The 56,370-nt window shown below is 59.1% G+C and carries 55 protein-coding genes and 2 tRNA genes (2 of these 57 only partly in view); 22 read left to right on the plus strand and 35 right to left on the minus strand.

Annotated elements, in window-relative coordinates; translation table 11 throughout:
* The 4 genes from HMPREF1267_RS09095 to HMPREF1267_RS09110 form a co-directional block, all read right to left on the minus strand.
* Positions 1 to 1,040: the 5' portion of an alkene reductase gene (locus HMPREF1267_RS09095; RefSeq protein WP_023029057.1), read on the minus strand. It extends 52 nt beyond the left edge of the window; the window shows 1,040 of its 1,092 coding nt (coding positions 1-1,040); the start codon lies at positions 1,038 to 1,040; the stop codon falls past the left edge of the window.
* Positions 1,041 to 1,211: 171 nt separating this feature from the next.
* On the minus strand, positions 1,212 to 2,810 hold the full coding sequence (locus tag HMPREF1267_RS09100) for a mechanosensitive ion channel family protein (protein ID WP_023029058.1): 1,599 nt from the start codon (positions 2,808 to 2,810) through the stop codon (positions 1,212 to 1,214).
* A 107-nt stretch (positions 2,811 to 2,917) separates the two neighbouring features.
* Positions 2,918 to 3,973 carry a trimeric intracellular cation channel family protein gene (locus tag HMPREF1267_RS09105; protein WP_034667369.1) on the minus strand — a complete coding sequence of 352 codons (1,056 nt, stop codon included), beginning with the start codon at positions 3,971 to 3,973 and terminating at the stop codon, positions 2,918 to 2,920.
* 108 nt (positions 3,974 to 4,081) lie between these two features.
* Positions 4,082 to 4,155 (minus strand) — tRNA-Ile (locus HMPREF1267_RS09110).
* Positions 4,156 to 4,285: 130 nt separating this feature from the next.
* Here HMPREF1267_RS09110 and HMPREF1267_RS13395 point away from each other — a divergent pair.
* From HMPREF1267_RS13395 to HMPREF1267_RS13405, 11 genes are all read left to right on the plus strand, one after another.
* Positions 4,286 to 4,432 (plus strand): hypothetical protein, encoded by a 147-nt coding sequence (locus tag HMPREF1267_RS13395; protein WP_023029060.1) that lies wholly within the window; start codon positions 4,286 to 4,288, stop codon positions 4,430 to 4,432.
* Between the two features lie 33 nt (positions 4,433 to 4,465).
* Complete coding sequence (locus tag HMPREF1267_RS12370) at positions 4,466 to 5,200, plus strand: DUF5067 domain-containing protein (RefSeq protein WP_023029061.1); 735 nt, start codon at positions 4,466 to 4,468, stop codon at positions 5,198 to 5,200.
* Between the two features lie 92 nt (positions 5,201 to 5,292).
* Positions 5,293 to 6,105: a PTS sugar transporter subunit IIA gene (locus HMPREF1267_RS09120; protein WP_023029062.1), complete on the plus strand. Its 813-nt coding sequence runs from the start codon at positions 5,293 to 5,295 to the stop codon at positions 6,103 to 6,105.
* An 11-nt stretch (positions 6,106 to 6,116) separates the two neighbouring features.
* A complete protein-coding gene (locus HMPREF1267_RS09125) occupies positions 6,117 to 7,706 on the plus strand; it encodes a PTS ascorbate transporter subunit IIC (protein ID WP_023029063.1) in 1,590 nt (529 codons plus the stop codon).
* A gap of 154 nt (positions 7,707 to 7,860) precedes the next feature.
* Positions 7,861 to 8,280, plus strand: coding sequence for an organic hydroperoxide resistance protein (locus HMPREF1267_RS09130; RefSeq protein ID WP_023029064.1), 420 nt, complete (start codon positions 7,861 to 7,863; stop codon positions 8,278 to 8,280).
* Between the two features lie 124 nt (positions 8,281 to 8,404).
* A complete protein-coding gene (locus tag HMPREF1267_RS09135) occupies positions 8,405 to 9,874 on the plus strand; it encodes a DUF3375 domain-containing protein (protein ID WP_023029065.1) in 1,470 nt (489 codons plus the stop codon).
* Entirely contained in the window at positions 9,874 to 10,524 is a 651-nt protein-coding gene (locus HMPREF1267_RS09140; protein ID WP_023029066.1) for a DUF4194 domain-containing protein, read from the plus strand. Before HMPREF1267_RS09135 ends, HMPREF1267_RS09140 begins: the two co-directional genes overlap by 1 nt.
* Positions 10,517 to 13,888, plus strand: a complete 3,372-nt coding sequence (locus HMPREF1267_RS09145) for an ATP-binding protein (protein ID WP_023029067.1) — start codon at positions 10,517 to 10,519, stop codon at positions 13,886 to 13,888. The genes HMPREF1267_RS09140 and HMPREF1267_RS09145 overlap by 8 nt, the downstream gene beginning before the upstream one ends.
* Positions 13,875 to 15,008, plus strand: a complete 1,134-nt coding sequence (locus HMPREF1267_RS09150; RefSeq protein WP_023029068.1) for a Wadjet anti-phage system protein JetD domain-containing protein — start codon at positions 13,875 to 13,877, stop codon at positions 15,006 to 15,008. Before HMPREF1267_RS09145 ends, HMPREF1267_RS09150 begins: the two co-directional genes overlap by 14 nt.
* A gap of 123 nt (positions 15,009 to 15,131) precedes the next feature.
* Positions 15,132 to 15,956, plus strand: coding sequence for a DDE-type integrase/transposase/recombinase (locus HMPREF1267_RS13400; protein WP_023028124.1), 825 nt, complete (start codon positions 15,132 to 15,134; stop codon positions 15,954 to 15,956).
* A complete protein-coding gene (locus HMPREF1267_RS13405) occupies positions 15,911 to 16,624 on the plus strand; it encodes a hypothetical protein (RefSeq protein ID WP_232215089.1) in 714 nt (237 codons plus the stop codon). Before HMPREF1267_RS13400 ends, HMPREF1267_RS13405 begins: the two co-directional genes overlap by 46 nt.
* Here HMPREF1267_RS13405 and HMPREF1267_RS13180 read toward each other — a convergent pair.
* The 4 genes from HMPREF1267_RS13180 to HMPREF1267_RS09170 all read right to left on the minus strand — a co-directional run bounded on the left by HMPREF1267_RS13180 (position 16,621) and on the right by HMPREF1267_RS09170 (position 19,249).
* Positions 16,621 to 16,770: a hypothetical protein gene (locus HMPREF1267_RS13180; protein ID WP_023028138.1), complete on the minus strand. Its 150-nt coding sequence runs from the start codon at positions 16,768 to 16,770 to the stop codon at positions 16,621 to 16,623. The genes HMPREF1267_RS13405 and HMPREF1267_RS13180 overlap by 4 nt on opposite strands.
* A 150-nt stretch (positions 16,771 to 16,920) precedes the next feature.
* Positions 16,921 to 17,304, minus strand: coding sequence for a hypothetical protein (locus HMPREF1267_RS09160; RefSeq protein WP_005278156.1), 384 nt, complete (start codon positions 17,302 to 17,304; stop codon positions 16,921 to 16,923).
* Positions 17,305 to 17,366: 62 nt separating this feature from the next.
* On the minus strand, positions 17,367 to 18,440 hold the full coding sequence (locus tag HMPREF1267_RS09165) for an aminotransferase class I/II-fold pyridoxal phosphate-dependent enzyme (protein WP_232215132.1): 1,074 nt from the start codon (positions 18,438 to 18,440) through the stop codon (positions 17,367 to 17,369).
* A 92-nt stretch (positions 18,441 to 18,532) separates the two neighbouring features.
* Positions 18,533 to 19,249, minus strand: coding sequence for a 6-carboxyhexanoate--CoA ligase (locus HMPREF1267_RS09170; protein ID WP_023029070.1), 717 nt, complete (start codon positions 19,247 to 19,249; stop codon positions 18,533 to 18,535).
* 250 nt (positions 19,250 to 19,499) lie between these two features.
* Here HMPREF1267_RS09170 and HMPREF1267_RS09175 point away from each other — a divergent pair.
* Positions 19,500 to 19,572, plus strand: a tRNA-Asn gene (locus HMPREF1267_RS09175).
* Between the two features lie 207 nt (positions 19,573 to 19,779).
* Here HMPREF1267_RS09175 and HMPREF1267_RS09180 read toward each other — a convergent pair.
* From HMPREF1267_RS09180 to HMPREF1267_RS09195, 4 genes are all read right to left on the minus strand, one after another.
* Positions 19,780 to 21,153 carry an NAD-dependent succinate-semialdehyde dehydrogenase gene (locus HMPREF1267_RS09180; RefSeq protein ID WP_023029071.1) on the minus strand — a complete coding sequence of 458 codons (1,374 nt, stop codon included), beginning with the start codon at positions 21,151 to 21,153 and terminating at the stop codon, positions 19,780 to 19,782.
* A 131-nt stretch (positions 21,154 to 21,284) separates the two neighbouring features.
* Complete coding sequence (locus tag HMPREF1267_RS09185) at positions 21,285 to 22,490, minus strand: oxygenase MpaB family protein (RefSeq protein WP_023029072.1); 1,206 nt, start codon at positions 22,488 to 22,490, stop codon at positions 21,285 to 21,287.
* Between the two features lie 35 nt (positions 22,491 to 22,525).
* Positions 22,526 to 23,902 (minus strand): oxygenase MpaB family protein, encoded by a 1,377-nt coding sequence (locus tag HMPREF1267_RS09190; RefSeq protein WP_023029073.1) that lies wholly within the window; start codon positions 23,900 to 23,902, stop codon positions 22,526 to 22,528.
* Positions 23,903 to 23,959: 57 nt separating this feature from the next.
* Positions 23,960 to 25,318 carry an oxygenase MpaB family protein gene (locus HMPREF1267_RS09195; RefSeq protein ID WP_232215133.1) on the minus strand — a complete coding sequence of 453 codons (1,359 nt, stop codon included), beginning with the start codon at positions 25,316 to 25,318 and terminating at the stop codon, positions 23,960 to 23,962.
* Positions 25,319 to 25,722: 404 nt separating this feature from the next.
* Here HMPREF1267_RS09195 and HMPREF1267_RS09200 point away from each other — a divergent pair, with 404 nt between their 5' ends.
* The gene (locus tag HMPREF1267_RS09200; protein WP_023017155.1) at positions 25,723 to 26,775 is read left to right on the plus strand and encodes a PDR/VanB family oxidoreductase; all 1,053 of its coding nucleotides are present in this window, start codon (positions 25,723 to 25,725) and stop codon (positions 26,773 to 26,775) included.
* A 76-nt stretch (positions 26,776 to 26,851) separates the two neighbouring features.
* Here the strand turns inward: HMPREF1267_RS09200 and HMPREF1267_RS09205 are convergent, their stop codons facing one another.
* The 4 genes from HMPREF1267_RS09205 to HMPREF1267_RS09220 all read right to left on the minus strand — a co-directional run bounded on the left by HMPREF1267_RS09205 (position 26,852) and on the right by HMPREF1267_RS09220 (position 31,412).
* Complete coding sequence (locus HMPREF1267_RS09205; RefSeq protein ID WP_023029075.1) at positions 26,852 to 27,775, minus strand: DMT family transporter; 924 nt, start codon at positions 27,773 to 27,775, stop codon at positions 26,852 to 26,854.
* Positions 27,776 to 27,919: 144 nt separating this feature from the next.
* A complete protein-coding gene (accC, locus tag HMPREF1267_RS09210; protein WP_023029076.1) occupies positions 27,920 to 29,296 on the minus strand; it encodes an acetyl-CoA carboxylase biotin carboxylase subunit in 1,377 nt (458 codons plus the stop codon).
* 17 nt (positions 29,297 to 29,313) lie between these two features.
* A complete protein-coding gene (accB, locus tag HMPREF1267_RS09215; protein WP_023029077.1) occupies positions 29,314 to 29,853 on the minus strand; it encodes an acetyl-CoA carboxylase biotin carboxyl carrier protein in 540 nt (179 codons plus the stop codon).
* Positions 29,854 to 29,855: 2 nt separating this feature from the next.
* Positions 29,856 to 31,412 carry a pyruvate carboxylase gene (locus HMPREF1267_RS09220; RefSeq protein WP_005278129.1) on the minus strand — a complete coding sequence of 519 codons (1,557 nt, stop codon included), beginning with the start codon at positions 31,410 to 31,412 and terminating at the stop codon, positions 29,856 to 29,858.
* Between the two features lie 425 nt (positions 31,413 to 31,837).
* Here HMPREF1267_RS09220 and HMPREF1267_RS09225 point away from each other — a divergent pair, with 425 nt between their 5' ends.
* Positions 31,838 to 33,184, plus strand: coding sequence for an MFS transporter (locus HMPREF1267_RS09225; protein ID WP_005284138.1), 1,347 nt, complete (start codon positions 31,838 to 31,840; stop codon positions 33,182 to 33,184).
* A gap of 74 nt (positions 33,185 to 33,258) precedes the next feature.
* Here HMPREF1267_RS09225 and HMPREF1267_RS09230 read toward each other — a convergent pair whose 3' ends face one another.
* Positions 33,259 to 33,900, minus strand: coding sequence for a 3-oxoacid CoA-transferase subunit B (locus HMPREF1267_RS09230; RefSeq protein WP_005278126.1), 642 nt, complete (start codon positions 33,898 to 33,900; stop codon positions 33,259 to 33,261).
* A complete protein-coding gene (locus HMPREF1267_RS09235; protein WP_005278125.1) occupies positions 33,900 to 34,643 on the minus strand; it encodes a CoA transferase subunit A in 744 nt (247 codons plus the stop codon). Before HMPREF1267_RS09235 ends, HMPREF1267_RS09230 begins: the two co-directional genes overlap by 1 nt.
* Before the next feature lie 116 nt (positions 34,644 to 34,759).
* On the opposite strand from HMPREF1267_RS09235, the gene HMPREF1267_RS09240 reads away from it, so the two are divergent.
* Both HMPREF1267_RS09240 and HMPREF1267_RS09245 read left to right on the plus strand, forming a co-directional pair.
* Positions 34,760 to 35,533, plus strand: coding sequence for an IclR family transcriptional regulator C-terminal domain-containing protein (locus tag HMPREF1267_RS09240; RefSeq protein ID WP_023029078.1), 774 nt, complete (start codon positions 34,760 to 34,762; stop codon positions 35,531 to 35,533).
* A 9-nt stretch (positions 35,534 to 35,542) separates the two neighbouring features.
* Positions 35,543 to 36,760, plus strand: a complete 1,218-nt coding sequence (locus HMPREF1267_RS09245; protein WP_023029079.1) for an acetyl-CoA C-acetyltransferase — start codon at positions 35,543 to 35,545, stop codon at positions 36,758 to 36,760.
* A 12-nt stretch (positions 36,761 to 36,772) separates the two neighbouring features.
* Here HMPREF1267_RS09245 and HMPREF1267_RS13185 read toward each other — a convergent pair whose 3' ends face one another.
* Positions 36,773 to 36,937: a hypothetical protein gene (locus HMPREF1267_RS13185; RefSeq protein WP_005278122.1), complete on the minus strand. Its 165-nt coding sequence runs from the start codon at positions 36,935 to 36,937 to the stop codon at positions 36,773 to 36,775.
* Between the two features lie 154 nt (positions 36,938 to 37,091).
* On the opposite strand from HMPREF1267_RS13185, the gene HMPREF1267_RS09250 reads away from it, so the two are divergent.
* Positions 37,092 to 37,373 (plus strand): hypothetical protein, encoded by a 282-nt coding sequence (locus HMPREF1267_RS09250; protein WP_023017147.1) that lies wholly within the window; start codon positions 37,092 to 37,094, stop codon positions 37,371 to 37,373.
* Between the two features lie 68 nt (positions 37,374 to 37,441).
* Here HMPREF1267_RS09250 and dnaG read toward each other — a convergent pair whose 3' ends face one another.
* On the minus strand, positions 37,442 to 39,361 hold the full coding sequence (dnaG, locus tag HMPREF1267_RS09255) for a DNA primase (RefSeq protein ID WP_023017146.1): 1,920 nt from the start codon (positions 39,359 to 39,361) through the stop codon (positions 37,442 to 37,444).
* A gap of 225 nt (positions 39,362 to 39,586) precedes the next feature.
* Between dnaG and HMPREF1267_RS09260 the strand changes: the two genes are divergently transcribed.
* Together HMPREF1267_RS09260 and HMPREF1267_RS09265 are read left to right on the plus strand one after the other, a co-directional pair.
* Complete coding sequence (locus HMPREF1267_RS09260; RefSeq protein ID WP_023029080.1) at positions 39,587 to 40,009, plus strand: ribonuclease domain-containing protein; 423 nt, start codon at positions 39,587 to 39,589, stop codon at positions 40,007 to 40,009.
* Between the two features lie 2 nt (positions 40,010 to 40,011).
* The gene (locus HMPREF1267_RS09265) at positions 40,012 to 40,245 is read left to right on the plus strand and encodes a hypothetical protein (RefSeq protein ID WP_023029081.1); all 234 of its coding nucleotides are present in this window, start codon (positions 40,012 to 40,014) and stop codon (positions 40,243 to 40,245) included.
* Between the two features lie 208 nt (positions 40,246 to 40,453).
* Here HMPREF1267_RS09265 and HMPREF1267_RS09270 read toward each other — a convergent pair whose 3' ends face one another.
* Positions 40,454 to 41,746: a deoxyguanosinetriphosphate triphosphohydrolase gene (locus HMPREF1267_RS09270; RefSeq protein WP_023029082.1), complete on the minus strand. Its 1,293-nt coding sequence runs from the start codon at positions 41,744 to 41,746 to the stop codon at positions 40,454 to 40,456.
* Between the two features lie 11 nt (positions 41,747 to 41,757).
* Positions 41,758 to 42,345 (minus strand): YdcF family protein, encoded by a 588-nt coding sequence (locus HMPREF1267_RS09275; RefSeq protein WP_023029083.1) that lies wholly within the window; start codon positions 42,343 to 42,345, stop codon positions 41,758 to 41,760.
* Between the two features lie 71 nt (positions 42,346 to 42,416).
* Between HMPREF1267_RS09275 and HMPREF1267_RS09280 the strand changes: the two genes are divergently transcribed.
* Positions 42,417 to 44,435: a TPM domain-containing protein gene (locus HMPREF1267_RS09280; RefSeq protein WP_034667194.1), complete on the plus strand. Its 2,019-nt coding sequence runs from the start codon at positions 42,417 to 42,419 to the stop codon at positions 44,433 to 44,435.
* A gap of 63 nt (positions 44,436 to 44,498) precedes the next feature.
* Here HMPREF1267_RS09280 and HMPREF1267_RS09285 read toward each other — a convergent pair whose 3' ends face one another.
* From HMPREF1267_RS09285 to HMPREF1267_RS09295, 3 genes are read right to left on the minus strand one after another with little or no spacing between them, the layout of a single operon-like run.
* Entirely contained in the window at positions 44,499 to 45,014 is a 516-nt protein-coding gene (locus tag HMPREF1267_RS09285; RefSeq protein WP_034667196.1) for a hypothetical protein, read from the minus strand.
* A gap of 11 nt (positions 45,015 to 45,025) precedes the next feature.
* Positions 45,026 to 45,535, minus strand: a complete 510-nt coding sequence (locus HMPREF1267_RS09290) for a hypothetical protein (RefSeq protein ID WP_023029086.1) — start codon at positions 45,533 to 45,535, stop codon at positions 45,026 to 45,028.
* Positions 45,536 to 45,539: 4 nt separating this feature from the next.
* Positions 45,540 to 46,919, minus strand: coding sequence for a glycine--tRNA ligase (locus tag HMPREF1267_RS09295; protein ID WP_005278106.1), 1,380 nt, complete (start codon positions 46,917 to 46,919; stop codon positions 45,540 to 45,542).
* 188 nt (positions 46,920 to 47,107) lie between these two features.
* On the opposite strand from HMPREF1267_RS09295, the gene HMPREF1267_RS09300 reads away from it, so the two are divergent.
* Positions 47,108 to 47,398, plus strand: coding sequence for a helix-turn-helix transcriptional regulator (locus HMPREF1267_RS09300; protein WP_005278104.1), 291 nt, complete (start codon positions 47,108 to 47,110; stop codon positions 47,396 to 47,398).
* A gap of 68 nt (positions 47,399 to 47,466) precedes the next feature.
* Positions 47,467 to 47,886, plus strand: coding sequence for a Fur family transcriptional regulator (locus HMPREF1267_RS09305; RefSeq protein ID WP_034658244.1), 420 nt, complete (start codon positions 47,467 to 47,469; stop codon positions 47,884 to 47,886).
* A 31-nt stretch (positions 47,887 to 47,917) separates the two neighbouring features.
* Here the strand turns inward: HMPREF1267_RS09305 and HMPREF1267_RS09310 are convergent, their stop codons facing one another.
* The 10 genes from HMPREF1267_RS09310 to dnaJ form a co-directional block, all read right to left on the minus strand.
* Complete coding sequence (locus tag HMPREF1267_RS09310; protein WP_023029087.1) at positions 47,918 to 48,670, minus strand: isoprenyl transferase; 753 nt, start codon at positions 48,668 to 48,670, stop codon at positions 47,918 to 47,920.
* Positions 48,671 to 48,680: 10 nt separating this feature from the next.
* Positions 48,681 to 49,397: a DNA repair protein RecO gene (gene recO / locus HMPREF1267_RS09315; protein WP_023029088.1), complete on the minus strand. Its 717-nt coding sequence runs from the start codon at positions 49,395 to 49,397 to the stop codon at positions 48,681 to 48,683.
* A gap of 6 nt (positions 49,398 to 49,403) precedes the next feature.
* Positions 49,404 to 50,441: a GTPase Era gene (era, locus tag HMPREF1267_RS09320; protein WP_023029089.1), complete on the minus strand. Its 1,038-nt coding sequence runs from the start codon at positions 50,439 to 50,441 to the stop codon at positions 49,404 to 49,406.
* A 65-nt stretch (positions 50,442 to 50,506) separates the two neighbouring features.
* Positions 50,507 to 50,749 (minus strand): hypothetical protein, encoded by a 243-nt coding sequence (locus HMPREF1267_RS13015; RefSeq protein WP_156906122.1) that lies wholly within the window; start codon positions 50,747 to 50,749, stop codon positions 50,507 to 50,509.
* A 604-nt stretch (positions 50,750 to 51,353) separates the two neighbouring features.
* The gene (locus HMPREF1267_RS09325) at positions 51,354 to 52,373 is read right to left on the minus strand and encodes a formamidase (RefSeq protein ID WP_023029091.1); all 1,020 of its coding nucleotides are present in this window, start codon (positions 52,371 to 52,373) and stop codon (positions 51,354 to 51,356) included.
* Positions 52,374 to 52,499: 126 nt separating this feature from the next.
* Positions 52,500 to 53,348 carry a pyridoxal kinase PdxY gene (gene pdxY, locus HMPREF1267_RS09330; protein WP_023029092.1) on the minus strand — a complete coding sequence of 283 codons (849 nt, stop codon included), beginning with the start codon at positions 53,346 to 53,348 and terminating at the stop codon, positions 52,500 to 52,502.
* Between the two features lie 51 nt (positions 53,349 to 53,399).
* Complete coding sequence (gene ybeY / locus HMPREF1267_RS09335) at positions 53,400 to 54,020, minus strand: rRNA maturation RNase YbeY (protein ID WP_023029093.1); 621 nt, start codon at positions 54,018 to 54,020, stop codon at positions 53,400 to 53,402.
* Positions 54,021 to 54,998 carry a PhoH family protein gene (locus HMPREF1267_RS09340; protein WP_023029094.1) on the minus strand — a complete coding sequence of 326 codons (978 nt, stop codon included), beginning with the start codon at positions 54,996 to 54,998 and terminating at the stop codon, positions 54,021 to 54,023.
* A gap of 10 nt (positions 54,999 to 55,008) precedes the next feature.
* Positions 55,009 to 55,752 (minus strand): 16S rRNA (uracil(1498)-N(3))-methyltransferase, encoded by a 744-nt coding sequence (locus tag HMPREF1267_RS09345; RefSeq protein WP_023029095.1) that lies wholly within the window; start codon positions 55,750 to 55,752, stop codon positions 55,009 to 55,011.
* Positions 55,752 to 56,370: the 3' portion of a molecular chaperone DnaJ gene (gene dnaJ / locus HMPREF1267_RS09350; protein ID WP_005278092.1), read on the minus strand. It continues 542 nt past the right edge of the window; the window shows 619 of its 1,161 coding nt (coding positions 543-1,161); its start codon lies beyond the right edge, outside the window; the stop codon is at positions 55,752 to 55,754. Before dnaJ ends, HMPREF1267_RS09345 begins: the two co-directional genes overlap by 1 nt.

The following is a 56,370-nucleotide window of genomic DNA, read 5'->3' on the forward strand; positions in this document are numbered from 1 at the left end:
TAGAACGTTGCCTGGTCAGGCTCATTGAGCTCCAGGCCCTCTTCCCACCGGCGAACCAAGTCCGGGTTAGCAATGAGCTGGCGGCCCACCACGATGGCATCCACATAGTCGAGGTCCAGCTCGCGCTGTGCATCTTCCTTAGTGGTCACGGTACCAAAGCCATCATTCATCAAAACCTTGGTTTCACCATTGGCGCGGGCCTTCTGTGCCAAGGCCGAGATGAGCTCGCCTTCCGGCTCTGCGTGCAAGAAGGAGACATAAGCCAGATTCAACGGGGCGATGGCGTCCAGCAGTCCGCCGTAGGTGGCCAGCATATCTGCCTCATCGTCTTCGACAATGCCCTGTACGACGTGGGCCGGAGAAAAACGCACGCCTACGCGGTCGGCACCGATTTCATCCACGACGGCACGGATCACCATCTCTGGCAAGCGCCACCGGTTTTCGGGGCTGCCGCCAAATTCATCGTCGCGCTGGTTAGCCGACGGTGCCATGAATTCGTGCAGCAGATAGCCATTCGCATTGTGGATCTCAACACCATCAACGCCCGCGTCGACGGCTCGGCGTGCGGCGGCCCGGAATTCCTCAACGATGCGCAGGAGCTCATCGGCTTCTAGTGCGCGCGGTACCGGTGCATCCATCTTGCCGGCAAAGCCGCGAACCTGGCCGTCCCAATCCAGCGCGCTCGGGGCCTCTGCCTGGGCGCCATCAATGAGATCTGGGTGGCTGGTGCGGCCGCCGTGCATGATCTGCATGAACAAGACGCCGCCGTTGTCGTGCACTTCGTTGGCTACCTCGCGCCAACCGGCCGCCTGCTCATCATCGACGATGCCCGCCTGCCCCGGGAACGCGCGGTTGGTCCAAGCGGGGAAGGTTCCCTCCGTCACCACGAGCCCGGCGCTAGCTCGCTGGGAATAGTACTTCTTGTGTAGCTCGCTGGGCACACCGCTGTGACCTGCACGCTGACGCGTTAGCGGCGCCATGGTCACGCGGTTATTCAACGTATAACGGCCAAGTTCCAAAGGTGTAAATAATGATGTCATGTCTACTGAAACAGCTCGCGGTTGAAATTTGTTCCACCTTTTATTCTGTTGTTGCCCCACCTGCGATAGAAATAATAAAGAAACTAGAGGTCACCGCACCCGTTAAAGGTCAAGGAAAAAGACACCGCCTCGGACTATGAGGCGGCGTCTATGAGCTCCTAGTGGGGATGCTTAGTGGGGTTCTGAAGGAATCGCGGTCTGCTGGCTATTCGCCGCCCCGCTATTTCCGTCTGCGCCGGAGTCTCCGTCGCCATTCCCTTGGCCATCGCCAGCATCGCCGTTTGAGTCAGCGGGCCCATCCTGACCGCTCCCGTGCCCGTCCCCGGAATTAGGCGTGGAGTTGGGCGCCTGGCTGGGATAGCTAGGAACGGTCGGCGTATTGGTGGTCGTTGGTGTTGAATCTGCGTCCGTCGGTTCCGTTGGGGTACCGGTAGTTAGAGGATCTTCTGTAGGCACAGGCTCTTCAGATTCCGATGGTGTTTCGGAGGAAGATTGCGTATCGCGATCCTTCCAATAGTCCGGCGACAGCCAGCCGGCTTCCCCTTCCTCTGGGTTGCTTGCCGCGAGGATGAGCAAGCCAACGACAAGAAGGGCCGCCACGAGGCCTGTGGTGGAGGCGCGCACGCGCCCGCCGATGGTGGAAACCTTTTGGAATTGGGTACTGGTCTGGATGGTTCGCCAGATCTTCCGGCGCGATTTCTCATCTTCTTCCGCAGCCTCTTCGCCGGCTTCATCCGTGGCTGCTTGTTCATCGAGCTTAGTCTCAGCAAGCTCGACTTCCTCTGGGACCAGTTCCTCTTCCACCGTGGGGTCATCCACTGGCGTATTGGGACGAGAACCTTCCCCGGCGTCCAAGGCGTCTTTGGCTGACTGCGCCGCGGCATGCTTTGGGTCCGTCGGCTTCTTCTTTTTTTGTTCCTGCAGTTCATCAAAGTCGATGGCGGAACCGTAGTGATCCCAGAATTCCGAGAGCAGCGACGAGCGGATGGCGCGCTCCACGGACCACTGGCGGGCAGGATTCACCGTCACCATGATGCGGTAGCCCACCTGCCACGGCTGGCCGGCTACCTGCGGGCTGACCAATTGCGTAGCGGGAAGGACTGTGAGCTCGCCGGCGACGTCGACGGAGATCTCAGGGGCTTCAATAGCGTGCCCCGAAATCTCTTTGACGCGACTCGTAATCTCCGGCAGGCTTTCGCCTTCATGCACTGGGACGTTGATATTGACCACCGCGCGGGACCATTCCTTGGAATAGTTGGTCACCACGCCGGCGGAGCTATTGGGGATGGTCACCAACTCGCCGCTTGGGGTGCGCACCTTCGTGGTGCGCAGGGTCAGCGTCACCACATCGCCTTCTACCCCTGGGATGCCGGCAAAGGAGACGTAGTCTCCCACGCCGAACTGCTTTTCCGTAAGGATGAAAAATCCGGAGAGGAAATCCGAAATCACGGACTGGGCGCCAAAACCAACCGCGGCAGACACTATCGTCGCAGGCACCGCGGCGCCCAGCGCCGGAACACCGAGATTAGTCAGCGCGGCCGCGACCAATAGGAAGTACGCCACCGCTTGGACGATGTAGACCAATGCACCGGTCAGCGCCAGCCGCGCCTTCGTAGATTCTTCTTGCTCATCCAAATTATGTTCAATAATCCGGATGGCTAGGCGCCCCATGCGGGGCAAAAGAATGCCGATAATCACGAATGCGATGAGCGGCAAGCCGTGGTCAACGATGAGGCCCCACAGCTCAAAAAAGAAATACCTCAAGTTCATGGTTCAAGGATATGGCACCTAGCTGAGAAATTGATGCCAGTTTTCTGCCAGAATTAAGAAGGCAGGAGTGGGAAGATGGGGACATCGACAAGCAGATGCCCCGGGGCCTAGTCGCGCGATTGGTAGCGGTCCATCAGGCGATCAATTAGCTCATCAGTAAGCTTGTCATCTTCCAAAATCGTATCGAGCAGCCGCTGGGATTCCTCGCTGGAGGTCTGCTCCTCTTCCTCATAGGAATCGCCGCTAAAGTCCATGCCAAAGTCCATATCCTCAGACTCCGCTGGCGCCGTGCTGAACTGATCGACATCTGATTCGAAGGACTGCAAAAACTCGCTGGCTTCTTCCGCCGCATCCTGGCGGCGCTTGCCGGAACGCACTTCCTTTTCGATGCGCCGCTGCAGCGCCTCTTCCATCTGCCGGTGGCGCCAGGAGCGCACGCGGTGTGGCTCCAGCTTGCGCCCGACCGCCCGGCTCTTGTTTTCTGCCTTCTTCGCCAGCACCTTGACCTGCGCGGCCGTATCATTAATCGGTGCCCACTCCTGATTCGCGGGCACGCGCCACCCGGCCCAAATGCCCAGCAGCGCCAAGAAAATGGAGACCAACGGCCCCACAATCATGCCGACGGCCAACATATCGAAGTGGTTTCCCACCAGCACGATCACGGCGCAGGCGATGGCCGGGATCACCGTGGGCTGATTATCGCCAAAGACGGCGGGCTCGCGCCCCATGGCGATATCGCGAATCATGGAACCGCCGGTAGCGGTAAACACACCCATCATGATGCACGGGATCGGCGGCAGCCCATAGGTAATGGCCTTCACGGCGCCGGTACCGGCCCATAGGCCGGAAACGACGGCATCGCCATGCGCCTGGATATAATCCCAGGTCTTGCCCTTAAAGTAGACAAAGCGCGCAATCAACGCACCCGTAAACGCCAGGTACAGGTACTCCGGCTCGCTCATCGCCGCCACGGTGCCGCGATTAATAAGCACATCGCGCACCATGCCCCCGCCTAGGGAAGAAAACATCGCGATAAAGAAAAACCCAATGATGTCATACCCGCGTTTGCGCGCAATGGTGCCGCCGATAATTCCCATCAGCAATACACCGCTGACATCGGACCAGCGATAGAGGGATTCAATGAGCGGATCTACTTCAACCATATGGTTATTAGACTTCACCCGCTCGTGCCTGCGCAATTAACACACCCATATGCGCAGCTAAGCACAGAAAAGGCGCCGGCACTGCTTGCCGACGCCTCCCTATCACCGTGGGGCCAGCGGGGCTCGAACCCGCGACCAACGGATTATGAGTCCGTAGCTCTAACCGACTGAGCTATAGCCCCACGCGGATTCCGTGTCCCAAAAGACAACGATCCGCTCCCAAAAGAGTAGCCAATGGCGCGGAAAAGACCAATTTTCTCGCCCTCTCCCCCGTCTCCACCCCTCCTCATTCCCTTAGCTTATATTTAATTTATGCGCAGATTACTTTCTTCTATCGACCTAACGTCCGCCCTAGTAGCCACCGCCTGTTCCGATTCCAGCGACAACTCTGAATCCCCCAAATCAGAGCAGCAGACCGAATCCGCCGGAAAAAATTCGCAATCCGTGGTCGGCACCTAGAAGCAGGAGGACAGCGCCTCCGAAGATGGTTGGATGGAAGCCAGCATCACCGATGACGTCATTACCGTCGAGTGGACATTCGACAATGGCGAAAACCGCTCGATTTATTGGATCGGCTCCTTCGACGCAGCGGCCGCCGCTGGTGGTGAAACAGTCACCTCGAAGCGGGATATTGTTCCTACTGATGCGATGCTGATGGCCTCCTCCGACGATGAAAAAGACTTCACGGTGGACGGTGATACTTTGACTTTCGACGTAGCTATTCAAGATGTCACTCACACCGCGAAGTTGAAAAAGATTAGTGACGAACCCACCACGGTCAATTCTTTAAAGAGCACCGATTCTGAGCGCAGTTTCAAGGACAACGTCCTTGAGGTACCGGCCGCAACCATTAAGATTACGGATCACCGGGTAATCCCCGTTGGCGATCCAGGCAATGAAGATGGCGCTAAACCGCTCATTGCGTTTTATTACGACATCACCAATAAAACCGATGAAAAGCTAACAACAATCGACTTCTTTATGTATTTCACCGCTGTCCAAGACAACAGCGCCGACACCGTAAATGAACTTGAGGTGGCCCCGTTGTACGACCCAGAGCTCTCCGATTCACAACTCGAGCAGATCAAAAAGGGCGGCACCATTTCCGGCGTAGCTGCCTATGAGCTAGACGATGAATCTACTCCAGTGGGGTTGGTAGCTAAGTACAACTTTGGGCAGAACGAAATTGGCCGCCAGACGTTCACACTGGACGGTTCCTCTGACTAGAAGTAGTAACACCCTTGTGCCTTTCATCCCCGCTCTCTAAGCTTTGGAGTGACTTTATTTCATAAGAGCTAAGTGTGTGACGGGAGAAACACATGGCCACAGTGGATTCCTTGCTGGTGCCGGGTGCAGTGGATCTGCACTGCACCGCGAGCGACTGGCGCGAGGCAATACGGCAGGCTGGCGCGCTTTTGGAACACGCCGGCACGGTGTCCGCGGACTATACGGACGCCATGATCCGCTCTGTAGAAGACAACGGACCATATATTATGGTCGCGCCGGGGTTCGCATTCGCCCATGCACGCCCGTCTCAGGCAGTGAAAGAAACCTCCCTGTCGTGGGTTAAGCTTTCAACCCCGGTGAAGTTCCACCATGAGTCTAACGATCCGGTGGACCTAGTCGTAGCGTGTGCGGCCAAAGACAAATCCGAGCACATAGAAGCGATGAAGCACTTGGCACGGCTTTTGGCTACCAAGCGGGAAGAACTCGACCGCGCTGAGACCGAAGAGCAACTACGGCAGGTAATCACCGGCACCACGGAGAAGAAAACCACAGCGGCCACGTCCCCGGTGCGCCCAGCATCGCAGAAGCCAACAGAACCGGCTAAAGATTCCGTAGCGTCCAAAGGAAAGATACTCACGGTTTGTGGAAATGGCCTGGGCACCTCCCTTTTCCTCAAGAATACGTTGGAACAGGTCTTGGATGAATGGGGCTGGGGTCCCTATCTCACGGTGGAAGCCACAGACACCATCTCTGCCAAAGGTCGCGCGAACGAAGCAGACTTTTTGCTCACCTCAGGTGAAATTGCGGCCACGCTGGGCGATGTCGGCGTTCCCGTTTACGTCATCCAGGATTTCACCTCCACATCAGAAATCGACGGTGCTCTGCGCGAGCTCTATGACATTTAAGGAATAGCCTGATGGATTTTCTTCTCGCCCTAGCAAACTTTCTCGTCAATGAGATCCTGTCCGTTCCCGCCTTCCTCATCGGCATTATTACCGCTGTCGGCCTAGGTGCCATGGGGCGCGGCGTCGGCAAGACCATCGGCGGCGCGATTAAAGCCACGCTGGGTTTCCTCCTTATCGGCGCCGGTGCTGGCCTAGTATCCGATTCGCTAGAACCACTGGGTGCCATGATCACCGGCGCGACGGGTGCACAGGGAGTGGTGCCGACTAATGAAGCCATTGTCGGTATCGCGCAAGACCAGTTCGGCAGCCAAGTCGCGTGGATTATGATCTTAGGCTTCGTGGTTTCCCTTGTTCTTGCCCGCTTCACCCCGCTTAGCTACGTCTTTCTTACCGGCCACCATGTTCTTTTCATGGCCACCTTGCTCACAATGGTGCTCGTCGCAACGGGGTATCCTTCGTGGGTCATCGTTGCCTTTGGCGCGGGACTGCTTGGCATTTTGATGGTGTCTTTGCCCGCTATAGCCCACCCCTTTACCCGCCGCATTACCGGCGACGATTCCGTGGCCATTGGGCACTTTGGCACGGTGGGGTATCTGGTTTCAGGCGGCGTCGGCAAGCTTGTAGGCGGTAAAGGCGAGAAAATGTCGCCTTCGTCTGAGGATCTCAAACTCCCGGAGGGCTTGCGCTTCCTGCGCGATTCGATGGTGGCGACGGCCCTTTCTATGGCGCTGATGTACCTCGTGCTCGCCGTATTATTTATTGCACGTGCAGGCTCCGATGAGGCTTTCACGGCCTTCCCGGATGGCGCTACCGATGTAGGCAATTACCTCATGCAATCCATTACGCAGGGCCTACAGTTTGGCGTGGCCGTTGCTGTCATTCTTTTCGGTGTCCGCACCATTTTGGGTGAGCTTGTCCCCGCCTTCCAAGGTATCGCGGCAAAGATAGTTCCCGGCGCAATCCCAGCGCTCGATGCCCCGATTGTCTTCCCTTACGCTCAAAATGCCGTGCTCATTGGGTTCATTTTCTCCTTCACCGGCGGGCTCGTCGGCTTGGCTGTGCTATCGCTATGGCTCAACCCGGCTTTTGGCGTCGCCCTCATTTTGCCGGGCCTCGTGCCACACTTTTTCACTGGTGGCGCGGCCGGCGTGTACGGCAATGCCACCGGCGGTCGCCGTGGAGCGGCTTTGGGTTCCTTTGCCAATGGCCTGCTCATTACTTTCCTACCCGCCTTCCTGCTTAGCGTGTTGGGATCTTTCGGCGACGCCCACACCACTTTTGGCGATGCCGATTTTGGCTGGCTTGGCCTGCTGCTCGGCTGGTCCATCCAGGCCGGCGGTGCATGGAGCGGTATCTTCATCGCAGTGATTGGCTTGGTCATCCTCGCGGTGGGTTGGGTATGCCAGCGCAAGCTTGTCGATACCCATTGGGATCCGGCACCCCATCGACCTTCTCCGGCAAAGACAGCCGAAGTAGTCGGCGCCACCGCGCCCACCACTGGCGGTACCGCCGAGAGTGCTGGGAAATCCAGCCAATCCAAGCGCTACCCAAAGGTACTTCCACCAGAAGGAGCACCCACTCCCCCGGCGCGGGTTGAGTAGGCCCGCGACGCTCACTTGAGCCGTACCACCTTTTCCTAGCGCGTCCTTTCACTTCTTAGGTCGCTGACCTCGAAAAACGCCGTTAGCAATTCTGAGTACAATCGGCGGCTGTACTCACCGCTAGTACGAAAATCACTTTAGAAAAGGAGTAATCATGGATCCCCTCTACACCACTGAAGCACTCGCTACCGGGGCAGGCCGCGACGGCCGCGCCGTGGTCCAAAATTCGGACCTTGACTTCAAGATGGCCACCCCAAAGGAAATGGGCGGCGATGGCAATGGCGCTAACCCGGAGCAGCTCTTCGCCGCTGGTTATGCCGCTTGCTTCCACTCCGCCCTGCAGGTAGTAGCCCGCAGCGAGAAGGCCGAGGTGGGCGACTCCTCCGTGGGTGCCCGCGTGTCCATTGGCAAGGAGGGCGAAGGCTTCAAGCTCGCCGTTGAGCTTGAGGTCATTATCCCCGCCCAGGAGCACGACAAAGCACAAGCTCTTGCCGATGCCGCCCACCAGGTCTGCCCCTACTCCAATGCCACCCGCGGCAATATCGACGTCAACGTCACCGTTGCGCAGGACTAAGCAGGACTAATACAGTTTTTATTCCTCGACTCGCAAGGGTCACCATACGCGGGCGAATCCACCGATTCGAATAAGTGAGTCAAACTACGCTGCACGTGTCCGGCGTAGATGGCAAAATCGAATCATGTCTGTTGAAGCTCGCGCCCTTTCACTGCGGCGGTTATTACATGATTCCGCGGCAGTGCGGCTGCTGGCGGCCGATAATGCCCCGGTGATTTTGGCGCTGATTGCTGAGTATTTTCCCCGCGGCACTCGGGCGCGGCCGGCGGCAGAAGTATATGAGCTGATGGTCACCGATTTCGAGGTGCTTGCCAGTGAATTCTCAATGCCGCGCACACCGCAAAGTTATTGCAATGACTGGGTAAAAGCTGGTTGGCTAGTCCGTAAATCTGGCAAGAGCTCGCGCGGGGAAACGTTGGAACCGAGCGAGGAAGCACTGTCCGCGCTCGAGGCTGTTGAACGTTGGGAAACGCCGGTTACTACGGTCACCGCATCGCGCGTGGAATCTATCGGCTCGGCGCTACAACGCTTGGCGCGAGATACAAATGAGGATATTTCGAGCCGCGTCGCCAGCTTAGAGGCGGAGCGAGACCGCATTGACCGCGAAATTGAAAAGGCACATTTAGGGCAGTTTGAAAGGCTGACTGCGGCAGAGACACAGGAACGCGTCCAAGACGTGCTGAACATGGCTATGGCAGTGCCAAGCGATTTCGCCAGGGTTCGCCACGAACTTGAAGCCCTCAACCACCGATTGCGCCGACAGCTTTTGGATCCAGAAGGTTACCGCGGCGAAGTGCTCGAGGAAATCTTCAGCGGCGTAGACCACATCGCCGATTCGGACGCGGGGCGCAGCTTCCGCGGATTCTATTCCTACCTCATGGATAGAGAACGCAGCGCGTGGCTAGACCAGTGGATTAAGCAGGTTCTAGAAAGCGACGTTGGCCAAGAGCTAGCGCCAGAAAACCGGCGGCAGCTGCGGAATCTCTTCCGCGATATGGAAGAAACGAGCTTCGAGGTCAATCAAACTATGACTGGCTTGGCACGCAGCTTGCGCAACTATGTCTCCTCAGAACAATTCGCAGAAGACCGGCGCATGATTGAGCTACTGCGCGAGGCGCGGGGCATGGCCATTGATGCAGCGCAGGCATCGGAGCTAAAAGCCTTTCACCGCATGGAAACTCCCCTACAGCGCATCGGCATGTCCATTCACTCCGTCTCGCGCATCCAACTAGCCAACCCAGGACGCGAGGTCGTGGAAGAAGCACCGGAAGCCTTCCAGCCAGGCCAGGAGAACGCCGAGGCGTTGTATGAGCTGGTACGCGAATCAGAGATTGATTTTGAGGAATTGCATGGGGCGATTCGCGGGGCCGTCGGCAAAGCGGGTCCGTGCACGATTGGCCAGGTATTGCAGGCGTACCCGCCCACGCAGGGCCTGGCCAGCGTCGTGGGATTGGTGCACATTGCGGACCAACACCCGCTTCCAGCTTTGCACGATGATCATGAAAAGGTCACCTGGACCGAAGAAGATGGGACCATTCGCGCGGCGTATATCCCTACTATGTATTTCGATAGCACCACCGTTGAGGAGTTATAGTGAGCGCTACTGATAATCACCGCGTCGATTCGGCGCATGAGCCCCCGCTGTGGGAAAGCGATAAAGGATCGCTGACCTATAACTCGCGCCGCGCCTTGGTGCAGCTGTTGAAGGGGCCGCTCGTGCGAGCGTACAAGGAACCTGTCTTATGGTCCGCCATCATCTCGGACGAAGACAACCTGCGCGCCCGCCTGCATGAGGTATTCCTCGAGCTGGTCGTCGATGAAGCGGAAGGGTTTGCGTTTACCCGGATGGTAGAAGAGGAAACGCTGCCTATCCCGCAGGTGCTGCGCACGGATAAGCTTAAGCACATCGATACCGCCATCCTGTTGAACCTGCGCCAGGAACTTGGTTTGGCGTTGCCCGGTGAACGCGTGATTGTGGATGTAGAAGATCTCCGGGAAGGCATTGGATACGTCCGCGCGGTTGATAACCGCGATGAAGCCGGGTTCAATAACCGCTTCAATGCGGCGATTAAACGCATCCGCAATGAATACTCGCTGCTCAGCGCCACCGCGACAGAGGGGCGCTACGAGGTTTCACCCGTCTTGCGCCAGCTTTTCGATGCCGCCACGGTCACCGCCATCCGGGATGAATACGCCCGCCTCGCAGAAGCCGAAAGCGACCAGGAGGATGCTTCCGATGACTAACCTGTATCCAGGCCAATTCCGCATCAGCCGTATCCAGCTTATTAACTGGGGTACTTTTCACGGCTACTTTTCCATCCCGGTAGCCCGCAAGGGCTTCCTCATCACCGGCGGATCCGGTTCAGGCAAGTCCACGCTGCTTGATGCGATGTCGGCAGTATTGGTGCCGCAGAAGGACCTCAAGTTCAACGCGGCATCGCAGCAGGACCTCGGGCGCCATAATGGGCGCAACCTCGTCTCCTATATTCGCGGTGCGTGGCGGCAACAAGAAAATGCGCACACGGGTGAAATCGCCCCGGAGTATTTGCGTGAGGGCGCAACAAACTCGGTGGTGGCGTTGACCTACGATAATGGCACTGGCACGCAGCACACCCTCATCGCCATCTTCCGCCTCAACGGCGGAGAAAATTCGGTGAGCCAAATTAAACGGCTCTATGGGGTGGTGCAGGGAGATGAGGACATCGATAAGCTCAGCCCCTTGCTCACCCGAAGCCTGGATACCCGCAAGATTAAAGCCATGTACAAGGGGCCTGGTGCGTCATTTACGCCGACGTACACCACGTTTGCGGATCGCTTCCGCAAACGCCTGGGCATCAAGAGCGAACAGGGGCAGGTCCTGCTGCACCGCACGCAGTCTGCCAAGTCTCTATCCAGCCTGGACCAGCTCTTCCGGGACTATATGCTGGATACGCCGTCTACCTTCGAGCGGGCTGAGGAGTCGGTGGAGCAATTTGAGGATCTGCGCCAGGCATACCTGCGGGTAGAGGACGTCAAGGCCCAGATTGAGACGCTGGCACCCCTGCCCCAATTACACTCCCAGCGCACCACCGCAGAAGCGGATAAGCACAAGGCCGAGGCGATGAATGAGGCGCTGCCGGCGGTGCGCGCCCGCTTGGTGGCAGAAGAACTGGACTATCGCATCCGCGCGCTGACCGCCCAGCAGGCAGAGGCGCAGTCAGCGGCCGAGGCACTCCAAGCGGAGGTCACGCACCTTGACGATGCCGAGCGCCGCGCCGCCGTAGCCGTCTCCCAACTCAGTGCCGGCGAGCTGGCCGCCCTAGAAGCCAAGATAGAAACCGCGGAGAAGGAAATTGAGCACCGCTCCAAGGAGTTTCACCACCTTGCCGCTGCCGCTGACCAGTGGACCGATCACTTTGAGCTCAACCCGCACGGCTTTGCTGAGCTGCAAGCAAATGCCCGCCTGCGCATCGCGGACTTCGAGGCCGACTCGGCCCAGCTTACTGAGCAGCAACAAGAAGCCGGAGTGGCCGCCCGCGATGCCGCGACAACATCCGCGTCCTTAGAAAGTGAGCTGCACTCATTTAGCTCGCGGCGCACCAATATCGATAAAGCCCTTGTGGAGCTGCGCACCCAACTCGCGCGGGATACTGGCTATGCCGAATCGGAGCTTCCCTTCGCTGGCGAGCTACTGGATATCGCCCCGCAGCAGGCGGAGTGGGAACCGGTGATCCAAAAACTGCTGCACGGATTCGCCGCCACCCTGCTCGTTCCGGAAACCGCGCGGGAAGCCATTAACCAGTGGGTCAATTCGCGCAATGTGGGCACCCGGCTCGAATACCGCACTATCCCCGAGTTTGCTCCTGCGCCCGCGCCCGCGCGCAGCCCGCAACAGCTCATCCACAAATTGGAGTTCCAGGATCACCCCATGGCGCCGTGGGTGCGCCACCATATTTCAAGCCGTTTTAACTACGAATGCGTCAACTCGGTGGCCGCGCTCGAACAGGTAACCAAGACCCCGGCCGTCACGCGCGATGGCTTGGAAAGCCGGCCCAAGGATAAGGATGGCTCGACGCGCTTTATCAAGGATGATCGCACGCGTTTTAAAGGCACGCGGTGGTACCGAGTAGGTTCTACCAATACCGCCAAGATTGAGCTCCTGCGTTCCCAATTGGCGGAAGCGAAAGCCACTGCTCGTGCCATGGCCAAACAGGTCCACGAGCTCAACCGGAAGATGGATATCCTGCGCACGCAGCGCGATAAAGCGCAGCGCGTACTGGAGACTAAGTTCCAGGATATTGATACCGCTTCCGCTGAGGCGCGCAAACGCGATTTGCAAGAACAGTACGATTCTTTGGCGTCCTCCCCAGAAGCGCAGGCCCTAGCCACGGCGCACGAGCAGGCAAAGGAAAAGCTCACCGCCGCCCGCGCCCAACTGAACGAAGCACAAAAACACCTCGGCAACGTGGAGGGCGAGCTGAACCGCTCCACTCAGCGGCGCCAGAGCATCGGCGAGGTGCCCAGGGTGGAGGATCAGGGCATCGCCAAGGCGGTCGAAGAGGCCCTGCACAAGGGCAGAAGAAAACTCACCATCGATGACATCGATGCCCGGCGCGATGAGGTGCAGGCTAACCTGCAAGAAACCGCGCGTAGGGCCGCGCGCCGCATCGAGGAGACGAATGCCAAGATTGTCTCTGTCCTCCACAAATACCTATCGCAGTGGCCGGCAGAAGCGGCGGATTTGGAACCGCAGGCCAGCTTCGCCGGCGAGGGTATGGAAAAGTTGAAATTCCTGCGCGCGGACCGCTTGGCGGATTTTCGCGCAAAGTTCTTGGAGCTGCTCAATGGCACGACGGTGCAGAACCTTTCGCACCTCGCCTCCTCCCTTCGCCATGCCCGTAGCGATATCGAACAGCGCATGGAGTTTATTAATAAGTCCCTGGAGCGCACGCCCTTCAATGGGGACCGCACCCTGCGCATTGATGTGAAGGATGCCCGGGGCCAGGTGGTGCAAGACTTCCAGCGGGATCTTGATGCCGCAACGTCCCATAGCCTGGCGGAGATTAGCGCCGATGATCCTGAAGCTGCGGTAGCGCGCTACCACGCCCTGGACAAGATTCTCAGCCGCTTGGGCTCGTCTGAGCCAGAGGATATTCGGTGGCGCAACCTGGTTCTCGATACCCGCAAGCATGTCAGCTTCATCGGCCGCGAGTGCTATCCCGATGGCACGACCGCCAATACGTATCAGGATTCTGCCTCCCTCTCCGGCGGCCAGGCCCAAAAGTTGGTCTTCTTCTGTTTGGCTGCGGCGCTGCGCTTCCGATTGGCGGAACCAGACCAGGACGTTCCCACCTACGGTTCCATCATTTTGGATGAGGCCTTCGACCGCGCCGACCCAGCCTTTACGCGCACCGCCATGTCCGTGTTTGCGTCCTTTGGTTTCCACATGATTTTGGCAACGCCATTCAAACTCATCCAGACGCTATCGCCGTACGTGGATGGCACCATCGTGGTCAATTACGACGAGCCCATTATCCAGGGCCGCCCGCAGGCGCGTACGGGCTATTCGCTTATCGATGCCGCCACCTATCCCCAGGAATCCCAGGAGTCCCCCAATGCGGATGCCTAGTGACCTGCACACCCATGCGGCAAAATACCTGCGCAACCACTTTGCTGAGGCACTGGCCTCCCCGGATTCGCTGAGCATCGACTGGCCGCTGCACCCGCCCACGGCCGCCAACGCCGCGCGCGATGTCCCCGCCACCCAGGAGTTCATCCGCGCCTGGCAGCGCTGGCCGCACCAAGAAGAGATCCACTACGAACAGCGCAATTGGTCCCGCACAGGCCTAGGCACCAATTCCGTTCCCACCCGCGCGGTCCTTACCGGTGCTCCCCGCATCGCCGCTGCAGCAGGCCTCAGCGCCGAATACTCCCGCGCGCTACAGCGCTCACACGACATCGCCGGGATCTTCCCCGACTCCCCTGCATTCGCCGACGCCGTGTACCGCACCTATGCCCAGTGGAAGGACCTATGCGCATACGATCTGCGCTGCTTAAAGCCATGCTTGATCTGGCTGCGCGCCCATCCGAATTCCGGCGAGTGGGAGCGCGCCGTTCCTGTCGAAGGTGTGGATGGCAAATGGATAGGCACCCACCGCCGCCTGCTGCTCGCCCTGCTTTCGCCCTTCGGTATCACGAATTTGGGGCTGCGCCGCACCGATGCCCGCCTGCGCCTGCGCTACCTCAACCACGCCCCAGCGCTGTCCGATATCGAGGTTCCCCTTTCCCAGGCTGCACAACTCTTTCCCACCGCTCCCCCGCGCGTTCTCATCGTAGAAAACAAGCAGACCTTCCTAGCCCTGCCCCTGCTTTCCGATGCCGCCCCACCCACCATCGCCATCCTCGGCGCCGGCAATGCCGCCCGTCAGCTCCACGCCCTCGACTGGCTCCACGATGTCGAAATCACCTACTGGGGCGATCTTGATGCCGCCGGCTTCAGCATCCTCAACGGCGTGCGCGCCCATTTTCCCCACACGGAGTCTCTCCTCATGGATACCGCCACCGTCACCGCGTTCCGCCACCTCGCGGTCCCCGATCCTGGTGATGGCTCCGCCATGCTTAGCCACCTCACCACCGAAGAGCAGCGCGCCTCCCGCCTCCTCTTTACCGAGGGCAAGCTGCGAATTGAACAAGAACGGATTCCATTCGCGCATGCCACTGACGCGATTCAATCTACGTTTCAACGCTAGGTTTGTGATGTCTAGTGACTTTTTGGACTCGGAGTCCAGTTAGTTTTTTGACGCGGAGTCCAGGAAGTTTATGGACAGGATGTCTAGTGACTTTTTGGACTCTGGCTTCTTGACAATGTGGGGATGGCAATTCCCATTACTCTCCGCAAGAAGATAGCGGATTTCGACCCCATCCGTGAGGGCATCACGGTCCAGCAGTTCTGCAAGAACATCGGCGTATCGAAGCAGACGTACTACAACATCAAAGCACGTATCGCCGAACGCGGGCGGGCTGGCATCGTGCCCGACAGCACGGCACCGCTGAACCCGCGACGGGTCTACGATGACAAGATTCGACAACAGGTCCTGCAAGCTCGCGGTACGTTAAAAGCCCGCGGCCAAGACTGCGGCCCATGGTCAATCTTCTACTTCTTCCTCGACGAACTCGGCTACGACCAACCACCGTCACGAGCTTTAATCGCACAATGGTTGCACGAGGCTGGCGTCGCTGACATCAATGCACGTAAACGACCGCGTAAGTCCTACAGGCACTTTGCCAGGGGCGAAGTCAATGAACTGTGGCAGATCGATGCGTTTGCCTACAGACTCTTCGATGTGCCTCACACGCAAGTGACTATCTACCAAGTCGTCGACGATGCCAGCCGCTTCGACGTCGGCTCCCAAGCTTTTGGAACTCCAGAAAACGGCACCGATGCCCGCATCACGCTAAGTGGAGCCATTGATGCTTACGGACTTTTCCAAGAAGTCCTCTCTGACAACGGTGATGCCTTTGCCACCTACCATCGCGGCCGGCTGTCGCAAACCGAACGCTGGCTCGCCAGCCTGGGAGTTCAATCAAGTGCGGGCTTTGCTCCCACGACGCAAGGCAAAGACGAGCGATCGCACCAAACCATGACCAGGTTTTGGATGCTCGTACCCCGACGACGCTGGCGCAGGTCCAACAGCTGATTGTCGACTACCGCAACTTCTACAACACACGCCGTCGCCACCAAGGACTTCTCAGGGGCAAGATGCACATCACCCCAGCCCAAGCCTGGGAGATTATCTCGCATGCCCAGCCACCGACGCAGCCGATTGACCCAGATGTTTTATGGACAAAAATCGCGAAACAATATCACCGGATTCACCCCGACAACCAGGCAGATGCTTTAGCAGCCGACACAGTGGTCGCGACAGATAATGCCCTGCCTGAAGTTGCAGCTTCAGACAGGGCACCAAGTAACGACACTCAGGCGATCCAGCAAGATACACCCCATGCCGATTCCTCAACCGTAATGCCAAGCTCTACCGGTGTAAATGCATTCTGGCCTATCCCGGACAAGCTGTGGATCAACAAAAGCGGGGTGGTACGCGTTATGGGGCACGGCCTCTACGTCGGGCTGCGCTTCAAAAATCGAGCCATCTACAGCAGCGTAGCCGATGACTATGTGGAATTTTTTACTGATCACGACGGTGAGAAACTGTTTTCATTTCCGCTACCGATCCAACTGAATCAGCGTCCACCCGGCGGTCAAATCAACATAAACCACGTTGTCGGCATGTGGCACCGACAACCCCCAGAGCTAAAACCCAACCTCTCTGGGCCACGGCCAAGCCGCCGGAAGAAGCCAAGCTAGCACCAGTACAAAAACTCCGTGGACTCCCCGTCCAAAAAGCGGGGAGACTCCGCGTCCAAAAAGCGGGGAGACTCCGCGTCCACAAAGTCCCTAGACTCCGAGTCCACAAAGTAGCTGGACTCCAAGTCCAAAAACCTCATGGACATAACATTTCAACGCTAGGTTCTAAGCTTTCGAACTAGAACCTCTGCTAGTTGTTCCCGTATCCTTCTTTCTCCTCAGCAGCAAGATGAACGCGAGTTAGATTACTTGTTGAGCCCTCAGCTAGTAAAACCTTGCGGCGGCGTCTCCATTTCTCAAGGCATCGCAGTCCACTCGATGTCCTCAAAGCCCCAGTCGGAGAAATGCCAGGTGATGGTCTCGGTGGCATCGATAAGCGCGTGCTCCATTGTCTCTTCATCGTCACCGGTAACGGAGAGCTCGAGCATCACTGAAGTATCTTCTTCGTCCAATAGCCCCACGTCCAAGGGACCGCCATCATCGAGGCCGGAGACAAAGCGCGCAGTCCAATTATCACCGCCAAAGAAACTGGAGTCCTCTTCTATAGCGTGCTTTTCCTCCAAGTCCCACACGGCTTCAATAATGTCCCAGTTGCCGGTAATTGCAGCGGACAGCTCAGCGTCACGCCCGTACAGCACCAGCTCGTGGAGCCACGAATAATCAATGATAAAGCTGCTCATAACGCCTGCCAGTGTATGCGACGAGAGCCCCACTCTCTGAACGCACTCACCGAGCGATTTACTTATAAACCCAACTGTTCAAGTTCTGTGCAGAGAGCATCGATTTGTGCGCGCGTATGGGTTGCCATGAGGGTGACGCGGAGAATCGCAGCGCCACGTGCAACAGTTGGCCACCGGATTGCCGGGACTATAAATCCACGGTCAAGCAATGCAGCGCTAGCGTCCATCGCGGCAGCCTCATCGCCCACGTGCACGGGAATAATGGGCCCTTGCTGTGGCGTAGTACCGCGTGCTTTGTGCCAATAAGCAATATTGTCCTGCAGTTGGCTAACCAGACTGGGATCAGACTCAATGAGCTTTAACGCCGCGAGCACGGCGGCAGAGGTGGCTGGCGTGGGCGAGGTAGAAAATACAAAGGACCGGGCTTGTTGCCGCAAGAGCTGCGCCACCGGCTTACTCGTTGCAACGAGCCCGCCTTCAGCACCAAGCGCCTTGCTAGCGGTAATAAGTTGGATATCGGGCTGAACGCCGAAATATTCTGGCAAGCCAAGGCCGCGGTCGCCGACGGCGCCAAACGAGTGAGCATCATCGACCATAAGCCAGGCGCCGTAATCACGCGCCAATCGCGATAGCTCAGGCAAGGGCGCGAGCACCCCGTCCATGGAAAAGAGGCCATCGGTAATAACCAAGGCATACTTGGTGGTCCTGGTAGCCAAGGCATCTTCCACAGCGCAGGTATCGCGGTGCGCCGTGACGACGAGGCAGGCACCACTCGCCTTTGCGAGCCGGCAGCCATCGATGATGCTGGCGTGGTTGCGCGCATCAGAAATAATGGTGAGCTCGGGCGACGCTAACGCCTGCAACGTCGATAGATTGGCTTGGTACCCGGTGGCAAAAAATACCGAGTCTGGATAACCAGTCAGGCGGGCCGCAGCCGCTTCTACCGCAACGTGTAATTCAGACGTTCCGGTGGTCAACCGCGATCCGCCTGAACCGGCGCCGTAGTTATCAACGCTTTCCTTTACGGCGCTTTTAATCTCCGGATGCTCTGCCAGGCCTAGGTAATTCGACGAGCTAAAGAGCACCGCGTCTTGGACTGTCTTCCCAGCGGCCGTCCGCAGGGAACTTTCCGGCACTTGTCCACTTACAAAGACCGAAGGGCTGCGCCAGAGGCCGTCTTCTCTCCACTTTTCCCGGCGCGCAGATGCAACTTGTTCTAGGCTCTCGTTCACTGTTCTGCCTCAAAATCCACGAGTACGGCGCGGTTTTCCAAATAATCAATCAACGCTTCGATATCGGCGCCTGGTTTGATAATGAAGGCCCGCGCCCCCTCATCCGATCCAAGTTCTTTAATGTGCGGAAGGCGGTGGTACATGTCATCTATGCAGACGTAACCGGTGGTATAGGCCGGATCATCAGACACACAGACCTCCGCTAGGACATCGGGATGCGCGGCAACCTTGCTCGCCAAAACGATGGCTTCACGGGCCGCGTCCTTACCCTTGAAATCCGCGTCTTGAGCGTTGTGCGCGTCCATGTGGCTCACGCGGACGCCGCGCTGCGCGTCCGGCTCGCAGCGGTTACCTGTATCGGCTGCAATGAGCATCGCACCGCGCATATTCCTGGCGGTAAACGTCTCTTCAATGACTACCTGGGAATGAGCGGTCATGGGGCGCAATAGTTCCTCGATGACTTCCCTAGCCTGCGAGGGCGATTGTACCGCTTCTTCTTTTACTCCTACGGAAGGGACGTGCAGAATATCGGACTCGGCCAAAGCCTCCACGGTGATGAAGGTATTTTCCGCCATTCCCTTCGGGTGTGCCAAAGCACGCTCGGATAGCGCCGCACAGACCGCCGGAACTTCGTGTTCCCTGACAATTCGCTCTGCGCCCGAAATGTGCTGGCCTGCGGAATCCGACCGCATTCGCACTGAGAAATAAGTCATAGCCTGAGGGTACCGGACGTATTGAACGGTGTTCAGGAAAAGAGAAAATTAGCCAGCCTCGACCAGGCTCCAGGCGACGCTTCCCAAACCGGATTACACAGGCCATGCCTTTCCGATGCCTCCCGCCCCACCCCGCGTTGAGCCCCTAATTTTTCCGGATAACCAGGCGATTTGTGCGAAAACGGCGTTAGCCTATATAGTTAATTCTCGTTGCACGGAGAACGGCACGTTCGAAGTACAACATGGATATTCCTCCATAGCTCAGTTGGCAGAGCATTCGACTGTTAATCGAAGGGTCACTGGTTCGAGCCCAGTTGGAGGAGCAGGCTACATCCCGCCCAGCCTCGCGCTGAGCGGGATTTCTCGTATGCGCGACACAGCTTGAGTTCAGGCCGGGGGTTCCGAAAATCGGGGTTAAGCACAACGGGGACAGGAAAAGGGGCCTAGCCAATCAAGACTAGGCCCCTTCCTATTGCACTCTATGCGCTCGCTGCAGGCTCAGGGAGCGCTGAGCGAGCCTCAACGAGTGATTAGTCGTTGATGTAGAGGTACTGCTTGTTCACGAACTCGTCCAGCGCGAAGACGGAGAGCTCGCGGCCGAAGCCGGAGTTCTTGACGCCACCGAACGGCAGTACTGGGGAGAAGTACTGGCCCAGGTTGACGTGAATCATGCCGGTCTCGATCTGGTCAGCAACCTTGGTGGCGCGCTCGGTGTCATCGGAGAAGACGGCACCGCCCAGGCCGTAGTTGGAGTTGTTGGCCAGCTCTACGGCTTCCTTCTCGGAGGAAACCTTGTAGATCTCTGCTACTGGGCCGAAGAACTCTTCGTAGTAGGAGTCGGAACCGACTGGGACATCGGTAAGCACGGTCGGCTCGTAGTATGCAGCGGTCTCGTGCAGATTGCCGCCGGTGCGTACCTTAGCGCCGTTGTCCACAGCGTTCTTGACCTGCTTATCCAAGTTCTCTGCGGCTTCGCGGGAGGACATTGGGTAGTACTGGTTCTCGCCCGGCTGGGTTGGGTCAGCCTGCTTCATGCCCTCTGCAATGCGGACCATTTCATCTACGAACTCATCGTAGATGTCTTCCATGACGATGATGCGCTTGTTGGAGGTGCAAGCCTGGCCAACGTTCTCGATGCGCTTGACCCAAGCTTCCTCGGCAGCCTTGGTGACATCGGCTGCGTCCAGAATGATGTAGGGGTCGGTGCTGCCAAGCTCCAGCACAACCTTCTTCAGGTTGCGGCCGGCGATCTCAGCCACAGCGGCACCGGCGCGCTCGGAACCGGTCAGGGATACGCCCTGGACGCGCTTGTCCCCGATGATCTCTTCAATCTGCTTGTGGTCGGCGTATACGTTGATGTACACGCCCTCTGGCAGGCCAGCCTCGCGGAAGATCTCCTCGATGACTGCAGCGGACTTCGGGGTAATTTCGGCGTGCTTCAAGATGATGCAGTTGCCGTTCATCAGGTTCGGTCCGGCGAAGCGGGCGACCTGGTAGAAGGGGTAGTTCCACGGCATGATGCCCAGCAGGGTACCAATGGGCAGACGGCGGAGGGTGGCCTTGCCGCCTGGCACGTCAACCGGCTGGTCCTTGTTGTGCTCTGGGGCGTTGTCTGCGTAGAACTGCAGGATATCGCCGGAGAAGTTAATTTCCCACTCGCCTTCTGGGGTGGACTTACCCATCTCCTGTGCGGCAATCTTGGCCAGCTCGCCCTTGCGCTCCTTGAGCAGCTCCGCTGCGCGGGACACAATCTTGGCGCGCTCCTCAATTGGGGTCTCGCGCCAGGTCTGGAAAGCCTCGTTGGACTTAGCCAGAACCTCTTGAATCTGCTCATCGCTAAAGGTGTCGAATTTCTCTACTACTTCATTGGTAGCGGGGTTAGTTACCGCAAAATCCTTGGACATTATTGGTTCCCTTTCTAAGTGGATTCTTGGAACTAATGTGGCGGCGAACACAAAACACAATCTGTGTGCGCCTGCCACAAGAGTACTTAAAGTTCTAGTGACGTGTCACCCATGAATGTGGGTAATTTGGTTTAGGAGGCCGCGACGACCGAGCCATCTTTCATCTTGATGCCCTCATCCTGCTTCATATAGGTGGCATCGCGAGTGAGCATCTGGCGCACCGCCTCCTCGTTCTTCTGGATTTCCGCCTCGAGCGCCTCCGAGTCTTGGCGGAGGAGGTCAAAGCGCTCCTGCACCAGCGGTGCCTCCATTTGCAGGATGGGGCGCATGACGGAGTCGGCCACGCCGCAGGCATCGGCGATCTCATCGCCGTGAATGATGCGCACGTGCGCGGCGGTCCAGTCCGCTAGGGTGTCATCGGGCATGCCCGTGAGCTCCTTGGCGTTGACGACGAAGCCGTCCATGAGGGCATCGACAAGCTTGCGGGCCGATTCGTTGATCTCACCGTCGACGGTGTGGATGGCGTCCATGGTCTCCTGGGAGGCCTCTACCCCATCTTCGCCTTCGAAAAGGTCCGCGGAAATGCCCAGCATGCGCCCGGCAATCTTCCACAGGTAGAACGCGTCTTTTTCTTCTTCCGCGGTGAGCTTCCAGCCCATATTGCGCAGGCCAGCGTACGGAATGTAGGTGAAATCGAACCAGGTACGCAGCATGTCGAACTCGCTGATCGGCGCGCCGTAGTGGGAGTAGTCCAGCTCCTTGCGGGTGTGCACGCGCCGCACGTGGGCGTGGATAGCGCGCACCATGCCGGTGTGAATGAAGCCCTCGCCGCCTGGCTGCAGCGCCTCCGGCAGGTAGAGCGAATAGGTCCAGTTGGTGGTGTAGGCAAGGCGCTTGACGGCGCCATCGGTAAGCTCACCGGTGTTGACCAGCAGGTCCGCGATCGCCGGGGTGGAATAGGTGTGGACCAGCGAGCCCGGGCCCAACGCCAGGCCGTGGCTGAGCGGCGGGATGGACAGGTAGACGCGGCGGCCGCGCTCCAGCTTTTCGGCGTCGATGCCGTCAAGTGCCTTGGTCATGTCCTCAATAAGGGCGGCAACCTCGGGGAAGGTGTCCTCGTTGGCGGTGCCGCGCGCGAGGGCATCGCGCAGGTTAGGCATGATTTCCTTGACGGTGTGGCCGCTGGTAAATAGCGCATCAGCCACCGGGTCCATCTTCCAGAAAGCCTCGTGGTAGCGGTCCGCGCGCTCTTGGCCAAAGGTGGCGATGAATTCATCCTTATCGCCGCGGCCGGCAGGCCACTCGCCGACGGTGCCTAGGGACATAGTGTTAGTCATGGTGTTCTCCTCTGAGAATGTTATGGGGGGATGGGTTAGCTGCGAGCTTCTTTAGAGTCATCGTGCAGCGTGTAATCGGACTTGGTCTCGGGCTCGTTTTTCGCGATGTGCGCCTTAATCACCGCGGTGACATCGGACCATGGCGGCTTATTCTTATTGGCGCGCTTAATCTTTGCCTTTTGCGCACCCGGCAGCTTGTCCCGCAGGCGGGCAACCTTGGCTTCTGCGCGCGCGGCGCCTCGGTACAGGATGGCCCACGGCTTGTAGTTCACCTTTTCCCAGCGCGTGCCTTTGACCATGAACTTGGTGTCTTCCACGCCGCAGATGGTGGTCAAAGCACCCAGCGCCAGCTTGGGGACCAGCGGGTGGATGGTTTCTAGAATGCTCATCAGGGCGTTGGCCACGCGCTCGTGGTAGGTGGAGGAATATCCGCCATTGGCGTAGATATAATCCGTCATCTTGCGCATTTCATCGCCGTTTTTGGGGATGAGGCGCTCTTCGGCGCCCATCATATACAGGATATATCCCCAGTACTGGGCCACATCGTCCCAATCCTGGCCGGAGTGCGGGCGGCCAAAGCGCTCGTCGATGGCCAGCGGCATCATCCCGAACCAGCCCTCACCGGAGACCAGGAAGCTGGAGCCAATTGGCCGGCCGAATTCGTTGTAGTGCTCCTTACCCCACATCTTTTCTAGGCCACGATTGGCCTGGGAGTGCAGCAGGCGCACGCGCACGGCTGCCTTGCGGCCTTCACCGAAGCGGTCAAAGACGTCCTTCTTGCCCAAGTCGGTGAAGAATTGCGCTGTTTCAATAGAGCGCTGCATGGCCTTGAACTCGAACATGCCGGTCTCACCCGTAGCCGCAGAAGTGCGGTCTTCCATCGTGGTGGCCCAGTACGCGAAGGCAATGGCCAGAACCTCAGAGGTGCGCGTGACGTTGTAGTAAGCCACACGGCCGCGCTCAGCGGCCTCGAGATCCAGCCACTCCGGAATGCGGTCTACCTCTTTAAAGAAGTCCACTAGCTCCGGGGCGGGGTCTTCTACCGTCTCGATGCCGTGGTTGAGCGCCTGCTCGAACTTGGCGCGCGATTCCTTGGCACCGTCGCGGCGGAAGGCCTGCGCTAGTTTTTCACCGGTCTCGTCGGTCTGCCACATGTGGTCATCGAGAAGCTTTGTTTGCAGGCTATCGTAACCTGCCCACTCATCTTCTACCGTGTGCCAAGAGTCAAAGATGTTGTGCCGCAGCTCAGACCAGCCTGGGGCTGCGGTACGGCGCTTTGGCGCTGGGCGCAGGTCCATGCCATCGCGGTAGAAGTAGCGGAAATCCTCATAGGGATTGTCCGACATGGGCAGGACCTGCGGTTCAGCCTGCGACGTGTTGGCAGCATCAGAGGTATCTGTGGGAGCAGTCATTGTGCTTTATTCCTTTCCTTATTATTAAACCTTGGTAACTAGCTGGGGGTGCAGCAGCTAGTTCCGGCGGGCTTCCTTGGAGTCATCGTGCAGGGTCCACTCGGCCTTGACGTCTGGCTCATGGTTGTTGATGTGCTCTTGCACTTCCTCCAAGGCATTGATCCACAGCGGGCGACCTTGCGCGGCGTTGTGCTTTTTGTATTCCTCCGCGCCCGGCTTTTCATCGGCTTCGCGGGCTTCCTCTGCCTCTGCGCGCGCCTTGGCTTCAAAGTCTTTGGCTGCCTGGGAAAAGTCCATATCGGCCCAGCGGGTTCCTTCCACCATAAACTTGGTGTCTTCTTCTCCCACTAGCGTGGCCAGCGAACCCAACATTTCCAGCGGAAGGTCCGGGTTCATCTGCTCCACGATGGACATCAGTGCCGTGGCCACCCGCTGGTGGTACGAGGAAGAACGCCCGCCGTTTGCGTAAATGAAATCGGTCATCTTGCGCATTTCATCGCCGGTCTTGGGGATGATGCGTTCTTCGCCGCCCATCATGTACAGCACATATGCCCAGTATTGGGCGACATCGTCCCAGTCCTGGCCAGAGTGCGGGCGCCCGAAAAGCTCGTCGATGGCCAGTGGCATGAGCGCGAACCAACCCTCACCGGAGACCAAGAAGCTGGAGCCAATCGGCCGACCGAATTCGTTGTAGTGCTCCTTGCCCCAAAGCTTTTCCAGCCCGCGGTTGGCCTGGGCGTGCAGCAAGCGGACGTGGACTGCGGCCTTGCGGCCTTCGCCAAAGCGGTCAAAGACGTCTTGTTTGCCCAGGTCCACAAAGAACTTGGAGGTCTCCAGCGCGCGCTGCATGGCCTTGAACTCAAACATGCCCGTCTCACCGGTGGCCGCAGAGGTGCGGTCTTCCATGGTGGTGGCCCAGTAGCCAAAGTTGAAGGTGAGAAGATCCGCGCTCGGGGTGGCGTTGTAGTAGGCAACGCGCCCGCGCTCGGCGGCTTCAAGGTCGATCCAGTCTGGGATGTTATCGACCTGCTCGAAGAAGGCAACCAATTCAGGCGATGGATCCTCGACGGTCTCGATTCCTTCATTCAGCGCCTGCTCGAACTTTGCGCGCGATTCCCTCGCGCCATCGCGGCGGAAGGATTCTGCCAACGCGGCACCCAGTTCATCGGTTTGCCACATGTGATCATCGAGCAAACGAGTCTGCTGGGTGTCGTAGCCTTCCCACTCATCATGAACGGTGTGCCAGTGGTCAAAAATATTGTGGCGCAGGGTGGACCAGCCGGGCTTGTCCACGCGGCGCTTCGGCGCCGGGCGCAGGTCCATGCCATCGCGATAGAAGTAACGGAAATCCTCATAGGGCTTATCGGACATGGGCAGAACCTTTGGTTCCGTCCGAGTATCAGTAGGAGCAGTCATGGGGAGTAAACAACCTTTCCAATCTTGGTGCCGCACCACACACATTTCCTGTTTATGTGGTGTAGTTCACCATTTAGCTGTGCCCGTAAGCCTATAGAGACTTTGCTCGCAACTGCAATGAATTTTGAATCCAATTTTCTGGGAAAGTTCTGGCCGCCAACGCCGCTACTACGCCCGCCTTCACAGCACCTATCCCCTCCTGCACAAATACCAAAAATGGCCATCTTGGCAGATTTTGCAAGCCTTCTGCCTACTCACCCCATATAGGTGTACTAGGCGCACATCCGTCCGCTATGCGAACGCGTTTGTAACCTGGATCTCGCTACAGGCTGTACCATGACGTGCATTACATACAGTGGATTGGCACTGAACTACAGTCACGAAAGTGAGGTCTATTCACCCCTATGCCAAGTTCTCCTTCTCAACCCGCGCCCCAGCTTGCCGATGCCCCCTCCACCACCGCCACGGTGCACAATATCACCGCTGTAGCGGAAGACCTTGCGGTCATCGAGTTTTCACTGGACGGTGATGCGCAGCTCACGGATTACTCCCCCGGCTGCCACGTCGATATCACCCTCCCGGGAGCTAACGGTGAGATGCTTACCCGCCAGTACTCGGTTTTTGAGATGGCCGGTGCCTCTTCCCCTGCTGCTGGCCAACAGGAACGGCCAACGTATGGAGTCGCGGTAAAGCGGGAGAAAAACTCCACGGGTGGCTCGATTGCGATGCTCAAACTGCGCCGCGGGGATAGCTTTAAGATTTCGCAGGCATTCAATAACTTCGAGCTCGTGGCAGACGCCGGCTACTACGTCCTAGTTGGGGCCGGAGTGGGCATTACCCCCATGCTCTCTATGGCCCAATCCCTCGAGCGCGAGAACAAGCCGTATCTCGTGCTCTTTTTCGCGCGCGATAGGCACCACGCGGTACTGCTCGAGCAATTGCGCGAGACCTGCGGCGATAAGCTCATTGAGGTCTTCGGCCGCCCGCGCGACAAACAGGCGGATATCTACCGGCACCTGCTGGGCCAGGCGCCAAAGGAGACGGCCTTTTATGTCTGCGGCCCGCAAGGATTTATGGATTCCGCCAAAGAAATCGCGCTCGACTACCTGCCCGAGCATGCCTTTCACTGGGAGAACTTCCACCCCGATCTCCAAGCGCTATCCGGTGAGAAAAACGCCGGGGCCGGCGACGGTCCGTTCGAGGTGGAATTTTGCGGCGAGACGGTAGAAATCCCAGAAAATAAGACGGTCCTAGAGGTCCTCGAGGATCTCGATCTGCCCGTAAAATCGCGCTGCCTGGAAGGCACGTGCAGCACCTGCCTGATGCGCGTGGTCGAGGGCGAACCAGATCACCGCGATTCCGTCTATGACGCGCAAATGTATGCCGAGGGCGCCTTCGCGCCATGCGTCTCCCGCGCACTAAGCCCCAAGCTCACCTTAGAGCGCTGGCGGCAATAACCCTTCGCTCCCCCACCCTGGCCGGGAGTGGGAGCGAAGGGGGAAAGAAGGGGGCATCGGCAAGCGCGGCACAGCTCTAAAGGGCGCGCACCATAATCACGCCGATGATGACCAAGACCAAGCCGATGATGCGGTGGACCGGCGGCAGGCCGCGCTTGGCATTGCCCCAGCCCAGCGATTCAATGACCTGGTCACAAATGATTGAGCCCACCAGCGAGCCGATGACCGTCGTGCCAGTGCCGATCATGGGCGAAAGCGTCGCGCCGCCCACCACAAAGAGCGCGCCGAGCACACCGCCGAGCCACATCCACCAGGGACCTGGGGCGATACCGCTTAGAAGGGCGCGGCGGGGTGCCTTCCAGCCTACGGTGAGCAGGGCCAACAGGATCACGCCGACGCCCAGGGAAATGACGCTGGCGGGCATGGGGCTGTGCAACGCGCCTCCCAGGTAGCCGTTGACGGCGGTTTGGGTGGCGGAGCCCATGCCAATGAGCACGCCGAAAACCCGCCACAGCCACAGCGAAAGCCCGGTGGCTTGCGCGCGCGTGGTGGCAGCGCCCCGGCCGATTTCTAGCACCAAGGCGATGCCGCCCACCACGATGAGGGCGCCGAGGATGCGCAGCGGGCCGACGGGAACCAAGGGGGATTCAAAAAGGCCGGTCAGATCATAAATAAGGCCCATCGTCACCTGTCCCAGGATGGGCAGGATGACGGTTTCTACGCTGCCGATGCGCGGGAAGAGCAGGATATTTCCCACGATGAAGGCCACGCCCATAAAGCCGCCGAGCCACACCCACCACGGTTGCGCGGCCGCCAGCGCCAGGTCCGGTATCGCGTCACCGGTGACTATCAGCGCGAGGATGGCGGAGACAGCAAAGCCGATAATGAAGGAGAAGAACCCGGCGGCGATGGGTGAGCCCACGGACTCGCGCAGACGAGTATTAATGGCCGTTTGCGCCGGCACGATGGCGCCGACCAGCATGGCGGCAATAACCAACATTGTTTTTCCTTCCCCACACGTATGGGACTAAACAAAGCCTGGAACCAGGCGTGACATAGAGATGTAATTGTAGAGCGTTAAAATGCAAAAGAGTGCAGGCCGACAAAAGCGGAACCTGCACTCTCTCGCTAGAAGGAGCCGAGTTTAGTCATCCGTAGGGATGGAATCGGTACCTTCCAGCAGCTTGGCAACATAACCAGTATTGAACTCGCCGCTGCGGAACTTTTCGCTATCAAGCAGCATGGCTTGGAATGGTGCCGTGGTGACAACGCCGTCTACCTGCAGCTCGTCGATGGCGCGCAGCATGCGGGTAATGGCCTCGTCACGGTCTTCTGCCCACACGATGAGCTTGCCCACCATGGAGTCATAGAACGGCGGGATGGTGTAGCCCGTTTCGATGTGGGTATCCATGCGCACCCCGAAGCCACCTGGCACGCGGTAGTGCTCGATCTTGCCCGGCCGCGGCGCGAAGTTCTGGTTCGGATCCTCGGCGTTGATGCGGCACTCGATGGCGTGGCCACGAATCTCCACATCATCCTGGGTAATAGATAGCTTCTGCCCGGAGGCAATGCGCAGCTGCTCCTTGATGAGGTCCACACCGGTGATCATCTCCGTAACCGGGTGCTCCACCTGGATGCGGGTGTTCATCTCGATGAAGTAGAACTTATCTTCGGTGTTATCGAAGACGAACTCGATGGTTCCGGCGTTCTTGTACTTCACCTCTTTACACAGGTTAATCGCGGCTTCCTGCATTTCCTGGCGCAGCTCATCAGTCAGCACCGGCGAAGGGCCTTCCTCAATGAGCTTCTGGTTGCGGCGCTGCGAGGTGCAGTCGCGCTCTCCCAGGGCAACGGCATTTTCGCCATCGGCCAGCACCTGGATCTCAATGTGGCGGATATCCGTCAAAAAGCGCTCGATGTAGACCGACGGGTCATTGAACGCGGACTCTGCCTCGTTCATGATCTCGTTGAGATCCTTTTCCAGCGTGTCCTCGGATTCCACGACGCGCATACCGCGACCACCACCGCCGGCGGCAGCCTTAATCAGCAGCGGGAAGCCGGTGTTATGGGCAACCTCGAGGGCCTCATCGAACTCGGTGACCACGCCGTCGGAGCCCGGCACGGTGGGAACACCGGCGGACTTGGCAATGCGCTTAGCCGCGATCTTGTCACCCATCAAGCCGATGTGCTCGGCCGAAGGGCCAACAAAGCCGATCTCTTCTTCTTCCACCATGCGGACAAAGTCCGGCTTTTCGGACAAGAAGCCGTAGCCCGGGTGAATGGCATCCGCCTTGTACGCCATGGCTGCGGAGATGACCAGCTCGGGGCTGTTGTAGCTCTTGGAAACATTCGCCGGGCCGATGCATACTGCTTGATCGGCGAGCTTTACTGGCAAGGAGTCCTTATCGCCTTCGGAATAAGTAAGGATGGACTTGATACCCAATTCCTTGCAGGCGCGAATGATGCGAAGCGCAATCTCACCGCGGTTAGCAATGAGCACGCTACCTAATAGATCTGACATATTTTCCTCCAGATCGATTACTTCGGCTGGATGACCATGATGGGCTGGCCGTGCTCCACGGCGTCCTCATTATCAACGAGGATTTCCTTCACGGTGCCGGCAACCTTGGACTCGATGTTGTTCATCAGCTTCATAACCTCAACGATGCACAGCACCTGGCCAACCTCAACCTCGTCACCAACCTTGACGAAGGGATCTGCGCCCGGCTTCGGAGCAGCGTAGAAGGTACCGACCATGGGAGCCTTAACGGTCTCGCCCTCTGCAGACGGCTCGCCGGAGGTCTGTGGCTCTTCCTTTGGAGCTTCCTCCTGGGCAGGAGCAGGTTTGGACTCTGGCTCAGCTGCCGGGGCGGGTGCGGCCTCCGGGGCTGCCTCCTGTGCTGGTGCTGCGGCCGGAGCGGCTTCCGGAGCCGGTGCCGGGCGGTTCAGGCCACCTGGGGTGCGGGACATCGCGAGCTCGACGTCACCGTACTTAATCTGCAGCTCTTGAATGTCATCAGAAAGGTTGGCCCACTTCAGCAGGGACTTCAGGTCGTGCAAGTTGGTGGAATCAGTCATGGTTACTTTTCTCCTTTGGTGAGGTTGATTTCCAAATCGGAAGTCTTGAGGTGGAAGTCGGTGGTATCGGAAGAGTCGTAGATTTGCTGTACCAGGGAGGTAAGGACGCCGCCCTTGACGCCTTCGCCCTCGCCGCCGCGGCCTTCAGCCACGAAGCGCTTCATTTCATCGACCTGGCTGCCGGCGAACATCACGCGCAGCAACAAGGTGTCGATATCCTCGTCCGGGTGAGCCTTCTTCAGGTCCGGCAGGACCGGCTTGAGCTCTGGGATTTCCTCCGTGATTTCGGAGGAACCGTTGGCCATGATCTTCTCCAGCACGTCTGGGTCCAGCGGGGCGAGTGGCTCGCCGTAGTAGCCCAAGGCGTACTTCTTAATCTCGTTCGGGACCACGGAGTAACGGTCACCGGTCATCACGTTCATGACGGCCTGGGTGCCCACGAACTGGGCGAACGGCGTAATCATGATGGGGTATGCGAGCTCTTCGCGCACGCGTGCGACCTCGTACAGCAGCTCTTCGAAGCGGTCACCCAACCCAGCGGTTTCCAGCTGGGATTCGAAGTTGGTAAGCATGCCGCCTGGCAGCTGGTGCATGTAGTGCAGGCCATCGAATGCGCGCGGAACGCCTACCGGCTTATCTTCCGTATCGGCGATTTCCTGAATGCGCTCGCTGGCGGAATCGATGCGCTCATCGTCAACGTCCACCGTGTAGCCCAGTGCGCGAAGGTCGCGCACCACGGCCTGGGTGGCTGGCTGTCCCGGGCCATTGGCCAGCGGGGCGATGGAGGTGTGGATAGAATCCACTCCCAATTCCGCTGCGTAGAGGTAGGTCAGCGGGGACAGTCCGGTCAGCGAGTGGGTGTGCACCTCGAGCGGTACGTCACCGATGGAGCTGCGGATCGCCGGGATGAGGGTCTTCAAACGGTCCGGAGTAAGCAGGCCGCCGGCGTCCTTTAGCATGATGCGGTCCACATCGGTGCGCTCGAGCAGCTCCGTGGCCTTCCGCTTGTACAAGTCATCGGTGTGCACCGGGCTCAAGCAGTAGGACAATGCGCCGAAGGTTTCAGCTCCGAGTTCCTTGGCCAGCTTGAGGCCCTGGTCGATGTTGTCGATGTCATTCAAGCCATCGAAGGAGCCGATCACACGGAAGCCATTGGCGTAGAGTCGCTCGGTCCAGTTCAAGATGGCATCATCCGGCAGAAAGTCGAAGGAAGCCAGGTTCTTGGAGCGAATCAGGGCGCGGAACTTGGTGCCCGGCGCGGCGTTCTCGTGGACGAGGCGAACGCGCTCCCACGGGTCTTCCTTGAGGTAGCGCACGGATACGTCGAACTGGATGGGCGCGACCAAGTCCACGTGCTCGAAGCCAGCGTTGGTGATGTCATCCAACAGCGACAGGATGTGGCTCGTGGTCATGCGGGTGGCCCAGATACTCTGGTGCGCATCACGCAGGGTGGTATCGATGATGTTGATCTTGCGCTCGCTATCGGCCGGGCGTCCGCCCGCGGCCATGATTTCGGCGAGGCCTTCTGTGCTTAGTTCCTCGGGACTAAGAGCAGTCATAAATCCCTCCTTAGGGTGTGGCTCCGGAAAGACTCGGTTGGTTCACAGTGACGGGTCACTTTGGTGGTTCAAGACTCTTCGAAAACCTTCCGTGTCGTGGCTCACACGCTACACCACACCTAAATTTTCAGCGCCGGAATTCCGGCCCAAAATGACCTTTTCCTGCGAATTCCAAGCTCGTTACGGCAAAGAATTTATACAAATACCCCTATACGGGGTCACAGTGCGCACTATAGTTCACCTAGCGAACAGCGAATTTTTATGGACCTTTCCCCCGAAAAGTGGTGGACGACATGCAGTTTCTAGCCAGTAACCAAATCGGCTCCGGCAGCGCTGCGCTTTTCGTGGCTTACATCGCGGCCTAAGCGAAGTGTGATGTGCGTAATATCTTCCTCAATATTTCGGACCCATACCTAGGAGGAACAATGACTTCTACCGCCCCGCCGAGCCCCACGCCCACTAAGTCATCGGGCGCGACTAAAACGGACCGCAAATCCCTCGCAGCCAGCCTGACCGGCCAGGTCCTGGAATGGTACGAGTGGAGCTCCTATGCGGTCTTCGCCCCATTCATCGCCGCGGCGATGTTCGACAAGGGCGATACCGCCTCCGCACTGCTTGCCACCTTCGGTGTCTTCGCCGTCGGCTTCTTGGTCCGCCCGCTGGGCGGCATCATCTTTGGCCGCATCGCCGACCAGCGCGGCCGCAAAACCGTCTTGATGACCACCATCATCATGATGGCTAGCGCCTCGGTCCTCATCGGCTTGCTGCCCACCTACGAATCCATTGGTATCTGGGCCTCTGTCGGCCTGCTCTTCATCCGCGTGCTGCAGGGCTTTGCACACGGTGGTGAATCCGCAGCCGCCAATAGCTACATCCCTGAGATCGCCCCGAATGCCCACCGCGGCCGCTGGGGTTCCATGGTCTATGTCTCCATCTTCGGCGGCTCGGTCATCGCCTACGTCTTGGGCGGCGGCATTTCGCTGGTCTTAACGGACGAGCAGATTGGCGCGTGGGGCTGGCGCATTCCGTTCCTCTTGGGTGCCGTCGCAGCGCTGATCGCGTTGTATCTGCGCCGCCACATGAAGGAATCCGATCACTTCCAGGAGATCGACAGCGCCGAGCCCACCGTTGAGGCCCCGAAGCGCACCAAGAAGTCCGTGAATTCGCAAAAGCCTGCCTCGGTTGTTCGCCCGGCATGGCAGAATATCTTGCTCGTCGTGGGTATGGTCTCCGGCGTTACGGCCGCGCACTACACATGGACCTCCTATGTTTCCACCTACGCCATTAGCCACGAAGGCATGTCCACCCAGGGTGCTTATTGGGTCACCGTGGCCGCACAGACCGCCGGTCTCATTGCCCTACCGCTATGGGGCAGCCTGTCCGATAAAATCGGCCGCAAGCCAGTGATCTACATCTGCGCCATCGGCCTAGCCATCCTGCAGATCCCACTGATGAACTTCATCGATGATCGCCCCTGGACCCTGCTGGTGGCCTCCACCGTCGGCGTGGTCATCGTCGCCGCCGGCGGCGCCCTGTTGTCCTCCATCATGTCCGAGGTCTTCCCCACCGCCCAGCGCACCCGCAGCATCGGCCTGGCCTACTCGCTGTCTGTCGCCGTCTTCGGCGGTACCGCACCGTATATCTACCAGTGGTTCGTGGCCCACGGCCTTACTTGGGCTTCTGGCTTCTACGTCGTCGCACTGTGCATCCTCACGCTTGTCAGCATGTACATCCTGCCTGAAACCAAGGGCGTGGACCTGCGCGATGTCTAATCCACCCGCCAAACACTAAATCGCCGCTTCCCAGGCTTTCCCGGGAAGCGGCGATTTTTCACGTCCATAACTAATTAGTCGAGCGCTACCTTAAAGGGTGCGTCCGTGACCTCGCGGATGGACTCCTCGGTTTCACCCTCGGCGACCTCGATAAGCGTCAGGCCCTCCAGCTCGTCCACGGTAAATACGGCGCGATCAGTAATAATCAGATCCACACACCGCGCGCCGGTCAGCGGCAGCTGGCACTCCGCCAGAATCTTGGAATCGCCATGCTTGGACACGTGCTGCATCATCACCACGATGCGCTTGGCACCGTGCACCAGGTCCATCGCACCGCCCATGCCCTTGACCATCTTGCCGGGGATCATCCAGTTGGCTAGGTCGCCGAATTGGGATACCTCCATGGCACCGAGCACCGCGACGTCGATGGCGCGGGAGCGGATCATGGCAAAAGACTCGGACGAGGAGAAGAAGGATGCACCTGGGGCTTCAGTAATGGTTTCTTTACCGGCGTTGATGAGCTCCGGATCCACCTTGTCCTCTTCAGGGTAGGCACCGACGCCCAGGATTCCGTTCTCAGAGTGCAGGACCACCTCGCGGCCCTCTGGCAGGTAGCCCGGGATGAGCGTTGGCATGCCGATGCCCAGGTTGACGTAGTCACCATTGTCCAGTTCTTGTGCGGCGCGTGCCGCCATTTCTTCGCGTGACCAGGTCATTACTTGCTCACCGTCCTGAATTCGATTCCGGTTTCTTGTTTGCCCACTTCCACTACGCGGTCCACGTAGATTCCGGGCACATCCACCTCTGCTGGCGGAACGGCTTCTACCAACTGTTCTGCTTGCACGATGGTGATATCGGCGGATTTGGCTGCATCGGGGTTGAAGTTCTGGGCGGTTTTATTAAAGGCAAGGTTGCCAAAGCGATCCGCGCGGGCGGCATGGACGAAAGCGAAGTCCGGGGTAAGGGCTTCTTCCATGACGTAGAGCTCGCCGTTGAACTCGCGGGTTTCCTTCGGTGCGGAGGTCTCCGCGATGGTGCCGTCGGGGTTGTAGCGGGTGGGGATATCGCCATCGGCAAGCGGCGTGCCCACGCCAGCCTTGGTGTAGAAGGCTGGAATGCCCGCTCCACCGGCGCGCATGCGCTCTGCCAGGGTGCCCTGCGGGGTAAATTCGACGGTAAGCTCGCCCTCGAGGTACTGGCGCGCGTATTCCTTATTGGTTCCCAGGTAGGAACCAATCGAGCGGGCGATGCGGTGATCCTTGAGCAGCAGGCCCAGGCCGAAATCGTCCGTACCGAGATTATTGGAAATGATGGTGAGCTCGCTCGCGCCCTGGGAGCGCAGCGCGGCAATGAGTTGCGCTGGGATACCCACAAGGCCGAATCCGCCCACCGCGATGGAGGAACCGTCCGGGATATCCGCGACGGCCTCCTCTACTGAGGCTATGACTTTATTCAACATGGGCCTTAGACTACGTGCGGTTCACAGACAGCACAAGGGTTCAGAATGCGAACACGATCGGGTACACTGAAGAGACCTGGGCCACTTAACCCTAAAAATAGCTTGGAGGACACATCGTGGCAGATACCCCCGTAGTGCAATCACTAGCCCGCGGACTCAACGTCATTCACTCGTTTAATGGCGAACGCCCGCGGCAAACACTGGCCCAGGTTGCCGAGGTCACAGGCCTAGCGCGGGCCACCGCACGCCGCTTTTTACACACGCTTGTCGCGGAAGGTTACGCCCGCACCGATGGCTCGGATTTTTGGCTCACCCCGCGCGTTTTGGAACTGGGCTACTCCTATCTATCGAGCTTGGGTCTGCCGGATATTTCCCAGCCCCATTTGAGGGAGTTATCCACCAAACTCGATGAGTCCTGCTCCGTGAGCGTGCTCGACCGCGACACCGTGGTCTATATCGCCCGCGCCGCAGCGCACCGCATCATGTCCACCAATATCACCATCGGTACGCGCTTCCCGGCGCACGCCACGTCCATGGGCCAGGTGCTGCTCGCTGATTTAACGCCGGCAGAGCTGGATGAGTATTTCGCCACCACCGCTCCGCTCGAGCAGGTCACCCCGCACACCTTGGTATCCCAGGACGCGCTGCGAGCCCGCCTCGGCGAGGTCCGGCGGCGCGGCTGGGTCATCGTGGACCAAGAGCTAGAAATCGGCCTGCGCTCCATCGCCGTTCCCATTCGGGATCGCACCGGGCGCGCTGTGGCGGCCATCAATATTTCCACCCAGACCTCCGTGTATTCCACCCAAGATCTCACCGCGCAGCTCCTCCCAGAGCTTCTCACTACGTGCGCGGCCATTTCCCACGATCTCACCACCACCGAAATTTCCTAAGGAGAATCCATGCATACTCAAGACGTCGTCCTGTGCTACCCCAAGCGCACCCCAGTCGGCCGCTACGGCGGCGCGCTAAAATCCGTCCCCGTCCAGGATCTGGCCAGCCTGGTGGTATCCACCATCGTGGAAGAATCCGGCATCGATCCAAACGTCATCGATGACATCATCCTCGGCCAAGCCTCCCCCAACGGGGCTGCGCCTGCCCTCGGCCGCGTCGCCGCACTCGATGCCGGCCTGCCCGTCTCCGTGACCGGCATGCAGCTCGATCGCCGCTGCGGCTCCGGCCTGCAAGCCATCGTCACCGCCGCCGCCCACGTCGCCACCGGCGCGGCCGAGGTGGTCATCGCCGGCGGCGCCGAATCCATGTCGCGCACCGAGTACACCGTGGACGGCGATATTCGCTGGGGCGCGAAGGGCGGAAACATGGTCTTTCGCGATCGCCTCCAGGAGGCCCGCGAAACCGCCGGTGGTAAAAACCACCCCATCCCCAGCGGCATGATCGAAACCGCCGAGAACCTCCGCCGCGAGCGTTCCCTGTCGCGCGAGGACCAAGACGAGCTTGCGGTGCGCTCCCACCACAATGCCGCCCGCGCGCAGGAGCAGGCGCTTTTCGATGCCGAAATCGTCCCCGTCTCCGTCCCCCAGCGCAAGGGGGTTCCCATCATCGTGGACAAGGATGAGCACGTGCGCGCCGATTCCAGCGTGGAAAAACTGTCCAAGCTCCGCCCGGTAATGGGCAAGCAGGATGACGAGGCCACGGTGACCGCGGGTAACGCCTCCGGCCAAAACGACGGCGCCGCCGCCGTACTCGTTACCACCCGCGAAAAGGCCGACGAGCTCGGTCTCGAGCCGATGGTGGTATTGAAGGGCTGGGCGCTTGCCGGCGTAGAACCAGAGCGCATGGGCATCGCACCGGTTGAGGCCACCCGAAAGGTCATGGACCGCCTCGATCTCACCTTCGATGACCTCGACCTCATCGAGCTCAATGAGGCATTTGCCGCCCAAGCCCTCGCGGTACTAGATCAGTGGGGCATCTCGCCCGAGGATCCCCGCTTCAACCCCAACGGTTCCGGCATCTCGCTAGGCCACCCGGTGGGCGCGACCGGTGCCCGCATCGTGGTTACCGCCGCACACCACCTGCGCCGCACCGGCGGCAAGCGCGCGCTAGTTACCATGTGCATCGGCGGCGGCCAGGGCCTTGCCGCCATCGTTGAGGCGGTCTAGCCTCCACAAGCGCTATTCGCTGCTGCCGTAATCCCCCACCGGGCGCTGCACCAAGGCGCCATCCGCGTTGGGCTCGCCCGCCGCGATGCTGGCAGTAACCAGCGCGGCTAGGGCCACGGCAGAAGCCGCAGCTGATGCCATCGCCGAGTCCCTACCTGCCCGCATGGAATACTTCATTTCCTTAACGTAGCGCGAATGAAGGTTAGGGGAAAAGAAAAAGAGAATAAGGGGTAGATGAGGGGTGCGGTGGATAACCCGACAACGACACCGCACTTCGCTGTAAGCTGGAGTGGAACTTTGCTCGCATGATTTTAAGGGGACTTAGTCAATAATGATCCAATTCGTCTTTGGCGCCGCCGCAGGGTACGTATTTGGCACCAAGGCGGGCCGCAAGCGCTACCACCAGATGAAAAGCGCCTACCAAAAGACCGTCAACTCCCCCGCCACCAAGTCCGCGGTGCGCTCCGCGCGCAAGATGGTAGCCAACCGCCTGGATCCAGAGCCACGCATGCGCGAAATCCACGACCTTTCTGAAAAGCGCCGTGGAAAAGGAAAAATTCGGGGCGACCAAACTCCGCAAGCAGATCGCATCTATGAGCCGGATGAGGATTAAAGCCCGTCCGCGCTAACCCCCTCCCCGCGCAGCACCTGAACTAGCGTCCGAGTGCCTGCCCGGGGATTTTATATGCCCGGGGTACCGCGAAAGGCGCGGTCATTGAGCTCGCGGCGAGCCTGTTCCAAGGCAATGAGGTCCGCGAACAGGGAGTTATAGCCGGCCTCATCATCGGTAGGCCGCATCCGGCCCAATTGGGCCTTCAGCTGTGCAATCTGATCGCCCACGACGGTTTCCTGCAGCCGCGAGAGTACGGAGTCCGCATATTTTTCTGCGCCCACGTCCGTGGGCAGAATGGCCTCGACTGCCAGCTCGGAGACGAAATTCCTTCCCGTCAGATCCTGCATTTCCCCGGCAACTGCGGCAATCCAGTCCACCCCGGACATGGTGGCACCTTTTTCTGCCCCGCCCACGGCGGAAATCGCTTGGCGGACGATGCGGTAGGCGTCGTTGGTATAGGCATCGGCAGTAATGCCATCAAAATACGAGCCAACGACCTCCGGCATCTGTAAGGCCAATTTCAGCGCCTCCCGCTGCGGCCAGAGATGGGTCTCCTTCGGGCTCGGCGGATGGATCATGGGCACGTCTTGCTGCGCCGGCTGCGGCTGTGCATTATCAAAGCGGCGTATCGTCGGCTTGTCTGCTTTCTTCGGCTTCTTCGCCTCCGCGCGCACTTGGCGCAGCACCTCTTCCGGATCATTCCAGCCCACCCAGCCGGCAAGCCGGCGGGCGTATTCGCGCTGTAGGGGCTGGTCCCGGATCTGCGCGACGATGGGCACTGCCCGCCGCAAGGCCTGCAAGCGGCCCTCAGCAGTATCGATCCGGAAATCAGCAATGACTGATTGAATGACGAACTCAAACATGGGGATGCGGTCTGCCACCAGGTCGCGCACCGCGGCATCGCCTTTTTCAAGGCGCAGATCGCACGGGTCCATGCCATCCGGGGCCACGGACACGAAGGATTGACCGGTAAATTTCTGCTCGCCGTCAAAGGCTCGCATCGCGGCCTTCTGCCCCGCTTCATCACCATCGAAGGTGTAGATGAGCTCGCCGTGGAAATAGGAATCATCCAGCATGAGTCGGCGCAGCACCTGCAGGTGCTCCCCGCCAAAGGCCGTACCGCACGAAGCCACGGCAGTCTTAATGCCTGCCGCGTACATGGCCATCACATCCGTATAGCCTTCCACCACCACGGCCTGGTGGCCTTCTGCGATATTGCGCTTGGCCAAATCCAGACCAAAGAGCACCTTGGACTTGTGATACAGCATGGTCTCGGGCGTATTCATGTACTTGCCCAGCTTGTCATCATCAAAGAGCTTGCGCGCACCAAAGCCAATGACGTTGCCGGAAAGATCCTTAATCGGCCACAGCAACCGGCGGTGAAAACGGTCAATGGGACCGCGTTTTCCCATCTTGGAAATGCCGGCTGCCTCTAGCTCTTCAAAGGAAAACCCCATGCGCAATAGGTGCTTTGTGGCGGTATCCCAGCCTTCGGGGGCATAGCCGCACTCGAAATCATAAATAACCTCGCGGCTAAACCCGCGATCCAACAAAAAATTGCGCGCCGTTGCCGCCTCTGGGGTTTCCAGCTGCTTCCGGTAGAACTCGTGCACCGCCTTATTCGCCGCGATGAGCCGCTGCCTAGTACCCGGCTTCTCATTGCGAGCACCGGTCGAGCCGCCCTGATAGTTGATGTGGTAACCAATCTTCTGCGCCACGGCTTCCACGGCTTCCGGGAAAGAGACCTGTTCCATCTCCATCAGGAAGCTGAATACATCGCCGCCCTTACCGGTGGAAAAGCAGTGATAATAACCGCGCTGCGGGCGGACGTGGAAGGACGGCGTCTTTTCATCCTTGAAAGGGCTCAAGCCCTTCAAAGAATCGTGCCCAGCAGGTTTGAGCTGCACATATTCGCCCACGATTTCTTCTAAAGGCGCGCGTTCACGGATAGCTTGGATATCACTGTCCGGAATTCTGCCCTTTGCCATGGCTACAGACTACCCCGCCCATATATCGGATGCTTAACTGCCAAAGCCAGGATGGTCGCATTGGACCGCGCCGGTTAGCAAGTACACAGAATCACCGTGTTTTACCCACATGTGGGGCGGCCTCTCCCCGGGTATTCCCACCCCCGGGACGGGGCAATTTTGGATATTGCTCTTGACGCGGTGGACGTTTATGTTTTCGAGATAGTTCCTGCAACAATAGGGGGCATGTCCAAGTCCAAAGCGTCTAAGAAATCGCTTCCAGTGGCCCTTGGTGGACTCGCCATCGTCGCAGGCGCTAGTTATTTCGGCTTCGACCTCGGCGGTGATGAGGATGCAACATCGACGGATGAGACCTGCGCTATTTCTTCCCTTCCTAGCGAAGCCGAAGAAACCGCGGACGATATTCTCGCCGGCGGTCCCTATGACTACCCCGACAATGACAATTCCCATTTTGGCAATTATGAAGGCGTCCTCCCCCAGCAGGCGCAGGACTACTACCGCGAGTACACGGTAGAAACCCCCGGCAGTAACCATCGCGGTTCGAGGCGCATCGTCACCGGCGGCGGCACCGAAACCGATCCCGATGTGTGGTACTACACCGATGACCACTACCAAACATTCTGTTCTATCCCAGACGCAGAGGATTAATAGTGCACCGCATTTTAATTACGGAACCCATCCGTACACGAACGGATTTCTTCAATGCTTTAGGACGCACCCATGGTTGCGTGGATTGTGGCCCGCGCAGCCTCGAGGATCTAGCCAGCTTCCTGCGCGAGAATGAAGTATCCACCATCGTGGCCGCCAACATGGAAATGGAATTGGATGACTTCGCGGCCATCGCGGCCGTTGTTCAAGATGAAGGCGTTAGGCTCGCGCGCTAATAGCTAGTCCGCGGATTCTGGCGCTCTGAGGATGCTGGCACTCCGCAGATGCGGGCAATCCAAGGATGCTATAGGTCCTCTGCAATAACTGAGCAATGAGCGCCCTCAAATATCACTTTTTCGCTTCAAAAATAGCAGCGGAGGTTGCACTTTTAGCGAAAGGCCGCGCCCAGGCCCCTCCGAAGGAGCCCCACGACCCGTATAGCTATTAGTCCAAGAACCCCGAAAGGTCAGCGCTCCGGCGCGCAAGCCGCTCGAGGCGGGATTCGGTCATGGAGGCGATCTGATCAATGATGGCACGGTCGCGGGCGGCGTCGGTATCGGCTTGCTCCCACCACAGGCGGAAGGTGGCATCGAGCGAACCGGGCGCACCTGCGACGAGGTAGTCGTAGACGCGGTAGATGCGCTCGCGCTGGCGGTCTTGGCGGGCTAGGTGCGCTGGTTCATCCATCACGTAAAGCACGGCAATCGTTTTTAAGAGCTTAACCTCTGCCTGCGCCAAGGGCGGAACGCGCAGGTCACCGTGCATGCGGCCGAGGGTATTGGCGCTGATGAGCTCAGCATTCGCCTCCGAGGTTGCGCCAATAGTGGCACCCACATAGCGTCCCACCAGCTCAGAGGTCATCTTTTTCAGCTTGGCATAATCGCGCAGGGTGTAGTCGAAATTGCCAAGGGCATTGATGACATCGAGGTTGCGCAGGCTATCGGCGGCTTCCAAGAGTTCATCGGCAGTTCCGCCAAAGGCCTCGGCGCCCTTTTCTGCAAGGTGGGCTAGTTCCACCAAATCCCACAACACGTTCAAGGAAATGCGCTGGGAGATGATGCCGTCTTCCACGTCGTGCACGGAATAGGCAATATCATCGGACCAGTCCATGACCTGGGCTTCGATGCACTTTCGGTTATCGCTATGGCCTTTGCGCAGCCACGCTAAAAGGTCAGCGTCCTCATCATAAGCACCGTATTTGCGGTTGATGGTGCCATCCGGATTGGTCTTGGTCCAAGGGTATTTGCACGCGCCATCGAGCGCGGCACGGGTGAGGTTGAGACCAAAGCTGTGGGCGGTGCCATCGGCGTCCTCGGCTAAGACTTTGGGCTCTAAGCGGGTCAAGATGCGCAGGGTTTGCGCATTTCCCTCGAAACCGCCTTGCGCGACCTCATTGAGCGCATTTTCGCCGTTGTGGCCATAGGGTGGGTGGCCGATATCGTGGGTAAGCCCGGCCATGTCACAGAGATCCGGATCGAGGCCGAGGCCGGCGCCGATGCCGCGGGCAATCTGGCCAACTTCGAGCGAGTGGGTAAGCCGGGTGCGCGGGGTATCGCCATCACGTGGGCCTACGACCTGGGTTTTATCCGCCAATCGCCGCAGCGCAGCCGAGTGCAAGACGCGGGCACGGTCGCGAGAGAATACCCCGCGGTGTTCTTCGATATCGCTAATCGTGGATCCCTTGGGCCGTTCTTCGGCCAGCCGGGCAAAATCAGCTGCAGCATAAGAGTAAGGCACGGCGTTTTAGTCTATTCCCCCTGCGTGCGGTCTGCGTCTTTATTTTGCATCGTTTCGTGCCGCAGCTTCTGATTCGGCCGCAGCATCAGCTCAATGCGGTACAGGCACCTTTTCCAGGCACGCGCGCACCGGGGAGAGACGATGCTGGCGAGCCCAATATAAAACAGCCCGCCGCATTCGTGCGCGAGGTAGCGCCACCAGGGCTTGGACAAGCGCCGGGCGGGATAATAGGGCGTGCCGGAAACGTGAGCGTTGAGCCCTTCCTGCTGGGCGATGACCCACGTGCGCAACCTGTGCAAGGGATCGGTGACGATGATGGCATCGGCAAGGCCGTGGGCATCGATAACCGCAGCTAAGGACTCACGCGTATCGAGGCCCTCCTCCACGGCGGATACCTGCAGCCCAGGGAAATGCTCGCGCAGGTAATCGTGGGCAACCCCGGCCTCGGTAAACCGGTCCCCGGGCAGCTGGCCGCCCACGGTTATGACGGGCAGGCCGCGGGAGGTGGCCAGCTCCCCGGCATGGCGCAGGCGCCCGGCTAGGATGCGGGAGGGGCGGCCATCGTATTGCGCGGTGCCTAAAACAACGACGTATTTCACAATGCTTCCCACCCTACTGCCTGCAGAGGAGGTTCTCCGGATTGGGCGTTCGGGCAGGTAGAGTTGTGGGCATGAATCTTAGTGCACGAATCGGCCGCGCTACCATCGCGGCATTTTTGCTCGGCTGCACCTCCATTGGCGCAGGCCAGGCCTTAGCCGCGGAGACCACTACCATTGCCCAAGCCCCGGATACAGCGGCGGTGACAGACCGGGTAAATGATGAGGCAGGGGTCTTAAGCACCGAGGAAATTAGGGAGATCAATGAGAAGATCACCCAGCTGCAAAAAGACCAGTCGCTCATCATCTTCGTTGTCTTCGCGGATGATCTTGGCACTGATCCAGAAAGCTATGCGCGCAGCATCGTCAACGAGAAAGGCCCGAATTCCGCGGCCTATGTCGTTGGCGTGAACGAGCGCCAAGTGGGCGTGCAGACCGGCGATCAATGGCCGGAAGGCCGCCTGGATCAGATGTACGATGCCGCCTACAGCAAGCTCTCTGCTGAGGAATACGGCGCTTCTGCGATCGCGCTTGCCGATGCCGCCCTTGGCTCCTCCAGCTCCTCTGATTCCTCCGGCATAGCCTGGCTGGGCGGTGGCGCCGCCGCCATCGTCGCTGCAGGCGGTGGCATTTGGTACTACTCGCGCCGCAGTACAAAGAAGAATCAGGCAAAGACCTTAGAGTCCGCCCGCGAGATTGCGCCAGAAGATACCGATCAATTAAACCGGCTACCGCTGGAAACCCTGGATAAGTTGGCCCAGGAAGAATTGGTCTCCACGGATGAATCCATCCGCCGCGGTAAGGAAGAGCTCAATATCGCCCTGTCTGAGTTCGGGCCGGAGCGCACCCGCCCGTTTACCAAGGCGATGAATCATTCCACCTCCACCCTGCAAAAGGCCTTTAAGATTCGCCAGCGCCTCGATGATTCGGTGCCAGAATCCCAGGCCGAGCGCCGGCAGATGCTGGTAGAAATCGTCTCTACCTGCGGCCAAGCCGATGACGCATTGGATAGCCAGGCAGAAGAGTTTGCCCGGATGCGCGACCTGCTGCTGCAAAGCGACTCTAAGTTGGACGAGCTCACACAGCGCACCGTCGGGCTGCGCACCCGCCTGCCGGGCGCCGAAGGTACCCTGAAAAAGCTCCAAGAGGACTACTCCGCGGAGGTCTTATCCTCCATTGCAGAAAACCCAGAATTGGCTAGCGCCTCCCTCGATGAAGCCGAAAAGCTCCTGGACCAAGCCCGCGAGGTGCAAGGTCAGCCTGCCGGCCAACAGGGTTCGCTCGTGGGGCTTATCCGCGATATCGAGCACGCCACAGAGGTTACCGATAGGCTCCTGACCGGTGTGGAGCACGCCGAGGAGAATATTTCCTCCGCGCGCCGCAATCTGGGTGCGCTTATCACCGAGGTCGAGGGCGAAATCGAGGAAGCCCGCGAACTGGAGCGCCAAGGCAAATCTCAGGGAACCCAGGCGGATTGGGAGGCCCTCGAGGAGCTGCTTGAGCGCGCTTCTGCCGCGGTCACTGACGCCAAGCAACAGGGCGATACGGATCCCTTGGGCCAGCACACCGCCCTTATGAGCATCGATACCGAGCTTGATGAGCGCCTCGACCGCGTGCGGGAAAAGACCTCCACCCACGCGCGCCAGCTCGAGCTTTTCCACCAGCAAATGTCGGTGGCAGAATCCAATATTCAGGCCGCCGAGGATCTCATTTCTTCGCGCGGGCGCATCGTTGGTTCCGGCGCCCGCACCGCGCTTGCCGATGCCAAGCGTCTCCACGCCCAAGCCCTGCATACCCAGCGCAGCGATATCCGCGGCGCGTTGCAATCCTCCCGCGAAGCCGTTGCCGCAGCGCAAACCGCCTTGCAGCGGGCCAAGGATGATTCCGATGAGTACCGCCGCCAGCAACAACGCCAGCAGACGAGTTCCACGGCCGGCAATATCATCACCGGTATGGTCCTAGGCCAAATCTTGGGCGGCGGTGGCCGCGGCTTCGGCGGTGGTTTCAGCGGAGGCGGCGGCAGCTTCGGTGGCGGCGGCGGAGGATTCTCCGGCGGCGGTGGCGGAGGCGGTTTCCGCGGCGGCTCGTTCTAGAGCGGCTCCTTCCAGAGCGGCTCCTTCTAGGCCGCCGGCTTAGAAGGCCTGCTTGATGGGTGCTTAGCCGCGCACGATGCGCGGTGCGGCATCGACAAGCAGGCAACTATAGCTCAGCACCACCGCATCTAGGTCTGGAAGGCCATTATTATCCGAGGCCGCTACTTCTAGGCCGCTCCCCCGCGGGTTAAGGCGGGCAACTTCAGAGCCCTCCGCGCTACCATCTTCGGCAAGGGCCACGATGCGGCGCTGCTTGCCAAAGATGGCGGAGCGCTCCAAAAGGTAGTGGGCGTCTCCGCAGGTCGCGCGCAGGCGCGTGACGGTCAATCCCGCCTGCGAAACTTCACAATGCTTCGCGGCGCCGGAGTCCGCGCCGCGGCTGGCACGCGGCCGCGCCCGCAGGAAGAAACGCGGGGAGGCGGTTGCACCGTCTAGCGAGGTCTCCACATCAAAAAGCACATCCGGCTGTGTGGGATCCCCAGAGAGCGCGCCGGCAATGGTCAGTACCCCGTCTCGCACCCAGGCGATGTCGGTGCCGCGTACGTCGCGCAGAGTAGTACCTGTCCACTGCCACGGCATCGTTCCCGCCATTAGAAAATGAACACCGCCAACAGGGCAACGATGGAGGCCAACACCAGCGTGATGATCCATACCCACGCGGAGTTTTTGGTGTTCTTTTCCAAGATCGCACGGGTAAACCAGCTGAGACCGGCGATCTCCGCGGTGCTTAGACCCTCCGCATCGTCTTCGAATTCCAAGATGGCCTTGCGCACGCCAGAATTCTTGGCGGAAAACTGTGCCACCTTGTTGTCATCGACGTCATCGATGATCCAATCGCCGCTATTTTCATTGACGTAATGAAAGGTGCGGCCATTGAGCGAGGCCTCCAGCCGCTTATCGCGGCCGAGGCGGCCGGCGAGGCGGTAGACGGAGCCATCGTCAAGCGTGGCCGAAGCGCCCAGATCGCTGACCTCGACGCGCCAAAAGTTGCCGTCTACCTCGGCGGAATGCTCCGCGAACACGCCTAGGCGCTCCGGCCCCTCCTCAACGAGGAGGACGGGCTTGTCGCGCTCGGAGCGATCCCAGCTGGTGTAGTGCATCTGCTTAGCATCCAATCAGGCGCGCGGCGAGGTAGGACTCAAGATCCTCAATCTTTACGCGCTCTTGCTCCATGGTGTCGCGCTCGCGCACGGTCACGGCGTTATCCTCGAGCGAATCGAAGTCGAAGGTGACGCAGAATGGCGTACCAACCTCGTCTTGGCGGCGGTAGCGGCGGCCGATGGCACCGGAAACGTCAAAGTCCACGTTCCAGTAGGCGCGCAGCTTATCCGCCAGCTCGCGGGCCGGGGTGGAGAGCTCCTCCTTCTTGGACAACGGCAGGACGGCGACCTTGATGGGCGCCAAGCGGCGGTCCAAGCGCAGAACCACGCGCTTGTCGGTGCCGCCCTTAGCGTTCGGGGCCTCTTCCTCGTCGTAGGCATCTACCAGGAACGCCATCATGGAACGGCCCAGGCCGGCGGCCGGCTCGATGACGTACGGAATCCAGCGCTCGTCATTGGCCTGGTCATAGTAGGACAGGTCCTCACCAGAGCCCTTGTCGTGAACGGACAGGTCATAATCGGTGCGGTTGGCCACACCTTCCAGCTCGCCCCACTTGGAGCCCTTGAAGCCGAAGGCGTACTCCACATCCACGGTGCGCTTGGAATAGTGCGACAGCTTTTCCTTTGGGTGCTCGTACAGGCGCAGGTTTTCTTCCTTGATGCCCAGATCGGTGTACCACTTGTAGCGGTCATCGATCCAGTACTGGTGCCACTCTTCGTCCTCGCCTGGCTTGACGAAGAACTCCATCTCCATCTGCTCGAACTCGCGGGTGCGGAAGATGAAGTTACCCGGGGTGATCTCGTTGCGGAAGGACTTACCAATATTGGCAATGCCGAATGGCGGCTTCATGCGCGAGGAGGTCATCACGTTCTTGAAGTTGATGAAGATGCCCTGTGCGGTCTCCGGGCGCAGGTAGTGCAGGCCCTGCTCGTCATCGACTGGCCCCAGGAAGGTCTTCAGCAGGCCAGAAAAGGCCTTCGGCTCGGTCCAGTCACCTGGCTGGCCGGTTTCCGGGTCGTTGATATCCGCCAGGCCGTTTTCTGGCTCGTGGCCGTGCTTTTCCTCGTAGGCCTCGATCAGGTGGTCGGCGCGGTAGCGCTTACCTGTGTGGCGGGATTCCACCAGGGGATCAGTAAAGACCTCCACGTGGCCGGAGGAGACCCACACCTGGCGCGGCTGGATGACGGAAGTATCCACACCCACGACATCGGGGCGGGATTGGACCATGTGGCGCCACCACTGGCGCTTGATGTTTTCCTTCAACTCCACACCGAGAGGACCATAGTCCCATGCGGAGCGGGAACCGCCGTAAATCTCACCCGCCTGGTAGACCAAGCCGCGGCGTTTACACAGATTAACAACGGTATCGATAAGGGATGCCATGGTTGTAAAGGACTCCTCTGGTAGGGGACAGTCGTGACAATCTCATTCAGTTTAACCCTTATCCCCCATCAGTAGTGGGATCAGGGGGTGCAAATTTAATTCGGTTAATGTACAGGTAATGACCAACTTGAGGTAATATAGTAGTGGTCGACAGATAATAGATACCGTATTGAAGGTGCCCACTCCCTATGACGACCGTTCAATTAGCATTTAATAACTCTGCGGCCGCAAGCGTTATCGCGGCCCTCGATTCCCCGCTGCGCATTTCCATTATTACCCGCCTAGCGGAGCGCGACCATTACGTGCACGAGCTGGTAAAAGCCACCGGCAAGTCCCAGCCGCTGATTAGCCAGCACCTGCGGGTGCTTAAGCAGGCAGGGATTGTCAGCTCCGAGCGCAATGGGCGCGAGGTGACCTACTCTCTGGTAGCACCGGAGGTGTTAACCCTTTTGGAAGACGCCGCGAAAATCGCCTCTTAATAACCGGTCTGCATATAAAGACGATTTATTATAGCGCTTGTTGAAAAAGAGTTGATAATATGGATGGTATGTCCATTCATGAGAGTATCCCCAAGCTCGGCTCGCGCAATACTAAACAGCGCACCGCGGTGGTCGAGGTCCTGCGGGACATCGACAAGTTCGCCTCCGCCAAGGAAATTTATCACCAGCTCCAAGAGCGGCAAGAAAAGGTCGGTCTCACCACTGTCTACCGCACCCTACAATCTCTTTCCGATATTGATGCCGTAGATGCACTACACATGCCCAATGGCGAGACCTTGTACCGCCATTGCGAAACCGATGCGCACCACCACCACTTGGTATGCACCAAATGCGGCCGCACCGAAGAAATCGATGGCGGCCCCATTGAAAAGTGGGCGTCGGCCGTAGCCGCCGAGTACAACTTCGAGCTTACCGGCCACGACGCGGAGATCTTCGGCGTGTGCTCGCAGTGCGCCGCCGCACAGTAATCACGCGTGCTGTTTTAACCTCCCTATTTCCCTACTTCACAGCACCGAAGCGGCGATCGCGGCAGGCATATTCCTCAATAGCGGCAAAGAGATCCTCCGGGGTGAAATCCGGGAAAAGCTTGTCCTGATAAATCATCTCGGCGTAGGCGGACTGCCACAGCAGGAAGTTCGAGGTGCGCTTCTCACCGGAAGGCCGCAAGAATAGATCCACATCCGGCATGCTGGGATCATAGAGACTCTCTGCGATGGTGCTTTCTCTAATATCGCGCGGGCGGATCTCACCAGCGGCGACCTTTTCCGCAATCTGGCGCACGCCATCGACCATTTCCGCCCGGCCGCCGTAATTGACGCACATGGCCAGCGTCATTTTTGTATTATTCTTGGTCAATTCTTCGGCGGCCTCGAGCTCCTTAATCACTGAGCGCCACAGGCGCGGGCGCCTTCCCACCCACACCACGCGCACGCCGCGCTCGTTGAGCCACTCGCGCTGCCGGCGCAGCACGTCGCGATTAAAGCCCATCAAAAAGCGCACCTCTTCAGGGCTGCGCCGCCAGTTTTCAGTGGAAAATGCATAGGCCGAAAGGTACGGGACACCGGCGGCGAGGCAGGCATCGACGACATCGAGAAGCACCGCCTCTCCCCTGCGGTGGCCTTCCGTGCGTTTCATGCCCTTTTCCTGGGCCCAGCGGCCGTTGCCGTCCATCACCAACGCAATATGGCGCGGCAGCAGCTCATCCGGAATATTCGGCGGGGTCAGGCGGCGAGAAGGATCTGGGGTAATCACGGACTACAGTTTACTGTTCCATCACCTGTAATGCGGACACATTTCGCTCCATGTGCCACTGCAGGTGCGCCCGCGCTAGTCGATGCCCCTCCTGCCGCTGCGCATTCGTCGGGTCCGTCGGGTAGCCATGTGCCAAAAGCCACAAGTGGTGCAGGGTTTCCGGATCCACCTCTGCAGCACCTGGTGGCCGGCATTCGTGGCAGGCGGCGCCGCCGACGGCCGGGTGAAAGGCGTGGTGCGGGCCGGGGCGCTGGCACTGGGCGCAATCAAAAAGGCTCGGTGCCCACCCGGCATGCGCCATGGCCTGCAATAAGAACGCATCGAGCGTTTGCGTCGGCTCCTCGGTTTGCAGATGCTCTAGCGTCGCCACCACCGCGTTGTAGAGATACGGGTCGCCGTCGCCATCCGCGTAGATGAGCCGCTCGGCCGACTCCAAGACCGCGCACGCGGCCGTATAGCGTTCGTAGTCTTCGATGAGGCGCGCACCAAAATAATTCACCGTATCCGCCTGGGAAATCGTGGCCAAGTTCTTTCCCACATACAGCTGAACATCCAAATTGACGAAGAGCTGCAGCCGCGATCCAAAACGGGATTTTGCTCGGCGCACGCCCTTGGCCACCGCACGCACCACCCCATGGTTTTGGGTGAGAAGTACGATTACGCGGTCGGCTTCCCCAAAATCATAGGAGCGAATGACCACGGCGCGGTCGCGGTAATTTTCGCGCATGGCCTTTTAGAACCCGAGCCTGCCCAACGACTTGGCATCCGATTGCCAGTTCTTCAGCACCTTGATGCGCAGGTCCAGGTACACGTTCTGGCCCAGTAGCTCCATGATTTCCTTGCGGGCATTGCCCACGATGCGGCGGAAACGCAGGCCATCTTTACCCTCGATGATGCGCTTTTGCCCTTGACGCTCCAAGTACATGATGGCGTGAATATCCAGCACTCCCTCACGCGTGCGCGAGGGCAGCATTTCATCGATTTGCACCGCAACTGAGTGCGGCAGCTCCGCCTTCAAGCCAGATAGCGCGGCCTCACGGATGAGTTCTTCAATGCGCTTTTCTTGCCCCTCATCAGTGATGTGATCATCCGGATAGAACTTCGGGCCCTCCGGCAAGTGATCCACGATGACCTGCACCAAGTCATCCAGCTGCACGCCCTTTTTACTAGAAACCGGAATCACCACTGCCTCTGGATCTTCTTGCGCCAAGAGCTCGTGCAAGGCCAAAAGCTGCGCGCCCACTTGGTCCTTGGAGGCTTTATCCAGCTTGGTCACGATGCCGATGATGGGGGTCTTCGGCGCAATCGAGCGCACATTATCCAAGATCCACCGGTCACCCGGGCCGATCTTTTCATCTGCCGGAATGGTCAATCCGATAACATCCACATCCGCATACGTTTCTTTGACCACTTCATTCAGCCGCTCACCCAACAAGGTGCGGGGTCGGTGCAGGCCCGGCGTATCCACCACAACCACCTGTGCATCCTCGCGGTGAACCAAACCGCGGATGGTGTGGCGAGTCGTTTCAGGCTGGTCCGCGGTAATGGCAATCTTTTGACCTACCAGCGCATTAGTCAGCGTGGATTTACCCGTATTCGGGCGGCCCACAAAGGAAACGAATCCAGAGCGGAATCCTTCTGGGGTATCCGTGTATTGCGAATAATCTAGCGGAGCGGCCTTCTCCCCGGCGGCTTCCGGAGCGGCATCATCGGGGTCATCTGGCAGGCCCTCGAATGCCGCATCAAACTGTGCATCAATATCAGAACTCATTACCTGCAATGATAGCCCACCGCACCAAAATCTCCGATTGTTTCACGCCACAACAAATCTGCAGGCTAAGCTAAGACAGTTCTCTCCTCCAAGGTGTATTTCTCACCGCTTCCTGAAAGGCAGCCCACCATGCCAACCAAGTCTCCCCTACTTCTGCTAGGAACTCTTCTCACCATTTTCATCAGTGCGTGTTCATCCCCTGATGCCGCCCCTTCGCCTGCCGAAGAGGAATCCACAAGTACTTCTTCCAGTTCATCATCCAGCTCATCTAGTGCGTCCTCTTCGAGCAGCGTTGCACGATCCACCACGCAAGAGCCCACTACCGAAACCCCAGCAGAGCCAGAAGCCCAAGTAGCAACTGAGGAGTCAGGTGCACAACCACAAGCGGCAGCCGCTGAGCCTGAGCTGCTGTACTGCGAAATCGGCCTTGGCGCATTCGGGAGATTTTCTGATGGCTCTTCGCACCAAACCGAACTGTGCAATACCCCTGCGCTCCAGCGTTCCATGCGCGCGGAACGGGTATGCGGTGGCCTTAATGGGCACTTGCTTTATCCAGACGAATGGCCAGAGCTTTGCAACGGCGGCGCTCCATATTCGGGATCGCCACAGGGTGGAGCGTCACCAGAATTCTACGACGAAGGTTCTCTTGCGGAAACGCCCTTAGAAACACAAGGGGAAGGCCACTAGAGCGGAGCCCCGAAGCTGTACCGCTCCGACCCTTTCGCAGATGCTATAGGTCCACTGCAACAACTGAGCATATTCGCACCTGAAATGTAGCAAATCTCGCTCAGATATACCTGAGGACATTGACCTTTTGGCTTTTCGATCGGTCCAACACCAGCCCGAAGGCACCGCTCCCTCAAAATGTACGAGGGGCGGGGCCTTCAGGAGCTAAAAGAACTAGCCAGGTACCTATTTCTTGAATTGATCCGGGAGCGGACCAAGCTGCGGTCCGTCTGGATAGTACTTCCAGCCGTCCTTGATACGAACATCATCGGACCACGGCAGTTTGTACTCGCCCTTGGCTAGGTCTTCTACCCAGGTGAGGTAGTTTTCGGTCTTTCCGCCTGGGTAACCGACGTAGCCGCGGTTGCCTAGGTTGAAGATGTTGTTTTCTAGACCCCAGTTGATGCGCGCCTTATCAGCCAGCGCTGGAAATACCTCTGCAGTGACGATTTCGCCCGGGTTGCGGTGGCCCTCAGAAATCATGTGGCCATCGTAGTTGCAGACATTGCCCTCACCGAAGTAGTAGAAGACCTGGTCATAGCCCGCCAAGTTCACCGATGCCGTGTACATCAGATTCTGGAAGGCGTTGGTCTTGTTGGTCATCACCCACTGGTCTTGGGTCTGGGTGGAATAGCCCGAGATGCGGATGTAGACATTGGCACCCTTATACGCCGCTTCGCGGGCGAGCTCAGGGAACATGCCATCGTGACAGATATTGACCGCGAGCTTGGAGCCCTTGGGGCCATCGCATACCGGCATGCCCAAGTCGCCTGGGTACCACGGCTCGATGGGGGTCCATGGCTGCAGCTTGCGATAGTGCAGTGCAATCTCACCGTCGGAGTTGATGATAATCGCCGTGTTGAACGGGGGCTTTCCTTTCTCATGGTTGGGTTCCATGATGGAGAAAACTCCCCAGACGTCGTTATCCTTACAAGCCTGCTTGTACTGGTCCACCTTGGGGTCATCGAGCCCGATGAGGAATTCATCGTAGGACCAGATCTTGGTATTCAACCCCGAAGAGGAGTATTCCGGAAAGACGATGAGATCGAGGTCTGGGTAGCCAGCCTTGGTCGAGGCAACCATGCGGCAGATTTCATCGACGTTTGCCTGAACGTCTTCCGGGGAATTGACTACGGGAACTGGGTATTGGATAAGGGCCATCAACAGGCCGTCGGGGGATGCGCTGATGCTTCCGGTGCTGGACAAGACGGGACTCCAATCACGTCGTCGATTAAGTTACACCTATCACTCTATATGGCGAACATCACGTATCCACTAGAAAAACGACGCTCTTGTCTCAGATTGCAGACGCATCCCCTCTGGGAGACAGCTTTAGAGCTCCTCGGCTTGGAATTGCATGCTCGGGTGGGCGAAAGCGTCTTGGGCCTGAATGAGCTGCAGCTCGGTGGATTCGGCTTCATACGTGGTGCGCAGAAGCTCGTAGACGGAAGATGCGGTGCGGCGCAGCGCTTCTTTAACGTCATGGGTTTCAACGTAGTGGCCGGTAAACAGCGCGGCGGTCACGTCGCCGGAGCCGTTGCGCTTAAACGGCAACAGCGGGGTCGAGAGCAAGAAAGCGCGCTCACCGTCGACGGCGAGCATCTCAATCTGATCCGCAGGGGTTTCCGGGCGCTTTACGGAGGTAACCAGTACCGTCTTCGGCCCCATTTCCTGCGCCTTCTTCACCGCCGCCAAGGTCTGGTCCAAGGTGCTGACCTCGGTATCGGTCAGATAGCCCAGCTCAAATTGGTTAGGAGTGATGATATCGGCAACCGGCACCACGCGATCGCGCAGCAGCGGCGGAATGTCATCGGAAACGAAGCAACCCGACTTCGCATTACCCATCACGGGGTCGCAAGCATAGAGCGCCTTGGGGTTGACGGCCTTGATGCGGCGAACGGTGTCCACGATGGCATCGGCAATGTCGGAGCCGCCCTGGTAACCGGAAAGAATGGCGTCGATACCTTCAAAAGCACCGCGCTTTTCGATGCCATCGATGATCGACGTGACATCACTGGCCGGAATCATCGGCCCGCCCCAGTCACCGTATCCGGTGTGGTTGGAAAAATTCACCGTGTGCACGGGCCACACCTCGTGGCCGGCGCGCTGGAGGGGAAAGACGGCCGCGGAATTTCCCACATGGCCGTAGGTGACATGAGACTGGATGGAAAGGATAGTCATAGCTATCCATTGTGCTACTGACTGTGCACAGAGACAAAGGAATGGGCGAAATTATTCTTGGGGTTCCTCGTCGCGTGGTTCCCCGATGGCAGGAATTCCGCCACCAGGCACCTGCTCATCAAGGCGTGCGCGCTCGGCAGCATCCGGAAAGGCCTTCGGGCCCGATGGCTTTGGCTGGTAGCTTTTCCCGCGTGCGGCGAGGTCATCGTACCAATCCGCCAGCAGTTCATTCTGCCGGGCAAACATTTCCTTTTCCTCCGCCGCGGTGGCGTGATCGTAGCCCAGCAAGTGCAGGCAGCCGTGCACCGTCAATAGCGCGAGCTCGTGGCCGAGCGAATGCCCGGCGGCATCGGCCTGTCGCAGGGCGAACTCGGGGCATAAGACGATATCGCCAAGCATGGCAGGTCCCGGATCGGCGGCATCGGGGCGCCCGCCACCAGAAGTGGCGCCGGGAGTGAGCTCGTCCATGGGAAAACTCATCACATCGGTAGGGCCCTCTAGATCCATCCAGCGGATGTGCAGATCCTCGATGGATTTCAGGTCCACGCAGGTAATGGTGCATTCTGCAGCGGGATTGATGTCCATTGCGCCGAAGGTATAAGAGGCGACATCGATCAGCATCTCCTCGTTGACGCCATCAAAACCCGACTCATTGAGAGATTCGATACTCACTTATTCCCCCTCGTTTTCCGCGGCGTTTTTATTATCAAAGGAATCATAAGCATCCACGATGCGGCCCACCAGCTGGTGGCGCACCACGTCTTGGGCGCTGAGATCCGCAAAGTGGATATCGTCCACGTTATTGAGAATCCGCCGCACAATGCGCAGGCCGGAAACCTGGCCGCGCGGGAGATCCACCTGAGAGATATCGCCGGTGACCACTATGGTGGAACCAAAGCCCAGGCGGGTCAAAAACATCTTCATCTGCGCCGGTGTAGTGTTTTGCGCCTCATCGAGGATGACAAAAGCATCATTGAGCGTGCGCCCGCGCATATACGCCAGCGGGGCGACCTCGATGATGCCGGCATCCATCAGCTTGGGAATCATATCCGGATCGAGCATGTCCCGCAGCGCGTCATAGAGCGGGCGCAGGTACGGGTCGATCTTGTCATTGAGCGTGCCTGGCAAAAAGCCCAGGTTTTCGCCCGCCTCAACCGCCGGACGGGTGAGAATAATGCGCGAGACTTGTTTATTTTGCAGGGCCTGCACGGCCTTCGCCACCGCCAGGTAGGTCTTGCCTGAACCGGCCGGGCCAATGCCAAAGACCACCGTATTATTATCGATGGCCTGCACGTATTCAGACTGCCCAACCGTCTTGGGACGGATTGACTTGCCGCGGCGCTTGACGATGTCCGCCGCCATCGCCGCCGCTACCGACTGCGGCGCCTCTACAGCGACCATGTCCATGGTGTGCTTGACCGTATCGGTAGATACGGCATGGCCGCGCCTAGCGATGGCCTCGAGCTCATCGAGGATCTTCGCGGCGCGGGCTACCTCGTAATCGGGGCCGGTGACGGTGACAATATTGCCGCGAGCAAAAAGGTCCGCATCGAGGCGGTCATTAAGCACGCGAAGGTTATCGTCCGCGCTGCCCAAAACGCTGCTGACATACGCGGAATCGATCTCACATTTCTTGGTGATGATAGGCACGTCTAATAGGCTACCAGCGCTCAGTCCGCATGCCGATAGCCGCCAAGGCCACCATCGCCGCGCTGGCGGTGCGCAAAACCTCCGGGCCCAATTTGATGGCAACGGCTCCTGCCTCGCGCAGTGTTGTCAGCTCTTCTTCCCCGATGCCGCCTTCGGGGCCGACCAAGAGGAAGACCTCGCCGTGCAAGCCCACCTCCCGGATGGATTCGGTGGCTTCCTCGTGCAGGACTAATACGCTCGCCGATTCTGCGCGCTCTGCCAGTTCCGCAACCAATTGGCGGGTAGTCAGCGGGCCGCGCACCTGCGGGATGCGGTCTCGTCGGGATTGCTTTGCGGCCGCTTCGGCCGCGGCCTGCCACTTCGCAACGGCCTTCGGCGCCTTCTTCCCGTCCCACTTGGCCACGCAGCGATCCGCCTGCCAGGCGATGATCTCATCCGCCCCGGCCTGTGTAGCCAGGTCAACGGCTAGCTCGGCGCGCTCGGATTTGGGGATCGCCTGCACCACGGTTACCCGCGGATTCGGTTCCGGAAGCTGGGTAACGGACTCGACGGTGCCGGTCAAGTGGTCCTTGCCCGAGGTCTCGGTGACGGTGAGGGTAAGGCGGATTCCGGTGCCATCGATAAGCGCCAGCTTCTCCCCCTGCTGCATCCGCTTGACCGTCACGGCGTGGCGCGCCTCAGGCCCAGACAGCGTGATGGCGTCTCCGGCCTGGGCGGCGGAGAGATCCGGGTGGATGAAGACGGGCAGCGACATTAGCGGCGGAACTTATCGCGCAGGCGGGTAAAGAAGGAGTCTTCCTGCCCGTCGCTGGCGGTGCGCACGCGGGCGCCCTCATCGCGGGTATTGCGGATCTTTTCCAGCGCCTCGCGGCTCTTGCGGTCCAGATCCTTGGGAACAACCACGTCCACGTGGGCAAACAGGCTGCCGTAACCATCGGTGCGCAAGCGTGGCATGCCCGCGCCTTCGACCTTGATGGACTCGCCCGGCTGGGTGCCCGGCTCGATATCGATGGTGAGCTCTTCGCCGTTGAGCTGGTCGATGGTGAAATTGGTGCCCAGGGCAGCATCGATCATCGGCACGTGCACGGTAACGTTCAGGTCATCCGCATTGCGCTGGAAGACCTCGTGTTCCTGGGTGTGCACCTCCACGTAGAGGTCACCTGCAGGGCCACCGCCGTGGCCGACCTCACCCTGGGAGGCCATGCGGATGCGCATGCCATCGTTGATGCCGGCCGGGATAGAGACCGTAAGGTCGCGGCGCTTTTTCACGCGTCCGTCGCCGGCGCACTGGTTGCAGGGATCCTCAATGATCTCGCCAAAGCCCTGGCACTTCGGGCACGGGCGGGTGGTCATCACATTGCCCAAGAAGCTG

This window comes from Corynebacterium sp. KPL1824 (assembly GCF_000478095.1).
Lineage (GTDB): Bacteria > Actinomycetota > Actinomycetes > Mycobacteriales > Mycobacteriaceae > Corynebacterium > Corynebacterium accolens.

Bases quoted from the DNA above. Each gene is read 5' to 3' on its own strand.
- HMPREF1267_RS09105 (WP_034667369.1), bottom strand. From the start codon at position 3,973: ATGGTTGAAGTAGATCCGCTCATTGAATCCCTCTATCGCTGGTCCGAT.
- HMPREF1267_RS09170 (WP_023029070.1), bottom strand. From the start codon at position 19,249: ATGACTTATTTCTCAGTGCGAATGCGGTCGGATTCCGCAGGCCAGCAC.
- HMPREF1267_RS09200 (WP_023017155.1), top strand. From the start codon at position 25,723: ATGCCAAGTTCTCCTTCTCAACCCGCGCCCCAGCTTGCCGATGCCCCC.
- HMPREF1267_RS09130 (WP_023029064.1), top strand. From the start codon at position 7,861: ATGGATCCCCTCTACACCACTGAAGCACTCGCTACCGGGGCAGGCCGC.
- HMPREF1267_RS09285 (WP_034667196.1), bottom strand. From the start codon at position 45,014: ATGCCGTGGCAGTGGACAGGTACTACTCTGCGCGACGTACGCGGCACC.
- HMPREF1267_RS09300 (WP_005278104.1), top strand. From the start codon at position 47,108: ATGACGACCGTTCAATTAGCATTTAATAACTCTGCGGCCGCAAGCGTT.
- HMPREF1267_RS13395 (WP_023029060.1), top strand. From the start codon at position 4,286: ATGCGCAGATTACTTTCTTCTATCGACCTAACGTCCGCCCTAGTAGCC.
- HMPREF1267_RS13180 (WP_023028138.1), bottom strand. From the start codon at position 16,770: ATGTCCATGAGGTTTTTGGACTTGGAGTCCAGCTACTTTGTGGACTCG.
- HMPREF1267_RS09345 (WP_023029095.1), bottom strand. From the start codon at position 55,752: ATGTCGCTGCCCGTCTTCATCCACCCGGATCTCTCCGCCGCCCAGGCC.
- era (WP_023029089.1), bottom strand. From the start codon at position 50,441: ATGAGTTCTGATATTGATGCACAGTTTGATGCGGCATTCGAGGGCCTG.
- HMPREF1267_RS09125 (WP_023029063.1), top strand. From the start codon at position 6,117: ATGGATTTTCTTCTCGCCCTAGCAAACTTTCTCGTCAATGAGATCCTG.
- HMPREF1267_RS09230 (WP_005278126.1), bottom strand. From the start codon at position 33,900: ATGACCTGGTCACGCGAAGAAATGGCGGCACGCGCCGCACAAGAACTG.
- HMPREF1267_RS09225 (WP_005284138.1), top strand. From the start codon at position 31,838: ATGACTTCTACCGCCCCGCCGAGCCCCACGCCCACTAAGTCATCGGGC.
- HMPREF1267_RS09180 (WP_023029071.1), bottom strand. From the start codon at position 21,153: ATGTCCAAGGATTTTGCGGTAACTAACCCCGCTACCAATGAAGTAGTA.
- HMPREF1267_RS09160 (WP_005278156.1), bottom strand. From the start codon at position 17,304: ATGAGCAGCTTTATCATTGATTATTCGTGGCTCCACGAGCTGGTGCTG.
- HMPREF1267_RS09135 (WP_023029065.1), top strand. From the start codon at position 8,405: ATGTCTGTTGAAGCTCGCGCCCTTTCACTGCGGCGGTTATTACATGAT.
- HMPREF1267_RS09205 (WP_023029075.1), bottom strand. From the start codon at position 27,775: ATGTTGGTTATTGCCGCCATGCTGGTCGGCGCCATCGTGCCGGCGCAA.
- HMPREF1267_RS09235 (WP_005278125.1), bottom strand. From the start codon at position 34,643: ATGTTGAATAAAGTCATAGCCTCAGTAGAGGAGGCCGTCGCGGATATC.
- HMPREF1267_RS09145 (WP_023029067.1), top strand. From the start codon at position 10,517: ATGACTAACCTGTATCCAGGCCAATTCCGCATCAGCCGTATCCAGCTT.
- HMPREF1267_RS09250 (WP_023017147.1), top strand. From the start codon at position 37,092: ATGATCCAATTCGTCTTTGGCGCCGCCGCAGGGTACGTATTTGGCACC.
- HMPREF1267_RS09195 (WP_232215133.1), bottom strand. From the start codon at position 25,318: ATGACTGCTCCTACTGATACTCGGACGGAACCAAAGGTTCTGCCCATG.
- HMPREF1267_RS09220 (WP_005278129.1), bottom strand. From the start codon at position 31,412: ATGACTGCTCTTAGTCCCGAGGAACTAAGCACAGAAGGCCTCGCCGAA.
- HMPREF1267_RS09260 (WP_023029080.1), top strand. From the start codon at position 39,587: ATGTCCAAGTCCAAAGCGTCTAAGAAATCGCTTCCAGTGGCCCTTGGT.
- HMPREF1267_RS09290 (WP_023029086.1), bottom strand. From the start codon at position 45,535: ATGCACTACACCAGCTGGGATCGCTCCGAGCGCGACAAGCCCGTCCTC.
- accB (WP_023029077.1), bottom strand. From the start codon at position 29,853: ATGACTGATTCCACCAACTTGCACGACCTGAAGTCCCTGCTGAAGTGG.
- HMPREF1267_RS09120 (WP_023029062.1), top strand. From the start codon at position 5,293: ATGGCCACAGTGGATTCCTTGCTGGTGCCGGGTGCAGTGGATCTGCAC.
- accC (WP_023029076.1), bottom strand. From the start codon at position 29,296: ATGTCAGATCTATTAGGTAGCGTGCTCATTGCTAACCGCGGTGAGATT.
- dnaG (WP_023017146.1), bottom strand. From the start codon at position 39,361: ATGGCAAAGGGCAGAATTCCGGACAGTGATATCCAAGCTATCCGTGAA.
- HMPREF1267_RS09190 (WP_023029073.1), bottom strand. From the start codon at position 23,902: ATGACTGCTCCCACAGATACCTCTGATGCTGCCAACACGTCGCAGGCT.
- HMPREF1267_RS09305 (WP_034658244.1), top strand. From the start codon at position 47,467: ATGTCCATTCATGAGAGTATCCCCAAGCTCGGCTCGCGCAATACTAAA.
- HMPREF1267_RS13185 (WP_005278122.1), bottom strand. From the start codon at position 36,937: ATGAAGTATTCCATGCGGGCAGGTAGGGACTCGGCGATGGCATCAGCT.
- pdxY (WP_023029092.1), bottom strand. From the start codon at position 53,348: ATGACTATCCTTTCCATCCAGTCTCATGTCACCTACGGCCATGTGGGA.
- HMPREF1267_RS09245 (WP_023029079.1), top strand. From the start codon at position 35,543: ATGCATACTCAAGACGTCGTCCTGTGCTACCCCAAGCGCACCCCAGTC.
- HMPREF1267_RS13400 (WP_023028124.1), top strand. From the start codon at position 15,132: ATGGCAATTCCCATTACTCTCCGCAAGAAGATAGCGGATTTCGACCCC.
- HMPREF1267_RS09100 (WP_023029058.1), bottom strand. From the start codon at position 2,810: ATGAACTTGAGGTATTTCTTTTTTGAGCTGTGGGGCCTCATCGTTGAC.
- HMPREF1267_RS12370 (WP_023029061.1), top strand. From the start codon at position 4,466: ATGGAAGCCAGCATCACCGATGACGTCATTACCGTCGAGTGGACATTC.
- recO (WP_023029088.1), bottom strand. From the start codon at position 49,397: ATGCGCGAAAATTACCGCGACCGCGCCGTGGTCATTCGCTCCTATGAT.
- HMPREF1267_RS09280 (WP_034667194.1), top strand. From the start codon at position 42,417: ATGAATCTTAGTGCACGAATCGGCCGCGCTACCATCGCGGCATTTTTG.
- HMPREF1267_RS09150 (WP_023029068.1), top strand. From the start codon at position 13,875: ATGCGGATGCCTAGTGACCTGCACACCCATGCGGCAAAATACCTGCGC.
- HMPREF1267_RS09185 (WP_023029072.1), bottom strand. From the start codon at position 22,490: ATGACTAACACTATGTCCCTAGGCACCGTCGGCGAGTGGCCTGCCGGC.
- HMPREF1267_RS09295 (WP_005278106.1), bottom strand. From the start codon at position 46,919: ATGGCATCCCTTATCGATACCGTTGTTAATCTGTGTAAACGCCGCGGC.